Annotated in this window: 47 protein-coding genes and 1 pseudogene (2 of these 48 only partly in view); 22 read left to right on the forward strand and 26 right to left on the reverse strand. The window is 64.7% G+C overall.

What is annotated here, in order from left to right; translation table 11 throughout:
• The 4 genes from IPL75_22570 to IPL75_22585 form a co-directional block, all read right to left on the reverse strand.
• Positions 1 to 62: the beginning of a PD40 domain-containing protein gene (locus tag IPL75_22570; GenBank protein ID MBK9242979.1), read on the reverse strand. Its footprint begins 868 nt before the window's first position; 62 of the gene's 930 nt are visible here — the first part of the coding sequence; the start codon lies at positions 60 to 62; its stop codon lies off the left edge, out of view.
• 44 nt (positions 63 to 106) lie between these two features.
• Complete coding sequence (locus IPL75_22575; GenBank protein MBK9242980.1) at positions 107 to 766, reverse strand: serine/threonine protein kinase; 660 nt, start codon at positions 764 to 766, stop codon at positions 107 to 109.
• On the reverse strand, positions 753 to 902 hold the full coding sequence (locus IPL75_22580; GenBank protein MBK9242981.1) for a hypothetical protein: 150 nt from the start codon (positions 900 to 902) through the stop codon (positions 753 to 755). The genes IPL75_22575 and IPL75_22580 overlap by 14 nt, the downstream gene beginning before the upstream one ends.
• Positions 903 to 1,045: 143 nt before the next feature.
• Complete coding sequence (locus IPL75_22585) at positions 1,046 to 2,257, reverse strand: ATP-binding protein (GenBank protein ID MBK9242982.1); 1,212 nt, start codon at positions 2,255 to 2,257, stop codon at positions 1,046 to 1,048.
• A 150-nt stretch (positions 2,258 to 2,407) separates the two neighbouring features.
• On the opposite strand from IPL75_22585, the gene IPL75_22590 reads away from it, so the two are divergent.
• The 6 genes from IPL75_22590 (at position 2,408) to IPL75_22615 (ending at position 10,029) form a co-directional block, all read left to right on the forward strand.
• Positions 2,408 to 2,728: a PadR family transcriptional regulator gene (locus IPL75_22590; protein ID MBK9242983.1), complete on the forward strand. Its 321-nt coding sequence runs from the start codon at positions 2,408 to 2,410 to the stop codon at positions 2,726 to 2,728.
• Between the two features lie 7 nt (positions 2,729 to 2,735).
• A complete protein-coding gene (locus tag IPL75_22595) occupies positions 2,736 to 3,065 on the forward strand; it encodes a hypothetical protein (GenBank protein ID MBK9242984.1) in 330 nt (109 codons plus the stop codon).
• A complete protein-coding gene (locus IPL75_22600; GenBank protein MBK9242985.1) occupies positions 3,062 to 4,492 on the forward strand; it encodes an ABC transporter permease in 1,431 nt (476 codons plus the stop codon). Before IPL75_22595 ends, IPL75_22600 begins: the two co-directional genes overlap by 4 nt.
• Positions 4,492 to 5,295, forward strand: coding sequence for an FtsX-like permease family protein (locus IPL75_22605; GenBank protein ID MBK9242986.1), 804 nt, complete (start codon positions 4,492 to 4,494; stop codon positions 5,293 to 5,295). Before IPL75_22600 ends, IPL75_22605 begins: the two co-directional genes overlap by 1 nt.
• A gap of 40 nt (positions 5,296 to 5,335) precedes the next feature.
• Complete coding sequence (locus IPL75_22610; protein ID MBK9242987.1) at positions 5,336 to 7,942, forward strand: ABC transporter permease; 2,607 nt, start codon at positions 5,336 to 5,338, stop codon at positions 7,940 to 7,942.
• Positions 7,943 to 8,199: 257 nt separating this feature from the next.
• Complete coding sequence (locus IPL75_22615; GenBank protein ID MBK9242988.1) at positions 8,200 to 10,029, forward strand: sulfatase; 1,830 nt, start codon at positions 8,200 to 8,202, stop codon at positions 10,027 to 10,029.
• A gap of 1 nt (position 10,030) precedes the next feature.
• Here IPL75_22615 and IPL75_22620 read toward each other — a convergent pair whose 3' ends face one another.
• From IPL75_22620 to IPL75_22640, 5 genes are all read right to left on the reverse strand, one after another.
• Positions 10,031 to 12,694, reverse strand: a complete 2,664-nt coding sequence (locus IPL75_22620; GenBank protein ID MBK9242989.1) for an NHLP bacteriocin export ABC transporter permease/ATPase subunit — start codon at positions 12,692 to 12,694, stop codon at positions 10,031 to 10,033.
• A complete protein-coding gene (locus tag IPL75_22625; protein MBK9242990.1) occupies positions 12,630 to 14,768 on the reverse strand; it encodes an NHLP family bacteriocin export ABC transporter peptidase/permease/ATPase subunit in 2,139 nt (712 codons plus the stop codon). The genes IPL75_22620 and IPL75_22625 overlap by 65 nt, the downstream gene beginning before the upstream one ends.
• A 59-nt stretch (positions 14,769 to 14,827) precedes the next feature.
• Positions 14,828 to 16,144 (reverse strand): NHLP bacteriocin system secretion protein, encoded by a 1,317-nt coding sequence (locus IPL75_22630; protein ID MBK9242991.1) that lies wholly within the window; start codon positions 16,142 to 16,144, stop codon positions 14,828 to 14,830.
• Between the two features lie 9 nt (positions 16,145 to 16,153).
• Positions 16,154 to 16,705 (reverse strand): cyclic nucleotide-binding domain-containing protein, encoded by a 552-nt coding sequence (locus tag IPL75_22635; protein MBK9242992.1) that lies wholly within the window; start codon positions 16,703 to 16,705, stop codon positions 16,154 to 16,156.
• 65 nt (positions 16,706 to 16,770) lie between these two features.
• Positions 16,771 to 20,418, reverse strand: a complete 3,648-nt coding sequence (locus tag IPL75_22640; GenBank protein MBK9242993.1) for a BACON domain-containing protein — start codon at positions 20,416 to 20,418, stop codon at positions 16,771 to 16,773.
• Positions 20,419 to 20,558: 140 nt separating this feature from the next.
• On the opposite strand from IPL75_22640, the gene IPL75_22645 reads away from it, so the two are divergent.
• Positions 20,559 to 21,065, forward strand: coding sequence for a 2OG-Fe(II) oxygenase (locus IPL75_22645; protein MBK9242994.1), 507 nt, complete (start codon positions 20,559 to 20,561; stop codon positions 21,063 to 21,065).
• Here IPL75_22645 and IPL75_22650 read toward each other — a convergent pair.
• Complete coding sequence (locus IPL75_22650) at positions 21,031 to 21,318, reverse strand: hypothetical protein (GenBank protein MBK9242995.1); 288 nt, start codon at positions 21,316 to 21,318, stop codon at positions 21,031 to 21,033. The two genes, IPL75_22645 and IPL75_22650, sit on opposite strands and share 35 nt — an antisense overlap.
• 24 nt (positions 21,319 to 21,342) lie before the next feature.
• Positions 21,343 to 22,464, reverse strand: a complete 1,122-nt coding sequence (locus IPL75_22655; protein ID MBK9242996.1) for a peptidylprolyl isomerase — start codon at positions 22,462 to 22,464, stop codon at positions 21,343 to 21,345.
• 29 nt (positions 22,465 to 22,493) lie between these two features.
• Here IPL75_22655 and IPL75_22660 point away from each other — a divergent pair, with 29 nt between their 5' ends.
• Together IPL75_22660 and IPL75_22665 are read left to right on the forward strand one after the other, a co-directional pair.
• On the forward strand, positions 22,494 to 23,252 hold the full coding sequence (locus IPL75_22660; GenBank protein ID MBK9242997.1) for a hypothetical protein: 759 nt from the start codon (positions 22,494 to 22,496) through the stop codon (positions 23,250 to 23,252).
• Between the two features lie 42 nt (positions 23,253 to 23,294).
• Positions 23,295 to 24,170 (forward strand): M20/M25/M40 family metallo-hydrolase, encoded by an 876-nt coding sequence (locus tag IPL75_22665; GenBank protein ID MBK9242998.1) that lies wholly within the window; start codon positions 23,295 to 23,297, stop codon positions 24,168 to 24,170.
• A gap of 85 nt (positions 24,171 to 24,255) precedes the next feature.
• On the opposite strand, the gene IPL75_22670 is transcribed toward IPL75_22665, so the two are convergent.
• Together IPL75_22670 and IPL75_22675 are read right to left on the reverse strand one after the other, a co-directional pair.
• Entirely contained in the window at positions 24,256 to 24,864 is a 609-nt protein-coding gene (locus IPL75_22670) for a class I SAM-dependent methyltransferase (GenBank protein MBK9242999.1), read from the reverse strand.
• A 61-nt stretch (positions 24,865 to 24,925) separates the two neighbouring features.
• The gene (locus IPL75_22675; protein MBK9243000.1) at positions 24,926 to 25,645 is read right to left on the reverse strand and encodes a hypothetical protein; all 720 of its coding nucleotides are present in this window, start codon (positions 25,643 to 25,645) and stop codon (positions 24,926 to 24,928) included.
• A 78-nt stretch (positions 25,646 to 25,723) separates the two neighbouring features.
• Between IPL75_22675 and IPL75_22680 the strand changes: the two genes are divergently transcribed.
• Entirely contained in the window at positions 25,724 to 26,848 is a 1,125-nt protein-coding gene (locus IPL75_22680; GenBank protein ID MBK9243001.1) for a S9 family peptidase, read from the forward strand.
• 80 nt (positions 26,849 to 26,928) lie between these two features.
• On the opposite strand, the gene IPL75_22685 is transcribed toward IPL75_22680, so the two are convergent.
• Positions 26,929 to 28,653, reverse strand: a complete 1,725-nt coding sequence (locus IPL75_22685) for an FtsX-like permease family protein (GenBank protein ID MBK9243002.1) — start codon at positions 28,651 to 28,653, stop codon at positions 26,929 to 26,931.
• A 35-nt stretch (positions 28,654 to 28,688) separates the two neighbouring features.
• Entirely contained in the window at positions 28,689 to 29,348 is a 660-nt protein-coding gene (locus tag IPL75_22690) for an ABC transporter permease (GenBank protein MBK9243003.1), read from the reverse strand.
• 165 nt (positions 29,349 to 29,513) lie between these two features.
• Between IPL75_22690 and IPL75_22695 the strand changes: the two genes are divergently transcribed.
• From IPL75_22695 to IPL75_22720, 6 genes are all read left to right on the forward strand, one after another.
• A complete protein-coding gene (locus IPL75_22695) occupies positions 29,514 to 30,896 on the forward strand; it encodes an FAD-binding protein (GenBank protein MBK9243004.1) in 1,383 nt (460 codons plus the stop codon).
• 228 nt (positions 30,897 to 31,124) lie between these two features.
• On the forward strand, positions 31,125 to 31,421 hold the full coding sequence (locus tag IPL75_22700; GenBank protein ID MBK9243005.1) for a hypothetical protein: 297 nt from the start codon (positions 31,125 to 31,127) through the stop codon (positions 31,419 to 31,421).
• A gap of 290 nt (positions 31,422 to 31,711) precedes the next feature.
• The gene (locus IPL75_22705; protein ID MBK9243006.1) at positions 31,712 to 32,584 is read left to right on the forward strand and encodes a Fic family protein; all 873 of its coding nucleotides are present in this window, start codon (positions 31,712 to 31,714) and stop codon (positions 32,582 to 32,584) included.
• Positions 32,585 to 32,645: 61 nt separating this feature from the next.
• Positions 32,646 to 32,825 carry a hypothetical protein gene (locus tag IPL75_22710; GenBank protein MBK9243007.1) on the forward strand — a complete coding sequence of 60 codons (180 nt, stop codon included), beginning with the start codon at positions 32,646 to 32,648 and terminating at the stop codon, positions 32,823 to 32,825.
• Positions 32,826 to 32,965: 140 nt separating this feature from the next.
• Positions 32,966 to 33,145, forward strand: a complete 180-nt coding sequence (locus IPL75_22715; GenBank protein MBK9243008.1) for a hypothetical protein — start codon at positions 32,966 to 32,968, stop codon at positions 33,143 to 33,145.
• A 386-nt stretch (positions 33,146 to 33,531) separates the two neighbouring features.
• Positions 33,532 to 35,994: an ABC transporter permease gene (locus IPL75_22720; GenBank protein ID MBK9243009.1), complete on the forward strand. Its 2,463-nt coding sequence runs from the start codon at positions 33,532 to 33,534 to the stop codon at positions 35,992 to 35,994.
• Positions 35,995 to 36,128: 134 nt separating this feature from the next.
• On the opposite strand, the gene metH is transcribed toward IPL75_22720, so the two are convergent.
• From metH to IPL75_22735, 3 genes are read right to left on the reverse strand one after another with little or no spacing between them, the layout of a single operon-like run.
• Positions 36,129 to 38,888, reverse strand: a complete 2,760-nt coding sequence (gene metH, locus IPL75_22725; protein MBK9243010.1) for a methionine synthase — start codon at positions 38,886 to 38,888, stop codon at positions 36,129 to 36,131.
• Positions 38,789 to 39,904: a homocysteine S-methyltransferase family protein gene (locus tag IPL75_22730; GenBank protein ID MBK9243011.1), complete on the reverse strand. Its 1,116-nt coding sequence runs from the start codon at positions 39,902 to 39,904 to the stop codon at positions 38,789 to 38,791. The genes metH and IPL75_22730 overlap by 100 nt, the downstream gene beginning before the upstream one ends.
• Positions 39,901 to 40,836 carry a metalloregulator ArsR/SmtB family transcription factor gene (locus tag IPL75_22735; GenBank protein ID MBK9243012.1) on the reverse strand — a complete coding sequence of 312 codons (936 nt, stop codon included), beginning with the start codon at positions 40,834 to 40,836 and terminating at the stop codon, positions 39,901 to 39,903. Before IPL75_22735 ends, IPL75_22730 begins: the two co-directional genes overlap by 4 nt.
• 72 nt (positions 40,837 to 40,908) lie before the next feature.
• Here IPL75_22735 and IPL75_22740 point away from each other — a divergent pair, with 72 nt between their 5' ends.
• The 6 genes from IPL75_22740 to glgX are packed head-to-tail and all read left to right on the forward strand — an operon-like array spanning position 40,909 to position 47,615.
• Positions 40,909 to 42,255, forward strand: coding sequence for a sodium:alanine symporter family protein (locus IPL75_22740; GenBank protein ID MBK9243013.1), 1,347 nt, complete (start codon positions 40,909 to 40,911; stop codon positions 42,253 to 42,255).
• 3 nt (positions 42,256 to 42,258) lie between these two features.
• Positions 42,259 to 42,837, forward strand: coding sequence for an alpha/beta fold hydrolase (locus IPL75_22745; GenBank protein MBK9243014.1), 579 nt, complete (start codon positions 42,259 to 42,261; stop codon positions 42,835 to 42,837).
• A gap of 17 nt (positions 42,838 to 42,854) precedes the next feature.
• Complete coding sequence (locus IPL75_22750; protein ID MBK9243015.1) at positions 42,855 to 43,901, forward strand: HYR domain-containing protein; 1,047 nt, start codon at positions 42,855 to 42,857, stop codon at positions 43,899 to 43,901.
• Positions 43,898 to 44,818 carry an ABC transporter ATP-binding protein gene (locus tag IPL75_22755; protein ID MBK9243016.1) on the forward strand — a complete coding sequence of 307 codons (921 nt, stop codon included), beginning with the start codon at positions 43,898 to 43,900 and terminating at the stop codon, positions 44,816 to 44,818. Before IPL75_22750 ends, IPL75_22755 begins: the two co-directional genes overlap by 4 nt.
• A gap of 8 nt (positions 44,819 to 44,826) precedes the next feature.
• Positions 44,827 to 45,576 (forward strand): ABC transporter permease, encoded by a 750-nt coding sequence (locus tag IPL75_22760; GenBank protein ID MBK9243017.1) that lies wholly within the window; start codon positions 44,827 to 44,829, stop codon positions 45,574 to 45,576.
• Complete coding sequence (gene glgX, locus IPL75_22765) at positions 45,567 to 47,615, forward strand: glycogen debranching protein GlgX (protein MBK9243018.1); 2,049 nt, start codon at positions 45,567 to 45,569, stop codon at positions 47,613 to 47,615. Before IPL75_22760 ends, glgX begins: the two co-directional genes overlap by 10 nt.
• A gap of 73 nt (positions 47,616 to 47,688) precedes the next feature.
• On the opposite strand, the gene IPL75_22770 is transcribed toward glgX, so the two are convergent.
• The 8 genes and pseudogenes from IPL75_22770 to IPL75_22805 all read right to left on the reverse strand — a co-directional run.
• On the reverse strand, positions 47,689 to 48,819 hold the full coding sequence (locus IPL75_22770; protein ID MBK9243019.1) for an IS30 family transposase: 1,131 nt from the start codon (positions 48,817 to 48,819) through the stop codon (positions 47,689 to 47,691).
• Positions 48,820 to 49,050: 231 nt separating this feature from the next.
• Entirely contained in the window at positions 49,051 to 49,722 is a 672-nt protein-coding gene (locus tag IPL75_22775) for an HAD family phosphatase (protein ID MBK9243020.1), read from the reverse strand.
• Positions 49,719 to 50,412: pseudogene (araD, locus tag IPL75_22780) on the reverse strand (L-ribulose-5-phosphate 4-epimerase AraD). The gene IPL75_22775 and the pseudogene araD overlap by 4 nt, the downstream one beginning before the upstream one ends.
• A 5-nt stretch (positions 50,413 to 50,417) precedes the next feature.
• On the reverse strand, positions 50,418 to 52,139 hold the full coding sequence (locus tag IPL75_22785) for a ribulokinase (protein MBK9243021.1): 1,722 nt from the start codon (positions 52,137 to 52,139) through the stop codon (positions 50,418 to 50,420).
• 7 nt (positions 52,140 to 52,146) lie between these two features.
• The gene (locus tag IPL75_22790; protein ID MBK9243022.1) at positions 52,147 to 53,280 is read right to left on the reverse strand and encodes a TIM barrel protein; all 1,134 of its coding nucleotides are present in this window, start codon (positions 53,278 to 53,280) and stop codon (positions 52,147 to 52,149) included.
• Between the two features lie 11 nt (positions 53,281 to 53,291).
• Positions 53,292 to 54,278 carry an aldo/keto reductase gene (locus IPL75_22795; protein MBK9243023.1) on the reverse strand — a complete coding sequence of 329 codons (987 nt, stop codon included), beginning with the start codon at positions 54,276 to 54,278 and terminating at the stop codon, positions 53,292 to 53,294.
• A gap of 67 nt (positions 54,279 to 54,345) precedes the next feature.
• On the reverse strand, positions 54,346 to 55,005 hold the full coding sequence (locus IPL75_22800; protein ID MBK9243024.1) for a phospholipase: 660 nt from the start codon (positions 55,003 to 55,005) through the stop codon (positions 54,346 to 54,348).
• A protein-coding gene (locus IPL75_22805) for a hypothetical protein (GenBank protein MBK9243025.1) crosses the window boundary here: on the reverse strand, positions 55,002 to 57,671 show its 3' portion. It continues 756 nt past the right edge of the window; the window shows 2,670 of its 3,426 coding nt (coding positions 757–3,426); the start codon falls outside the window, past its right edge; its stop codon occupies positions 55,002 to 55,004. The genes IPL75_22800 and IPL75_22805 overlap by 4 nt, the downstream gene beginning before the upstream one ends.

Below are 57,671 nucleotides of genomic sequence, written 5' to 3' on the forward strand. Positions count from 1 at the left end.
AGCACGGCCGCGAGCGTGTCCGAGACGTCTTCTCCCTTGAAACAGCGCTGGGCCGTCAGCATCTCGCTACAACACGACACCGAACGCCCAGATGTCGGCGCGCCGGTCAACGCTGCGCCCCTTCGCCTGCTCCGGCGCCATACGCCGCCGTACCGAGGATGGTGCCGATCTGGGTGGCGCGAGCGGTGAGCGTCGGCGAGTTTGAGGGGTCCTGGGGTCCCGAAGTCCTGGAGTCCAAGGCTTTGGCCAAGCCAAAATCCAGCACCTTCACCACACCGTCGTCTCGCACCTTGATGTTGGCGGGCTTCAGGTCGCGGTGGATGATGCCGAGTTCGTGCGCGGCCTCGAGCGCCTCGGCGATCTGGCGCGCGATGGGCAACGCGTCAGCAAGGGGGATTCCTCCGAATGGAGGCCGGGTCTTTAGACCCGGCGAATTTGCCGGGTCTGAAGACCCGGCCTCCGAAGATCGAATCATCTCCGCCAGGGTCGGCCCCTCGACAAGCTCCATCACGATCGCGTGCGTGTCAGCTGAGTCTTCGAACCCATGAATGTGCGCGATGTTCGGGTGGTTGAGCGCGCCCAGCACCTGCGCCTCGCGCTGGAATCTCGCGAGCCGATCGGGATCGTCGGCGAGGAGAGCCGGCAACACCTTCAGCGCGACGTCGCGATTGAGCTTCGCGTCCCTGGCCCGATACACCTGACCCATTCCGCCTTCGCCCAGGAGGGCCACGACGTGATACGGACCGATGGTTTTACCGATCATCACCGTGGCTCTGCTGGGCTTCGGCGAGACCTCGCCGGAGCAGGCGGCCGGAGGCCGCCGCCAGCGTAGGCGGGCCGCCTTCGCCAATGAGCCCGACGACTTCGTAGGGGCCGATGCGGGTTCCGGCGCTCAAGGACATGGGGCGGGCGGATTATATCGGGAATCGTGACGACTCCCCGCGCCATTGAATCTCGTAGGGCGGCCTGGGTCTCAAGGCCGCCGAATGGCCGCGGCGTTGAAGTGCACGCCGCGCTACGAAATGCGTGTCCCTACAAGGAGCGCTCAGCCCCACAGGGCGGATACAGGGGCGGCGACGATGCGGTCGGAGAGCGTGAACGTGCGGGGCCCCGTGTGAAGCACGATGCCGGCGACGAATTCTCTGTCGAACCGATCGCGCATCGTCATCAAATGGCGGGCTGCGGCGGCGGTGGGCGCGGCGTCGGCCTTCACCTCAATGGCAATGAGCCGGCCGCCCCCAAGCTCGACCAGGATGTCCACCTCGAGTCGGCCCTCCTGCTGCCGCACATGGAACAGACGCGGCCGCGTCTCGCTGACCGGCACTTCTGCGCGAATCTGCGAGACCACGAAGGTCTCGAGTAACCGGCCGAACAGATCGCCCTGGCGAAGTGCGCCGTTGGTGTCGAGTCGCAGTGCTGCGCCGGCCAGTGCCGGATCGACAAGGTGGCGCTTTGGACCAAGCACGAGGCGCTTAAGCCGATTCGAGGTCCACGCAGGCAAAGTCTCAGTGACAAACAGATTGCTGAGAAGCCGGTCGTAGGCCAGCGCGGTCTTGCGGTTGATTCCGGCCGCATCAAACAGCGTCTTTTCATCCACGACGCCCGCCGTGTTGAGCGCATACGCCTCCATATAACGACGGAGCCGAACGGGGTCACGACCCGATTCGATCAATTCCACGTCGCGGGTCAGAAGGTGCTCGAGATAGCTGTCCAGCCAGTGTTGTCGAGCCGCGCCATTCAGTCGAAGAGCCGGTTCCGGGAATCCGCTCTGAAAGATGAGGTCGACATATCCGCGTAGATCTGGCGAGGGATGAGCCGGTTCAAGGGGCGCGCCTGACACCACGCGGTCGATGAACGACGGCCCCCGGACGGCACCCACCTGCTCGCGAATCGTCATACCGAACATCGGCAAGCGCGTCACGCGCCCAGTGCCGGGCCACCACTCGCCATCGAGTTCAGCACGCACCGAACCGGTAATGATGAACCGCGCGGGGTCGGGCCTGGCATCCACAGCACGCTTGATCGCGCCAAGCACGCCCGGCACCATCTGCCACTCGTCGATCAGGATCGGTTCCTGAAGTCCGCGAAGTGCAGCGTCCGGATCTGCCCTGAATGCCTGGGCCTCCGCGTCGGTGTCGAGCCGGACCATGGACCTCGCGTGACGAGCCGCGGTGGTGGTCTTGCCAGAAGCCCTTGGGCCGACGAGCAACAACGCGGGCAGCTGCTTGAATAGGGTTTGGATGGCACCGTCGAGCAGGCGGGCAGAATAGGCCACGCCCTATAATGCCACTTTTACACGGTTAACAATGCCTGTATTACGCAAGCATGGATGCTACTTTGCCAGTGGATCCAACCAATCCCCAAGCGATCTCGTCTCAGGCATAAGAACTTTAGGGATATCTCTCTTATGCCACCACTACCCCAAGGCACGCTCGACCTGCTCATCCTCCAGACCCTGGCCAACAAGCCCCGGCACGGCTACGCCATCGCCCGCTGGATCGAAGAATCCACCGACGACCTGCTGGCCGTTCAGGAAGGCGCCCTCTACCCGGCACTCGCGCGGCTCGAACGCCAGGGCTGGATCCAGTCGGAATGGAAACGCTCGGAACTGAACAAACAGGTGAAGGTCTACCAGTTGACCGCCAAGGGTCACACCGAACTGGAGATTCGCACCCAAAGTTGGAAGGCCCTGGCCGGCGCCATGACCAAGGTCTTCAACGCTCGGTGAGGATGCGATGAGTCACATCGACGACGAACTCGAATTCCACATCGAAATGCAGACCCGCCGATACATCGAGGCGGGCATGGACCCCGTCGCGGCGCGGGCCAAAGCCATGACACGCATGGGCGACCTCGATGCTGCCGCGAAGGCTGTGCACGCCATCAGACCGCCGAGTCAGGAGCCACCCGTGAACGAGACGCGATGGATGCACGGCCTCGGCCAGGACGTTCGCCACGCGATGCGCATCCTTCGGCGCTCTCCCGGCTACGTCGCCATCACCATCGCGATGCTCGCCATGGGCACCGGCGCCAGCACCGCCGTTTTTCGGTGGTCGATGGCGTGATTCTCCAGTCGCCGTTTGAGGATGTGGACAACCTGGCGCATTTGCGCATACAGGGTCCGGACGGACGGTTGACCAGCGCCGTGCCACGCGATCTCTACGAAGGCCTCTCGGCGAACCTTCCGGCACCAATTGCGTCGGCTGGCATCTTCGCCATCAGCTCCCCGGTCGTCACTGGCGTGGAGACTCCGAGGCGGACGCAAGTGGAGTGCCTCTCGTCCTCCATGGTCAACGTCCTCCGCGCCCGTCCCCGGATCGGACGATGGTTCAGTGCGGATGAGGATCATCCCGGGGCTCCAGGCGTCGCGGTGGTCAGTGCAAAGTTCTGGAAGAACACGCTTGGTGGCGACCCCAACGTGCTGGGCCGAACGATCGTGCTCGACGAGCACGCGGCGACGATCATCGGCGTGATGCCCGCGGGCTTCGATGGACCACTGTCGAGAATCAACCGCGACATCTGGGTACCACTCGGACAGGCGACCCGCGCGTCGGAACGATTCGGCTGCCGTCCACCAGGCAACACGGTGAATGCGCTGGTCCGCCTCAGCCCTGACGCGACGATGGAGTTGGGTACGGCGGCGCTCAGGAACGCGAGTGGCAGAGCGCTGAAACTGACGCCGCTCACCGATGGCACGACCGGAGACCTGCAGAGTCCGTTTCTGGCGTTGGTGGGAGCGGTGGCCGCGGTGCTGTTGATCGCCTTTGCCAACGTCGCCAACATGGGACTTGAGCGGCTGCTGGGACGCCGGCGCGAGCTTCACATCAGGGTGGCGCTTGGCGCCACTCGGGCACGCATCATCCGTGGCACGGTCATCGAACACCTGCTGGTGGCCACGGCCGGCGCCGCAGCGGGTGTGGCGCTGGCGTTTGTGGGATTTGACGCCATCATCGCGCTCCTGCCGCCCTCGCTTCCCAACCTCGACGCCGTCACGATCAATGGCCGCGTGCTGGCAGTGAGTGTGAGCCTGGCGCTGTGTGGAGGACTCGCGTCCGGGCTTGTAGCCGCCGTTCAAGCCTCAACGGCAGCGAGTCACTCAAGCGTCGCCAGCAGCGACCGCGGGCACACCCGGGGCAGCCGAATGACACGGCGGGTGCTGGTGGTCTCGGAACTCGCGCTCGGAGTGCTCATTCTGGTGGGCGCACTCCTGATGATCCGCACGTTCGTCACGCTGCGCCCGAGCGCGCCCGGCTTCGACCCCTCACACAAGGAGGTGGCTCTGGTTCGTCTGCCGCCTGCGACTCCTGAGGACGAACGTCTTCGCTTCTTCGAGACCGTACGCGAAGAGCTCGCGAGTCAACCGGGCATTCGCGAGGTCGCCGGCACGACGCATCTGCCGATGTACGGCAGCATCGCGTACTCGACCTGGCGATCGGCAACACCAAAGGCGAGGTCTTCACCGGCACGGCCAGCACCAACTACTTCGACCTGATGAAAATCCCAGTCGTGCGTGGGCGCGGTTTCAGGGATCAGGACCAGCAGGGGGCTGCGCCAATCGCCGTGGTGAACGAGGCCTTCGTGCGCCGATGGATGCCTGACCGCGAGCCCCTCGGCGCAACGCTGACGCTGAACGGCGGCGGCCTCACTGGCTCGCCCGTGACCATTGTGGGCGTGATCGGCGACACGCGGTCCATGGGGAGCGACACCCGCACACGTCCTGAAGTCCACCTGCCGTTTGCGCAAACGCTGATGGGCAATGCGTTGTTCGTCGTGAGCACGGACGCACGCGCGGCCGCCACACTGCCGACGGTCCTGCGCCAGATCGTGGCGCGTCAGCGGCCAGGCCAACTGGTGGACCGCATCGAAAACCTCGAGACCCTGATCGGGTCGCAGGTGGCCCTGCCGAGACTGGGGGCCTGGCTCTTCGGGACGTTTGCCTCGCTCGCGGTCCTGCTCAGCGCGGTGGGCCTGGCGGCCACGCTCGCGTGGTCGGTGGCACAGCGACGCCGCGAGATCGGCATTCGCATGGCGCTTGGCGCGAAACCCGCCGACGTTCGTGCCCTCATCGTCCGCCAGATGCTGGGCATGTCGGTGACGGGCGTGGCGCTCGGACTCCTGGCTGCGGCTGGCACCACACGACTACTGGCCGGCTGGCTCTACGGCGTCACGCCGCGTGACCCGGTGACGTTTGCCGCGTGCGGCGCCTTGATGCTGGCGGTGTCGGCTCTGGCGGCCTACCTGCCGGCGAGACGGGCAACGAGCATCGACCCACTCATCACGCTGCGGGGCGACTAAGAGATGACCGACACCGAGAGAGCTCGAATTCCACATCGAGATGCAGACACGCCGGTACATCGAGGCCGGCCTCGATCCCGACGCCGCACGCACAAAAGCCATGCAACGCATGGGCGACATCAAGGCCGCCGCCAGACGCACTGAGGCCATCACCATGACCGAGACACAAAAGACGCACCAGCCCTGGTTGCCGACGATGATGCAGGATGCGCGGTATGCCGTGCGTGTCCTCTCGCGAACACCGCTGTTCACCGCCACAGCCCTGCTGACGCTCGCCATCGGAATTGGTGCGACCACGGCCATCTTCAGCGTGGTGAATGCCGTACTGCTCCGCGACCTGCCGTATCCCAACGCGGGTCGCACACTGGTGTTCTACAACTCCTACCCGAAGACGGATCTGGTGCAGGCGGCCACATCGCCAGAAGAATTCGCCGATGTCCGAAGCCAGGCGCAGGCCTTCGAGCGCCTCGCGGGAATTCGACCCCAGCTGTCAGCGCTCACTGACGACTGCTTGACCACTGACTGCGAGCCGGAACGCGTGAATGCGTACGCCGTATCGCCCGAGTTGTTCGATCTGCTCGGCGTGCTCCCCCAGCGCGGGCGCCCGTTCGCGCCATCAGACGGCGTCACCGGGGCACCACGAGTTGTCATGCTGACCGATGCGTTGTGGCGGCGCCGCTACGATTCAGACCCCGCCATCGTGGGCCGCACCATCAACCTCGCCGGGCTGCCCCGCGTGGTGATTGGCATCATGCCGTCCGGGATGCGATTCCCGGACGAGCCCGTCGGCTACCTGACCGAACGTGCGGACATCTGGATACCCGTGAGCTGGGAACAGTTTCAGGACGAACGCGGCAATCAGTACCTGGTCACGCTCGCGTCACTCAAGCCGGGTATTTCAATGAGTCAGGCTCAGGCAGATCTGGACAGGGTGGGGGAAGGGTTCAAGACCCGGTTTCCCGACCGGTATGCGGAGCCGAAGGTTACCTGGCGGCTCGGGTCCATGTCGCTGACCGAACAGATGATCGGCGACGTACGCCTCGGCTTGATCGTGCTGTTCGGCGCGGTGGCGTGCGTGTTGCTCATCGCCTGCACCAACGTCGCGAACCTCATGCTCGCGCGCGGCGCATCACGGCGCCGCGAACTGGCCGTGCGCGCGGCCCTGGGCGCCAACCGACGGCGGCTGGTCCAGCAGCTTCTGGTGGAAACACTGGTGCTGACCACGGCCGGCACGGCGCTCGGACTCGGCGTGGCGGCGGCGGGCCTGCAATTGCTGCTCTCGCTTAACCCCGGGAACATTCCCCGCCTCGATACCGCACGTATCGACGCCAGCGTCATTATCTTTGCGGCCGCGCTCGCGCTTGTTACCGGAGTTCTCGTGGGACTGTTCCCCGCCCTTCGACAGTCGAGCGCCGACCCGCAGTCGGCCCTGGGCGATGCGGCACGCGGCACCGACACCACTTCGCCGCGACGACGCCTTCGCGGCGCACTGGTCGTCGCCGAAGTGGCGATGGCCGTGATGGTGCTCACCGGCGCGGCGCTCCTGATCCGCAGCTTCATCGCGATGGCGAGTGTGCCCGTCGGCGTCAGCGCAGACGGCGTAGCCGTGGCCCGCCTGTCGATTCCACGCGCCACCTATAACGAACCATCGAAGGTCTTCGCGTTTCACCGCACCATGCGCGATCGCCTCGCGGCCACACCCGGCGTCACCCGCGCGTCTGCCGTCTACCCTCTGCCGCTCTCCGGCCAGGGCTGGAGCGGCTCACTGGGCATCGTCGGACGCCCTGAAGTGGAGGGCATACCCGAACCTCACGCTGAATTCGCGGTGGCGATGCCGGGCTACTTCGACACGGTCGGCATCCCGCTGCTCCAGGGCCGTGACTTTTCAGACGCCGACACCCTCGGTGCGCCGCTGGCCGTGGTGGTTGACGACGAGTTTGCGCGGACCTATTTTCCGGGGCAGTCTGCGCTGGGTCAGCGCATCGCGGTCAACGGCAACACCGAAGAAGGGCCGTTCCAGACCGTGGTCGGCGTCGTCGGTCACGTGCGCAACAAAGGCGCGCGCGAGTCAGGCGAGTCGCAGCTATACCTCGCCGCGCTGCAGAAGCAGGAGTTCTCTCTCTTCTTCCTGGCCCGCACGGATGGCCAACCATCGGCACTTCTCCCAGCCATCCGCTCCGCGGTTCGAGAGCAGGATGCCAGGCTTCCGGTGGCGTCGCTGGGCACGATGGCTGAGGTGGTGGCGAAGTTCACCGCGCGCGAGCGGTTCAACATGCTGCTGTTCACGATCTTCGGCGGCGTCGCACTGGCCATCGCGTCAATCGGCCTATATGGCGTTCTCGCGTTTCTGGTCACCCAGCGCACGCGGGAGATCGGCATCCGCCTCGCGCTGGGCGGCAGGCCCGCTGAGCTCGTCCGCTCGGTGATGTTTGAAGGACTCGCGCTGACGATGGTCGGGCTGGTGCTGGGCCTTGGCGGCGCATTCCTGCTAGGGCGGTGGATGAAAGATCTGCTCTTCGAGGTCACACCCGCGGACCCGGTGACCTACGCGGTCATCACCGGGGTGATGCTCGGCGTCGCGGTGCTCGCTGCGCTCGGGCCGGCTCGCCGCGCGACTCGCGTCGATCCCGTTGAAGCGCTGCGGTGACGCTCGCGCGCGTGGCCTTCAAGCGCCAGGGTGTCCATTTGCGGCGCAGGTTGACCCAGGCAAGAGTGGCGTATGCCAGCTAATTGCCATTTCGTGCAAAAATGTAACGGGCTCTGCACAAATGACGGCATCTGCGGGGACTGATCGGTGAATCGGCTGCACAGTATTGCATCCGCTGCTGGAATAGACCGTGCAAGTCCCGGCAGGAATGATCCCTTCAATATTTCGATACGTAGCCTCCGGCAGGGGATTGTGGAATGAGTGATCGTGGAGGCAACCTGGGGGCGCGCGAGGCATCGATTGGCGCGCTGAAAGGGTCAGACGCGCTGTGGATTCTGCTGGCTATTGGCACTGCCGCTGGTGTCCTCACATCCGTGGGCCTGGGCCTGGCCACCATACGATTGGGCCACTTCGTCCCGCAAGGTGTGAATCTGGCGTGGACGGGTCCAGTCGGCACCACCTTTCTGGTTCTGGTGTGGGGTGCCCTGCTTTGGATGGCAGGCACTGTGGCACCGGCGTTGCGGCGCCTCCCCAACTTCGTCGCCGCGGCGGTGTGGCTGCCCTCGACCGGGCTCCTGCTCAATCTCAACGGCATTCACCCGGTTGCTGCAGCTGTGTGCGCGGGCGGCGTGGCCGCAGTGGCCATGCGCATCGCGCAGCGCGCACCGAAGATGTCGCTCCAGCTTGGCCGACGACTGGCGTTCGGCGGAATGCTGGCAACAGCGGTCGCGTTCATCACCGTTGTGGTGGCCATGCCGATGTTCGAGGACTGGAAGACCGGCCGGGTGCCACCACCGCCGGCCACTGCGCCAAACGTCCTGCTGATCGTGCTCGACACCGTGCGCGCGAAGAGCCTCGGCTCGTACGGCAGCACTCGAGGCACCTCACCATTTTTTGATGAACTCGCGAAATCTGGTGTGCGTTTCGAACACGCGTTTTCGACTGCGCCCTGGACGACGCCGTCACACGCCAGCATCATGACCGGCCTGTGGCCGTCTGAACTGGCGCTGGGCTGGAAGCGCACGCTGGACGACCAGAAACCCACGGTGGCCAAGGTCCTGAGTGACGCCGGATACGCTACTGGCGGTTTTTCAGCGAACATGGGCAACGCGGGCGTGAGCTCAGGCATTGCCAGGGGATTCACGCACTTTGAGGACTATCCGATGTCCGCATGGAGCGTGCTGCGGGGTTCCAAGATTGGCGTCGAAATCACCGGCAGCATCTGGTTGCGTGAGTTGCTGGGCCACCACAGCAGCCCCGATCGCAAGCGAAGCCCGCAGGTCTCGGCCGAGTTTCTCTCGTGGCTCGACGACCAACAGGAGCGACCGTTTTTTGCGTTCCTGAACTACTTCGACGCCCATAATCCGTACGAGGCCCCGCCGGCTTTTGAGGAGCGGTTCGGCGTGTCCCGCACGCCGCGCCCGAACGACGTTTCCCCACTCGACTGGATGGACTGGAACGACGCACAAAAGGATGTGGCGCTTCGCACCTACGAGGCGGCGATCGCCTATCAGGACGAGCAACTCCGAGGGCTGTTTGCCGAGTTGGAGAAGCGCGGCAAGCTGGCAAACACTCTCGTCATCGTCACTTCAGATCACGGCGAAGAATTTGGCGAACACGGCGTCATGCGGCACGGCAATTCGCTCTATCGCGCCTCCGTGCATGTGCCGCTGGTGGTCTCGTTCCCGAATCACGTCAACGCAGGCCGGGTCATCTCCACACCCGTCAGTCTGAGGTCCATCGCCGCAAGCCTTTCCCAAGTCGTGCCTGGACTGGCACCCGGCCTCTTCCGCGGGCCCAGCCTGTTCGACATCATTGAGGACGAGGCGTCCGCCGAGCCGGTGCTCTCAACGCTTGACGGCGTGCGGTCGCAGCCCGAGGGCTTCCCCGTGCACGACGGTCCACTTTACGCGGTCGTCCACAAGGGCTATCGCTACATCGTCAACGTGGAAGGCGCCGAAGAGCTCTATCGGCTTGACGACGAGGATGAGCGGACCAATCTTGCCGCCTCGCCCGACGAGCAGGGGATCATGACGGAGATGAGAGCCGCGCTCGCAAAGATGCCGGGCATCGAGGGTGGCGGGTAATTTACGCCACCTGGCGCTGCATCAGGCGGGCGAAGAGCCCTTCCTCGCGCATCAGGGCCTCAAATGACCCGTGCTGGACGACGCGACCGGCCTCGATGACGTAGATGCGGTCGGCCTGCCGGATGGTGCTCATGCGGTGGGCAATCAGGATGCGCGTGACCTTCAGCTGATTGAGGCTGTTGGTCACGATGGCCTGCGATCGGTTGTCGAGCGCGCTGGTGGCTTCGTCCAGGATCATGATCGCCGGCTTGCGGAGCAGGACGCGCGCAATCAGCAGGCGCTGCCGTTGACCGCCGGAGAGATTCGTTCCGCCCTCAGACACAAAGGTATGCAGGCCCATCGGCATCAGTCGGATCTCGTCTTCGATTCCGGCAGCGCGCGCCGCATCCCACACCTGGTCGTGCGTGGCCTTCGATCCGCTCGCGATGTTGTCGAAGATCGAACCGGCCAGAATCTTGTTCTCCTGTGAAACCACGCCCAGTTGCTGTCGCACAGCGAGAATGTCCAGGCCTTTGAGATCGTGGTCGTCGAAATACACACCGCCAGAGATCGGCAACTCGAACCGCAGCATCAGACCGACGATGGTGGATTTGCCGCTGCCTGATGGCCCCACAAGGGCAATGCACTCGCCCGGCTCCGCGGCAATGGACACGTTGTCGAGTGTCATAGGCCCGTCGTCGCGATAGCGGAATGTCACGTGGTCCATGCGGATGCGGCCGGTCAGGCGGCCGGGCGGATTCTTCTGTCCCTGCAGTTCCGGATCCGCCTCCAGTATTGGTGAGAGGCGCGCCCACAGCGCCGACACACCGAGCAGCAACTGCGCGCTGTCGCCCAGCGTCGTCACGCCGGCCAGGAACGTGCCGAACGCCGCGCTGAAGGCGACAAACGCGCCCACCGAGAGCGTGGGGCGGTCGCCAAACATGTCGGCCCCGGCCAACCAGAACAGGATGGCGGTTGAAAGCGGCGCCATCACCACGCCGGCCAGTCGCTGATGATCGTTCAGGATGCGCAGGCGCTGCATGGTCTGCATCTTGCCCGCGTAGGCACGGCCCCACTGCGCGAAGGCGCGCACCTCGGCGCCGGCGGTGCGCAACTTTGGCACGGCGCCGATGATCTGAATGACGAGGCCACGCAGGTGGCCGTCGCGTTCGTGAAGCTGCTGGAGCGCCCCCCGCATCATGAAGCTGGCCGACATGTTGATGACGAGCGTCACCACGGCAATGAGAAGCGCCGCCACGGTGAGTGACGGGCTGAACGAAAACAGCAGACCGATGTTGAGTATTGAGGCCACTGCGCTGATCACCGTGCCGAGTGTGGTGACCGTCAACGTGTTACGAATCTGCGTCACAGCAGTCACGCGGCTCTCGAGGTCGCCGGCCGTGAACGCGCGAAAGAACTTCGGGCCCTGGTCGAGCAGGCGATCCCACACGCCCAGTTGCAGACGTGCGGCTGCGCCCACCGACAGGCGCAGCAAGGCCATGGCGCGCGCAAGGTCGAACACCAGGGCACCGGCGGTGGCCGCGACAAGTGCAGCGCCAAGTTCAAGGAGCGTGCGCCGGTCGGCGTCCGGAATGGCCGACTCAAACAGGATCTTCATCGCCTGTGGCCCAACCATGCCGAGCAGCACCACACCGATGCCCGCCAGTACGGCGGTGACAAACTCACGGCCCGTGCCGCGCAGGGCCCATCGTGTGACCGCCATCGCGGACATGTTGCCCGTCAGCGGCGGATGAAGTGCGTGTACCTGTGGCGCCAGGTCTTCGGCCAACTCCGCGTCCACATCACGCGCAGGAGCGTTGGCGAACAACGCGCGGTACGCGACGCCACGAAACCACGGCCGCCGAAACGAGATCAACCCAATCGGCTCACCGGTGCTGACGCGGGTGGCCAGGTATGGCTCGCCATCCTCGCGCCACCATTGGCCCTTGAGCATCACGATACGCGCGCGTGCGCCTGAGGCATCGAGAATGGCCTCGAGCGTCGGGGGTTCCGCGCCGTTTGACGCCGGCACCCGGATGTCGAGGCCGCAGGCGGCGCCAATTTGTTTGAGCACCGAGACCAGCGGTGAATCGGTCCAACTGGTCACAGGCCCGGCCACTTCTGGCGCGCCGATCTGGCTGAGCCCCGCGAGCGTCTCAGTCGCCATCCGCTCGTTCATGCGCTGGCGTTCTTCAAACCGCATCCGCGTGGCGCGTTCCTGCTCCTCGTCGGCCACCGCGGACGCCTTCAGGAACTCCGCCTGCGCGTTCACCAGCGCCCGTTCGATGGCCGCTCGATCTGTCAGCGCTTCGGCGGGTACTTCCTGCCCGAGGGCCGATACCCAGCCACGCATTCGCGCGACGGCCTCCGCATTGCCGCCGGCCATCGCCTCAAAGGCCTCGGCCATCGGCGAAGGCACAAGCGTGGCCGGCTCAATCGCGACGGCGATCAGGTGCGCGCCGGCTCCGCCTGTCTGCCAGAGCAGGGCGCCACCGGTGTCCACCGTGAACGCATACTGGCGCCGACCGGCATCCGACGGTCCGATGACGCGGAAGACGGCCAGCGTGCCGGACGTGACCACCCAGGCCTCACGTCCGTCGAGCACCAGCGGCGTGTTGCCCTCAAGTCGCTGCATGCCCTGCCTCAATGCCGGCATCACCAGCGTGCACAAGCGTGGCGTACGCACCTCCGGCCGCCATCATTCCCGCATGGGTGCCGCGCTGCACGATCTTGCCTTTGTCGAGCACGATGATCTCGTCGGCGTCACGAATGGTGCTCAGGCGGTGCGCGATGATCAGGCACGAACAGCCACGCCGCCGCAGGTTCACGTCGATGCGCTGCTCGGTCTCCGGGTCCAGCGCGCTCGTGGCCTCGTCAAGGATCAGGAACGACGGATCTCCAGTGAGCGCGCGCGCGATTTCCAGCCGCTGCCGCTGGCCGCCGCTGAGGTTTGACGCCGACTCCGCGAGCAGGCTGTCGTACCCGTCGGGCAGCGCCACCAGGTCGTCATGAATGGAGGCATCCCGGCACGCGCGCACGATCTGATCATCGGGCACCGTCGGGTCCCACAACGTGAGGTTGTCGCGCACGCTCGCCTTGAACAGCAGGATCTCCTGGTCCACCATCGCCAGCGAGTTGGCCATCACCGGCGCAGGAATGGACGCGCGCGGCTTGCCGTCAAACAGGATCTCGCCACCGCTCGGCTGGAACAATCCGGCCACGAGCCGTGCCACCGTGGACTTGCCAGACCCGCTCCCGCCCACAAACGCGATGCGCTGGCCGGGCTTGAGCGTCATGGACAATCCGTCGATGAGCGGCGGCTGCAGCGGGTTGTACCCGAACTGCAAATTGCGCAGCTCGACTTCCCCTCGCAATCGTACCGGCGCATTTGAATCCGCATCGGTTTCCACGGATGGCGACGGCGGGTTCCGCAACACGTCGTCCAATCGCGTGATGTCGCCCTCCAGGTCCTGAAGTGTGCTGCCCAGACTCAGGAGGCTGTTCACCGGTCCCAGGAAGCTCGCAACGAGGCTCTGAAATGCCACGAGCATGCCGATGGTCAGCAGCCCATCCATCACCCGCAGGCCGCCGACCACCAGAATCAGGAGCGACATCAGCGACGAGACAAAACGTGGCAGCAGGCCCAGCACCAGGCCGGCCTGAATAAGCGACTGCTGCGAGTTGACGTACTTTGCGTAGTGTCCGGCCACCCGCCCGAACAATTCAGATTCGAGCGCCGAGGCCTTGATGTTCCGAATGGCCTGAAGACCGGCCACGCCGACGCCCGCCAGCGCGCCTCCCTCTTGTGCCAGCCGGCGATTGGCGTCGATGCGCCGCCGCGACAGATAGCGCAGAATCGCGAAGTTGGTCAGCGCAAGCACCACCGCGATCATCGTGAGCACAGCATCGAACTGCCACATCACCACGGCGTAGAAGATCAGCATGATCAGATCCACAGCCGTTGAGGCGAGCGGACCCGACAACTGATCGGCCACGCGGTCGTTCAACGAAATGCGCCCGGCGATCTCGCCGCTGAAGCGCTGCGCGTAAAACTCCGCCGGAAGCCGCAGCAGGTGCCACACAAACCGGCTGGCCATCGTGACCGCCAGTTTCAGCTGCAGGCGGCGTAGCAGGCGCTGCTGTATCGCCGTCAGCGCCGTTCGAAGGACAGCCGCCAGCAGTACACCGATGATGATGGGCCGCACCCAATCGTCAAGCCGTTGCACCAGCACCTGATCAACAAACACCTGCATGAACGCCGGCACTGCCAGACCCGGCAACACCAGCAACAACGCGGTGAGTCCGCACAACGCGAAGGTGCCAATCGAAGACTGCAGCCGATTCCACAACCCGAGTGCGACGCTCGGCTTCCGGCCACCAGGTTCAAACGTCGGTCCCGGCGTCATCGAAAGCACCACACCCGTAAAACCTTCGTCGAATTCTTCCAGGCTTATCGTGCGCGGACCCGTCGCAGGATCGTTCAGATAGACACGGCCCTTCATGAAACCTTCCACCACCACGAAGTGATTGAAGTTCCAGAAGACGATGTACGGGTATTGCAGGGAGCCGAGATCCTTGAGGTCTTTCTTGAAGCCTTTGGCGTCCAGCCCGTAGGTGCGCGCCGCCTGCACCACACTCGACGCCTTGCTGCCGTCGCGCGAGACGCCACAGGCCCGACGCAACTCCGCCAGCGGCACGATGCGTTCAAAGAAGCCGAGGACGATACCCAGGCAGGCCGCGCCACACTCGACCATCTCCATCTGCAGGAGCGTGGGCGTGCGCACGCGTCCACGGCGCAGGCCGTGTGCGGTGGAGGGCGTCACCGCACTCCCGAGAGCTCCCGCAGGAACGGAAGCACGAACGTGATGGGCGCGCGTTGTTCCACGATGACCCGCATCTCACCAGTGAGGCCTGCCGTCACCGGCGATCCCGGGCCTGCAGACGACGACCACTTGTAGCCGCTTGCCGTGGTCGAGTCCGCGTCAAGTGACGCCGTCACCTCAATGCGCGTGGTACCACCGACCAGCGCCTGCGCCAGGTCCGCATTGCCCAGCACCGCGCGAGCGCCCTCAGTGGTCACCGCCAGGTCGGAGACTGCCAGCACGACACCCGTGATGCCGCCGTAGCGCTGGCGCTCCACCGTATCGGGCGTAATCAGTACGCGCATCCCGGGCGTGACCTTCTTTCCATCACCCACAGCCAGATACGCCACATTCACCAAGGCCGTACTCGCATCGTCCACCTCAAGCCGCGCCACGCGTGCGCCGGCAGAGACGATCTGACCGGTGTCGGAAAGCAGCTCGATGATGCGGCCGGAATGTGCAGCCACGATCTGGCTGTTTTTCTCGATCTGGACTTCGTTAATCGCGATTGTTGACCTGAGGCGGTGAATTTCCCCTCGACGCGCCGCTCCTGCCTGAAGGTTGTCGCGCGACAGGCTCATCTCCGAAGCCTCGGCCTGTGCCACCTGGATGTCGAGCTCCTTGAGCCGCGCGGCCGCGTCGGTGATGCGACTGGCGTTTTCGAGCGTCTCACGTTCCGCGTCCAGCAGCTCGGGCGCGAGCGAGGCGATCAGTCCCTTGTCACGCAGCGCCCGGAAGCTGGCGAGACGCTGTTCCAGAAGCGGCGCCAGCGCCTGCGCGTCGGCCAGCGTTTTGCGGAGGTTGTCGCTCTGCGATCGCACGTAGGCGCCAGTGAGGCCCGTCTGCGCCTGCTGCCGCACCGTCTGGTCGGACTGCACCCGCGACTGTGCGCGGTCCTGACTCTCGAGTTCGGCCAGCTGCGCGCGGTCTTCGTCAAGCCGACGGCGCAGTTCGAATTGATCGATTTGGCCCAGCACGTCACCTTGCTTCACGCGATCGCCGGCGCGCACTTGTAATTGCTCCACCCGGCCTGCGCCGAGGGTTTGCACATCCAGGACGCCTCGCGGCTTCAACAGCACGCCTCGTCCACTGACGATGGTGGGGATTCGTCCGGTGAATCCCCACACGAGCGTCAGAATCACGAGCGCCGCGAGCACCACCAGCGGCAGCCAGTCTTTGGGGCTGACGATGCGGATGGTTTCGTCGAGGCGGTCGGGCGATGAGAGGCGTTCGAGAGCCTTGGCGCGAAAAACCGTTGGTGGAGGGGTGGCCACGGCGTGTCCTCAGAGGCTCCGCAGCTTGCGCTGAAGGAAATCGAAACGGGCGCCGGCGATCGACAGGGCGTCGAGAGTGGCCGGATCCATTTCTTCTTCATTCGAAGGCCCGGCGTCGTCGGGCGCTTCCGGCCCTGGGCCGCCGTACCCGAGGCGGCCGACGGTGCTGCGAAGACGGTCGGATAGAAAGACCGCGAGTGACCGATAGAAGCGCGAGGCAAACCCGATGTCGTCGCGGAGTTTTTGTTCGAGCGTGGCGCGCGGAATGGCGAGCACCAGCGAGGGTTCGAGGCTGACGACTGATGCCGATGGCGGCCGCGTGTCCACGAAGGACATTTCTCCGACGATTTCGCCGCTTCGGAGCCGGGCGACGTCGGTGGAGCCGGTGCGGCTGGTCCTGACGGCGAAGAGGCCGTCGACGATCACGAAGATGTCTGCGATGCCGCGACCCTCCTGGATCAGGATGGTGCCTGCCGGCACTTCCCGCCTGGCGCCCACCTTGAGCATCCAGTCGAGGTCCGAGTCGTCGAGGATTCCGAGCAGGAAAAGTGCTTTACGCATGTTGACCCGCCGCAAAGCGCCGAGACGCTTTGCGGCGGGGACATACTAGCGCAGAGTGGGGCGAATTACTGACGATCGGGCGCCCGCCCCACCTCAAGCGGCACCACTCGCGCGTCTTCCCAGCGCGCCGTCCGCCGGTTCCAGGCAAAGACCATCAGGTCATATCGCCCTGGCTCCAGGCCCGACACCGTCAACTCAAACCCGGCGGCGTGGAACTGGGGTGCGACCGCACGAGCCACGTCTGGCCTGGCGACGCCCAGCCGGGCCTCGCCCAGGAAGCGTGCCGCGGCTGCGGGCACGTCGCGGCGCACCGCCCAGACGTGCACCGCGTCAATGCCGGTGCCGATCTCGGCGCGCGGGTCCATTGCATAGCCGGCGACCGCGAACGAGTTCCGCACCTGGGCGCCGGGTGTTGGCGCGTCCACCTGCACGCGGACCAGGCTGCTGTTCCACGCTTCGGCCTGCCGGCCGATGGTCACGCTCACCGGGATCTGGGCCTGTTCGCCACCTCGCAGGAACACGAGGTTGTAACGACCCACATAGCCGGGCCCAGGCATCCACGTGAAGACGCCCTCAACGAGGCTGCTTCCCGGAGGCAGGTCGCGCAGCGTGCCATTCACCATCAGGAAGCCTCCAGTGACGGCCTCGCCGAGCCTCAGTTCAAGACGGCCCAGTTCGGCCACCTTCACGTGCCGGGACCCGAAGGCGTCAACAGGCACTTCGCCGAACGGCGCGTTCAGATCGAAGCCCGTCCGGCCCGTCACCTCGGCGGTCGCAACAGCGAAGCTCGTGAGCCGAGCCGCATCGTCACGCACTTCGGCGGGCGCTGCCAGCAGCGTGTTCAGTGGCAGGTCGGCGTTGTTCACGATAAAGAACCGGCTGCCGATCCCTTCGGTCCGGTCAGCGCTGTCAGTCACCAGCCAGGCGATGGTATGCAGGCCGTTCGTCAGCGTCGTCGTGTCGAGCATGAAGGCGCCAATGGCCCCGCGCTCGGCATCGAGGTTCCGGAATTTCGTGGGATTGCTGGTTCGGGTCGTCAGTAACGGCTGCGGCGTAGTGTTGCCGAGTGCGCTTGCGACATCGTCGTTGCAGTAGACACCGGCAGGCACGGGGTTCCCGACATCGCCGCGGCACTGGTTGTAGGCAACCTTGCCCACCGCCAGGCCGTCGATGAGCACCGTCATGGTGAGCCCATTGAGGGGAATCATGATGCCGGTGGGATCTTCGATCGTTGAGGCGGCAGGCGTCAGCGCCCAGCCGAACTGCGCGATCGTCCCGCTGACCACCTCGCCTGGCGCCGGCGAATCAATCACGCCGAACGGCTTTGCGATGTTTTCGTTGTCGAGCGTGATGGTGGTCGGCGTGTTGTCATCGATCGAGCGGCCGAGCAGGGTCTGATTGCCCTCCTGATCGGTGGCCACCGCGTACAACACCACGGTCCCCTGTCCGCCCATCAACGTGCTGGCCGGAACATTGGGCAGCATGTTGGTGAGGATCTGCAGGCCCCAGCCCGCGCGATTGGCGTACGGCAGCGTGTCGTAGAGCGCCTCCACATCAGGCCGCGCTCCGGCCACAAAGACTGCGTCAGCCAGGTACGCCAGGCTGCTGCCGACGACCGGCGCGCAAGTGGCGGGGTCGTCGAAGGCGAAACAGTTGCGGTAGAGCTTGACGTTCACGACGCCCACGTCGTCGAGTGCCCAGCCCGTGACCGCGATGGCACCCTGGACGCCTGTGGCGCCCTGCGCAGGCGTGTCCACCTGACCGAAGGCGGGATCAAGCGAGCCGGCCGATTGCAGCAGGAGGTTGACGATCACCGTGCCCTGCGGCCCGCCAAGCCCGGTTGCCGTCGCGGTGATGGTCGCCGAGGCGGTGGTGACGCCGGCCAGCACGTTGCCGGGGTTGATGATCCCCACGGTGAACGCGCCACTGCCGGTGCCTGTCGGGTTCGCGATCTGGACCCATGGCTCGATTGCCGAAGCGGTCCACTCCACGAGCGGGTCGGCTGTGACGGTAATGACCTGCGGTGCGGTGATGGGGCTCAGCGTACCGCTGGTATTGACGCCGCTGAAGTTGATCACGGCCGGCGCGAGCGACAGCGCTCCCGTCACGTTCAGATCGGCGCTACCCGAACTGGACGAGTAGATGATGGTCGGCGTGAAGGTGCCGAGAATCGTCAGCAGCTGCGGTGCCGTGCCTCCGGGCAGCGTCCAGAGGGCGGATGCCACGTTGTTCACCACGGGAACCGTCACATCCACGCCCACAACTGTGGATGACGTTCGCACGGAGAACGTGAATGTGCCGCTGTTGACCGGTTCAACTGCACCACTCGTGATCGACGCCGTCATCATCACGTACTGATCGGTGTTGCTGAATGGCGCGCTCGCGGGCTGGACGATGGTCTGGGTCGCCATTCCGACCCACAGGTCGGCCGGGATTTCGTACTCGTGCATGAACTCCACCACGCGCAACGCATCTCGGGCAGACAGGCGGAAAGCCGCCAGCGAATCCAAAGTCGTGGTGTTGGGTTCACTGATGAAGTTGAGCCAGGTCAGCAGGTTGACGGTGGTCGGCACAAAGACACCGCCGGACGGCTGTATGACATCAACGGACGTCGAGAATCGGTCGGTGCGCAGATACCGCGCGGCCGAGAAGTCCATGAAGCGCTCGCTCGCGGGCCACGGCAGGCCCGTGGGTGCAGGCGCGATCACACCGTTTTCGTCGCGAATCAGCGCAGGCAGTGTGTTCAGCGTTGCGAGCGACTCGGGCGTGGCTTCCGTGATTTTGAGGAAGCGGTTCAGGTACTGGATGAGATCAACAGTGATCTGGCCGTGTTTGTCGGCGGCACCACCAAGGAAGGCGGTCGACAGGAAAAAATCGTCAGGAGTCAGCGCCTGCGGGGCGGCACACGCGGCCACGAAGACCGTGCCGCTGAAACATGTCGATGGTGACACTGCGGGAAGGAGACTCAACGCCGCGCCGCGGAATTTTGCCCAATCCAGCGGGTCGAGTGCGGGGTGATAGACGGTGCCTTCGGCAGGATCCCCGCCTGGCGAGGTGTCTTCCTCGAGAGGGTCGGTCTGCAGGTGCCCGTACTTCATGATGCGGCGGTACAACGCCAGGTTTTCCATCGGGGAATCGATCGTCTTCCAGGACGCGCAGGTGTCGTCGGGCGCACAGGTGGTGCCGAAATACAGCCGGCCGGCCGGATCGAGAGTCACCAAATCCGCGTTCTTGAGGTTTGCGATGGTCTCGTCAAAGTGCATCCGCTGGTTGCGTTCTTTCGTCCGGGCCCCACTAAGGCGACCGAAGTAGTCAAGTTCGATCAGCTTGTTGAGTGATCCCGGGTCCACATCGCAGCTCAACGGCGCAAACGGAATCTCCAATCCGGTAATGTCCACTGGAATCGGGCAGTAGTCCCACCCGAGCGTGTCGCCTTCCAGTTCGACCCATCGCTTCTGCAGGATGGGCTGGCCGGTCGTGACGTCGCGCTTGACGTGATACAGGTCACCGAAGAGATCTCCTACGTGAGTTTCAGGTTCGCCGCCGCCTTGAGCGAGCGGGGTGCTACCCAGAGCCAACGCCACCGCCGCGCAGACGAACGCCAGTAACAGAGTCTTGGTCTTGCCCAGTTTCTTCATGATGGTGCCCTCGTGGATCTTCGTGAGACGAAGAAAGCCGCAGAGCGGCGCGAGGAGCGAGGCCCGGCGACACACACCGGGGGTGCATATCTCGTACCGATGCCGGACACATCAACCGGACCGGTCATGCAACGCGGCGTCACGACGGGCACATACCCCCGGGGGCTGACGATTACGCAGTGTGGTGTGGATTAACCCGCGGTAAGGTAGCGCCGATGATCCACCGACACCACTGGCCGGCCGAGGCCTGCCAGTTCCACGATCAGATCTCACGCGTCGTCTTCGCGCGCGAAGCGCGGGAGCCAGGGCTGGCCGTCTCGAACGTCGGCGGCTGGCACTCCACGCCGGACCTGCTCTTATGGGAAGAGGACGGCGTTGCAGACTTGATCGACCGGATCGCAACCGTGGCCGACGACATTGGCGCCGGCGGCATGCGGATGCAAGCGTGGGCGAACGTGATGCGCGCGGGCAATCATCACCTGGCGCATCGGCACGGGGAGGCCGTGTGGTCAGGCGTGTACTACGTCGAGGCAGGCGACGCCAACTCGGGCGGCGAGATCACATTCGCGCGGGGCCGTGAGGTCGAGCGGGTGGCGCCACGCCCGGGGTTGTTACTGCTGTTCCCGGGCGAGCTGTTACACAGCGTGGCCACCTACAAGGGATCTACGCCACGGATTTCGGTGGCGTTTAATCTGTCGGCTTGGCGATCTTCTTCTGAGTGACCGCATAGACCTCGGCGAACCACTCGCCGTTCGCACGGAACCCACCGGCGACTGTCTCCAGATCGCGGTCGCTCATCGCGCCCGCAAGCGCAGCCGTCACCTCATCGTGCGCCAGTGCGTGGCCGCTCTCGGCCGCGACGGCAATGATGTCGTTCACAGGCTGGCTGCCCTTCAGTGCCTCAGCGACCCGTTCCTGAATCGCGGCATCCTTGCGAGCAAAGGATATGAACTCCTGGAAGGTGGAGGTTTTCATGAGCGCAAGATAGCAGATCCCCGACTACCGATTCACCAGGACGTTCCTCACCAATATCGCCGTCCTCGGCGTTTCGCCATCCACCGGCACCGCCGCGATCGCCATCACCACGTCCATGCCCCGGACGACGCGGCCGAACACCGCGTACTGATTGTCGAGGCCGCGGCACTCGCCCGTGCAGATGAAAAACGAGGTCGTCGCGCTGCCCGGATCCTCGCCGCGTGCCATGGAGAGAATGCCCGGCATGTTGGGCGTGTTCGTGAACTCGGGCGCCAGGTTGTGGATCAGCGCCGATTGCTTCGCGGTCAGCGGCGTCTGGCGGTGCATCGGCGAGCCGGTCTGGATGACGAAATTCGGAACGACACGATGGAAGAGCGTGGCGTCGAACACGCCGGCCACGGCCAGTTGCAGGAAGTTGCGGACGGTCTCGGGTGCCTTGTCGGGGAAGAACTCCACCTCGATCTCACCGGCGGTGGTGTCGAGCACCGCGCGCGCTTTCGCCATTTCCTCCACGGTCGCATCCACAAACGGCGGCTTTACGGGCGGTGGCGTGTCGCGGATCGTCACCGAGGTAATCACGACGCGTTCTTTCGCCATGCCATTTGCGTCGGCATCGATGGTGGAGATGGCCTGCACCACTTCAAGGCCGTCAACCACGCGACCGAAGACCGAATACTGGCCGTCAAGCGCGACCTGCGGACTGGCGCACACAAAAAACTGCCAGCCGCCGCTGTCTGGCAGGCCCGGCGCGAGCACAGCGCTGACCGTTCCCTGGCTGTGCGTCTCCTGACTCAGTTCCCGTTTGAGCAGGTTCATGCCGCCCGTGCCGTACTGCGCGGCCTTCGCCGGGTCTTTCGAGATCGGGTCGCCTCCCTGGATGATTCCGTACTTGATCACGCGGTGAAACGTGGTGCCCGCGAACGCGCCATCGCGCGCCTGTTTCATGAAAAAGCCGACATGATTCGGCGCCGCCTTCGGCAGAAGCTCAAAGACAAACGTCCCCTTCGACGTCTCTACCACGGCCTGTTTGCCGGTCATCTCGGCGAGGGAGTAGGGCGTGGTGAACGGCGCGGCCTTCGGGGCAGGCTTTTGCTGACTGTTCGGAACGCCCGACAGCAACGCCAATGCGATTAGGACCAAGAGCATGGAGGGAGATTATCGGGTAAATTGAGCGAATGCGCCGATCACACTTGCTTGCCTATGGAGTCCTTGTTGCCGCCGCCGCCTGCGGGGGCCCGAAGTTGCCCGAGACCGTGGCCGAAATGCCGAACCTGGACACTGCGCGCGTGCTGGCCGACATCACGCGCCTGTCGTCGGACGAGTTCCAGGGCCGCGCGCCTGGCGGTGAGGGCGAACGCCTCACCGTCCAATACCTGACCGATCAGTTCAAAGCGGCGGGCCTTGAGCCGGGGAACCCCGACGGCACCTGGGTGCAGAAGGTGCCGCTCGTCGGCATCCGCCCCACCGTCTCGGCGCCATTCACGGTCACGCAGGGCGGAAAGTCGCGGCAGATGAATGTGCCGAACGACCTCATCACCTTCAGCAGACACGTCACAGACACCGTCACGCTGGCGAACTCCGAGATGGTGTTTGTCGGTTATGGCATCCAGGCGCCCGAGTTCCAGTGGGACGACTACAAGGGCGTGGACGTAAAAGGCAAGACGATCCTGATGCTCGTCAACGACCCGCAGATTCCAGGTAGCGGCCCCGGCGGACTCGACCCGGCCGTGTTTGGCGGCAAGGCGATGACCTACTACGGCCGGTGGACCTACAAGTTCGACAAGGCCGCCGAAATGGGCGCAGCCGCCGTGCTCGTCATCCACGAAACCGGACCCGCGGGATATCCCTATGCCGTGGCGCAGGCGATGGGCGGCGAACGCTTCAGCCTCTCGACGCCCGACAAAAACATGGGCAAGGCGACCGTCGAAGACTGAATTTCCCTGGAAGCGACGACTGCTCTGCTGAAAGCTGCCGGCGTGGATTTCGCCGCAGCCAAAGCGAAGGCCACCACGCGGGAATTTACACCGGTGCCGCTGAAGGCCACCGCCTCGGTGACGCTCACACAGGCAACTCGCTCACTCGACTCCCAGAATGTCGTCGCCAAACTGACGGGCAGCGATACGGCACTCAACACCGAATACGTCGTCTACACAGCGCACTGGGATCATTTGGGCGTGAGCGCGCCGGCCCCCGACGGCGACACGATCTACAACGGCGCCAGCGACAACGCGAGCGGCACGGCCGCCATTCTGGAGATGGCTCGCGCATTCAAATCACTGCCCGTCGCACCGAAGCGCACGATGGTGTTCCTGGCGGTCACCGCCGAGGAACAGGGCCTGCTCGGCTCCGAGTACTACGCGCGCTTTCCGCTCTACCCGCTCAACCGCACGCTGGCGAACATCAACGTGGACGGCATGAACCTGTGGGGCAAGACGAGCGACGTGACGGTCATCGGCAAGGGCGCCTCCGACCTGGACGACTACCTTGAGGCCGCGGCGAAGGAAATGAACCGCACGTTAATCTCCGACCCCGAGTCCGAGAAAGGCTTCTACTACCGCTCAGACCACTTCAACTTCGCCAAGGTCGGTGTGCCCGCCATGTATCTCGACGACGGGAGTACGTTTGTCGGGAAGCCGGCAGGGTACGGGCAGCAGAAGCGCGAGCAGTGGACGGCGCAGGATTACCACAAGCCGTCCGACGAGGTGAAGCCCGACTGGGATCTGGCCGGCATGGCCGAAGACGGCAAGCTCTACTTCGTCGTCGGCTACCGCGTCGCCCAGGCGGCCACGTACCCCGAGTGGAAAGCCGGCAACGAGTTCAAAGCCGTGCGCGACAAAATGCTGGGGCGGTGAGAAAACGACCTCTGGAAAACGACCTCTGAGGTAATTACCGCCAAGACAGATCGGTAATTACCTCAGAGGTCGTTTTCGCTCATCGTCAAGCGCGCCTGACCACGACCGTCGTCATCGCGCGCTGCCCCTGAACAACAGTGGTCTTCAGGGGATCGAGGAGTTGGCCCCCGAGGGTGGTCATGAGCGCCATGAGCTGTTGTTCGTCCACGAGGTAGCGCTCCGACCCATCGGGCAACGCGAAGCGGCGGCCGGCAATTTGGCGCACCTGTGATTCCATCCCGATAGACGACGCGAGGCGGGCGAAGAAGAGGCCGCCTGGGCGCAGGACCCGCCAGAGTTCGCGCATCATTGCCTCGAAGTGATCGTCATCGCGCGCGAAGTGCAGCACGGCGCTGCAGATGACGACGTCGAAGGAGCCAGAGTCGAAGGTCAGCGCTTCGAGCGGCTCCACACGAAAGTGCGCCGGATCGGCCGGCCGCCCGAGTTCGATGGCCAGTTCGCGCACACCCGCCACCGCCGCCGGATTGGCATCAACGGCGTAGACATCGACGTCCTGCGTCAGCAGGTAGTACGCATTGCGCCCTGAGCCGCAGCCTGCGTCCAGCACACGATCTGTGGCGCTGATGCGGCCTTTCAGGAGCTGGTCGAAGAGATAGATGTCGATGTTGCCGAACTCGGCTGAGAGATTGCGCATGTGTAAAACGACCTCTGAGGTAGTTTCCCATCGTTCGCCGGAAACTACCTCAGAGGTCGTTTTATCTCCCGATCGTGAGCCCCACCGCGATGTGATGCGAAGCGGCGGTGAGGCGGCCGCGGCCGCCGGCGGTGAGGTCGATCTCCGGCCGCGCGTACGTGAACTTGTACTCAACCATCGCCGAGAGCATCGACGTGAGCCGGGCGGTGACGCCGGCCGCCGCCTGCGCGCCGATGCCGGCGAACTCGTAGCCCTGCACGTTCAGGCCCGGCGCCACGACGTCGCGGCCGGGGATGACGGGGCCGGCGCCGCCGCGAACGAGCAGCGCGACACGCGAAGTCGGGTCGCCCAGCGGCTGCCGCAACACGACGTTGGCGAGCAGGAAGTTGAGGCCGTGTGTGTGGTTGTATCGATTCACGAACGTGCTCATGGGAAGCAGCCCGTTGATCGCAACACCGGCAGCCGTTCCGCGTACCTGCACCACATCCCGCGTGCGTGCCAGCACCTTGCTGTGCAGCAGCTCAACCTCCACGCCGAATCGCCGTTCGCCGCCGAAGAACCTCGTGAGACGCACGCCGTAGTACGGCGCGTTATCGAACGGCTTCGCATCATAGTGCACGTCGTCGAACGTGAGTGACTGCCCGACGTCCGGGCGGTCGATCGAGATGGACGACGGCCGGGTGTGATTGTTGCCGGTGTAGGTTGAGAACGCCCACTGGGCGTCGGCGGACGCGGGGATAAGTGCGCAGGCCAGCGCGAGGAGGAAACGCGTGGGGAACATGATGTTGGGCAGTGTATCCCCGTTCGCAGGGCGTGGCTTTAGCCGCACCGGCGGAGCTACACTCTGGCCGAGGTATCCATGCTTCGAAGAACTCTCGCCATCGCCACAGTGATCCTGACCGTGGCGGCCCTGCCGCCGCTCTCAGCTGACCTCTCACAGCAGCCACAGGCTCAGGCCGCGCAACAGACCCAGCCGGCGCAGGCGGGTCGAGGGCGAGGCGGGGCGCCGCAGCCGTTTGACGAGGCTCGCGCGCGCCAGCTCTACGTCAGCGACAAGTTCGAAGACCATGCCAAGCCGAACTTTCAGGCGGCGATTGACGCCAAGGCCGCTGAAGACGCGCGCTACGCCGAAGCCTGCAAAGGCGTCATGGAGTGCACGAAGATCACGTACCGGAGCAGCGTGGGTGACATGGACATTCCCGCGTATCTGTTTCAACCCCTGCAGAAGGGCGGACCGCGCAGCCGTGCGGCCATGATCTGGGTGCACGGCGGGGTGCATGGCAACTGGGCCATCTCGTATTTCCCGTTCGTCCGCGAAGCGGTTCAGAAGGGCTACGTCATCATCGCGCCCGAGTATCGCGGCAGCACCGGCTACGGCGAAGCGCACCACATGGCCATCGACTACGGCGGTTATGAAATTGATGACACGCTGAGTGCGGTCGATTACCTGAAGACCTTGCCGCATGTGAACCCCGACCGGCTGGGCATCATGGGGTGGAGTCACGGCGGGTTCATCGCGCTGCACTCCGTGTTCCGCGAAAAGCACCCGTTCAAGGCCGCAGTGGCGATGGTGCCGGTGACGAACCTCTTTTTCCGGCTGTCGTACAAGGGCCCGAGTTATCAGCGCCAGTTCGCCACGCAGCAGCGCATCCTGGGCCTGCCGTTCGAGAAACGCGAGATCTACAAGGAGCGCTCGCCGATCTACCACGTGGACAAGCTGCAGGTGCCCCTGCTGGTGCACGTGGCGACCAACGACACCGACGTCAACTTCGAGGAAGCCGAGCAGATCATCGACGCGCTCCGCGCGCGCAAACCCACCCTCTCGGAGACGAAGGTCTACGTGAACCCGACGCCCGGTCCTGCCAGTGTGGGCCACACGTTCAACCGGCGCACGAACACCACCACGCTGCAGCGCGACGACTCACCTGAGCAGGTTGAGTCGTGGGATTTGGTGTGGGCGTTCTGGGCGAAGCACCTGAAATGAGCCAATGGGCTGCAAACCGACCTCTGAGGTCGTTTGTGTGGTGGCCGAGCACAAACGACCTCAGAGGTCGGTTTGAGTTTTCACTGCCCGCGCAACGCCACGATCGGGTCCACTGACGCGGCGCGAAGGGCGGGCGCCAGGCTGGCCAGTGCGCCACTGGCGAGCATGGTGATCGCCGTCACAGAAAATACGAGCGGGTCGGTCGGCGACACGCCCTCGAGCAGTTCGCCCATCAGTTTCCCCACCTGCCAGCCTGGGACGAGACCGACGGCCACCGCAATGCCGACACGCCAGACTCCCTGCCACAGGATCATGCGCAGCACAGTGCCGCGGTTCGCGCCCATCGCCATCCGTACACCGATCTCCTGGGTGCGTTGCCGCACACCAAACGCCATCACGCCGTAGAGTCCGGCCGACGCCAGCACCAGTGCGGCCACGCCAAACGTCATGAAGAGGCCGCCGAATACACGCTGCGGCCATCCTTGCCGCCACAGTTCTCCGCTGAGCGCACTCGGGTTATTGAGGGGCACACCTTCGCCCACCTGCGCCAACGCCTGCCGCACGCCGGGAGCAATCGCCATCGGATCGCCGGCCGTGGACGCCAGCACATACAACGTCCGCAAGGGCGCTTGCGCGAGCGGCCGATACAGAATGTCGTTGGGCCGATCCGCGCCAGTGCTCTCCACCAGGCTCGGCACCACTCCCACCACCGTCAGCCACGGTCCATCGAACACCGGGCCTTTTTCCGAATCACGGCCATAGCGAACTCTGCGGCCAATGGGCCCCTCGGGCAAATGCCGGCGAGCGAAACCCTCGCCCACGACGGTCACCGCTTGTCCGCCAGCGGTGTCGCTCGAGTCGAACACCCGACCCAGCACCGGCTCCACCCGCAACACGTTGAAGAACTGTCCAGATGCAGTGATGGCGTGCACGCGCGGATACGAATCGTTGCCCTCGTACTTGCGGCCTTCGACCTCCACCTGTGTGCCGCCGGCCCCTCGAGGGTAGTCGCTCGCCAGTGCGACCGTCCGGGCGCCGGCCACCTGCGACAGCCGTTCCTCCACCATCACGTTGCGCCTTCCCACGTCCGCCACGGTCGGAAACGACTGGTCGTCCAGGTTCAACGCGCCGAAGAACACATCCTCGGTTGCAAATGGATAGCTCAACCGGCTGTTCTGCACGATGCTGCGCACCATGAGGCCGGAGACCACGAGCAGCACGCACGAGACGGCCACTTCGACGACAACGAGCCAGCGTGTGAAGCGTCCCATACGCAGGCTGGTGGTGCCGCGGCTGTCGTCCTTCAACGCGCCGTTGATGTCGGTCTTCGCCAGTCGCCATCCAGGCACAAGGCTCGACACAAGCGCGGCCGTGACGGTGATGGCTGAAACGAACAGGAGCACCACGGGGTCGAGCCGCACGTCAATCCAGAACGGCGGGTTCGTATCCACGATGGCGCGCATGAACAGCGCCGTGCCGCCCCACGCCAGGCCAATGCCCACGAGTGCTCCAACACTTGAGAGCGCCAGACCTTCCACCAGCGTCTGGCGAACGATGCGCCATCGCCCGGCGCCGAGTGCGACGCGCACGGAAATTTCCTTGGTGCGTTCGGCGGCGCGGGCGAGCTGCAGGTTCGTCACGTTCACACACGCGATGATCATCACGCCGAACACCGCAGCCAGCATCGTAAACAACGTGGACTGCACATCGTCTCCGATGAGCCGCCGGACAAACGGGTCCACCCTGACGCGCAGGTCCTTGTTCTCGGGAAACGCGCCGGCGAGTTGCGACGCGATGCCGTCCATCTCACCCGACGCCCTGCCTCGCGAGACATCGTCTTTCAGGCGACCGATGACGTTGACCCGGCCGCCGGTGCCGCGTTTGGCGGCGAGCGTGAAGGAGAGAGGAATCCAGGCGTTGTGCGACTGGGGAACGCGAACTTCGGAGGCATCACGCCAACCACGGTGGTGGGGACGCCGTTAACGGTGAGGACCTGGCCGATGGCGTCGGCCCGCGATCCGTATCGCGATTCCCACACCGCGTGGCCGATGATGATCACAGCCGGTGCGCCGGGCACGGCATCAGCATTCGTGAAGTCGCGACCAAGCGCAGGCGTGACACGGATCGACTGGAAGACGCCGGGCGTGACCCGCACGCCTCGGAGCCGTTCGGGATATCCGCTGGTGCTCGTGACTGTCAGGCCCAGCTGGTTGTAGCCCTCGAGCGACTCGAACGACTGTTGCCGGCTGCGCCAGTCCATGAAGTCGTGGAAGCTCACGGATTCGCCCTCGGGGTTCGTGGGCGACGTCACTGAGAGGTAGTGAATCTTCTCCGCGCCTTCATAGGGCAGTCCGCGCAGGACCGCGCCCTGCACAATGCTGAACATCGTGGTGGTCAGGCCGATGCCCAGAGCCAGTGCGACCACCGCGAGGGCTGAGGCGCCTGGGTGTTTCGCAATCATCCGCACGGCATACCGAAGATCCTGCCACCACCCACCCATCAGTCACCCCCCGCTCCTATGCCTATACGCAGGCGGCGGGCAGAAAGTGCACGGGGGTGCGAAGAAAGGGGACGGGTCTCGATCTGTGGAAAACTCCGGCGATCAATCGCTAGTGTGAGCCGGGAGTTTTCCACAGATCGAGACCCGTCCCCTTAAACTACCCCGATGTCCCCCGTCGCCGCAGCCATCGCCCACCTGAAAGCCCTGCTCGGTCCCGTGATCACGGAGAACGCGACCGTCCGTGAGAACCATTCGCATGGCGAGTCGTATCACGCGCCCGCCGCTCCGGATGCCGTGTGTTTCCCTCGCACCACCGAGGACGTGGTGGAGATCATGCGAGTGAGCGCGAAGTTTGGTGTGCCGGTGGTGCCGTTTGGCGCAGGCTCTTCGCTCGAAGGGCATGTGCACGCGCTGCGAGGAGGTCTGTCGATCGACCTCACGCAGATGAACAGGATCCTACGCGTGAGCCAGGAGGACATGGACGTCACCGTTGAGGCCGGTGTCACGCGCCTGCAGTTGGGCAAGGCACTGCGCAACACGGGTCTGATGTTTCCGGTGGACCCGGGCGCCGACGCCACCATCGGCGGCATGACGGCCACGCGCGCATCGGGCACCACGGCCGTTCGTTACGGCACGATGCGCGAGAACGTGCTGGCGCTCAAGGTGGTGATGCCCGACGGCACGGTGATCACCACCGGCACCCGCGCCAGGAAATCGTCTGCGGGCTACGACCTCACGCGGTTGTTTGTGGGGTCGGAGGGCACGCTGGGTGTCATCACCGAGGTCACGCTGAGGCTGCATCCAGTACCGGAGGCTGTGGCGGCCGCAGTGTGCGCGTTCGACTCTCTGCAGGGCGCGGTGGATACGGTCATCGCGGTGATTCAGCTTGGCTTGCGCGTAGCGCGCATCGAGGTGCTTGACGCACAGCAACTGGATGCGATCAATAAGTACTCGAAGACCGATTACCCACTCGTGCCGACGTTGTTCTTTGAGTTTCACGGCGACCACGACAAACACGTGGCCGAGCAGGCCGAGACTGTGCAAGGTCTGGCGGCCGAGCGTGGCGGCCACAGCTTCGAGTGGGCGACGAAACTCGAGGAGCGCGATCGCTTGTGGCACGCGCGGCACAACGCGCTCTACGCGTCGCTGGCGCTGCGTCCCGGGTCGCGCGCCTGGACCACGGATGTGTGCGTCCCGATCTCGCGCCTCGCCGAGTGCATCATCGCCACCGCCGAGGACAACAAGGAGGCGCCATTCCCCGTCTGCATGGTGGGCCATGCGGGCGACGGCAACTTCCACATGCTGTACGTGCTCGACCCCACCAGCGCGTCGGAGCTTGAGGTGGCAAAGCGCCTCAACGACCGCCTGGTAGACCGCGCCCTCGCCATGGACGGCACCTGCACCGGCGAGCACGGCATTGGCTCCGGCAAGATGGCATCGCTCGTGAAGGAGCACGGCGCGGGCGTCGACGTCATGCGCGCCATCAAACGCGCCCTCGACCCCGACAACCGAATGAACCCTGGCAAGGTCGTCGATTTGCCCTCGTAGCGCTGCCGTGCGTCGGGCCTCTGGATGGATCGACTCGCGAGCTTCGCGCTGGCGCCTAGTCTGGGCGTACTGACGGTCCTGGGGCGGTAGAATGTGCGTCGTTTGATTTAGCAGTGCGTAGATTGAGCGCGAGTGGGTACATCAAAATGCGTGCCTGAATCAGGCGTGACCCCTTGGCACGATCTTCTCGCTTGAATCTCCGCGATCGACGATGCCATCGTCGTCGTCATGGCTGAGATCACATTGAATGAAGGACTTGCGTGGCTCAAAACCTTGAAGAAGCGCCACGAGGAACTGATCGCGCTCCGCGACAACAACGCGCATCGCGAACGCCGGTTTCTGGGTTCCATGGCCGACAAGGAACTGGTGAAGGAACCGGTGTACGACGTCAGGGCGCTGGATCGGACGGTCACCGGAGTGGCGCGCGAGATTCGGCTGCTTGAACAGGCCCTGAAAGCGACAAACGCTCGGACGGTGGTCGAAGGATACAAGCAGGACGACGCCGTGTTGGGCGAAATCGTGTAGCCCGAGTTTATGGAGAAGCCCTGAAGGTGCGCGCGGTCACGTGGGCTCGGCCCACGACATCGCTGGATACCTCCACCCGTCTTGAAAACGGTCCTGTTGGTTGTTCAGTGATTCGTCGATGGTTGTGCCAAGGCGTGGCAACGCCGAGGCTTTTGTGACCCTCACTTGTTGTCTGACCAGACCGCGGACTTCGGGCTTCTCCACCAGAAGCGTGTCAAAACCGTTAAAAATGATGAAAAAGGCATCAGTTTTCACGGTTATACAAGCAAAAGCGTGAAAAAATGGTTCGCATGGCCAAGGTTCTCGCCGTCTTCCGGAGAATCCACGCGCTTCGGGAGCGGTACTACCAGGCGGCGATCGGAAAGGGGGCGCTGATTGCCCTCATCGGCGAAGCCGAAGTCGCTGAGCAGGTCTACAACTCCAACGCCATCGAGAACAGCACGCTGACGCTGGATGAGACAGAAAAGATCCTCCGCCAGATCGATCTCGACAGGTTCATTTCAGAACGGGACATCTTCGAAGCGAAGAACCTCGCGCGCGTGGTTTCCTACATCGACAAGACGGCTGGCGCGCAGGAACTCACGCTGGACGTCATGCGGCTCCTGCACAAGATGCTGATCGCCAACATCCGCGATGACATTGCAGGACGATTCAGGGTCTCCGGAGAATATGTTCGCGTGGGAAGCCACATTGCGCCGCCGCCGGAGGCGGTTCGCGATCGGCTGGAGCAAATGATGGTGGCCTTCCGTGCCAGCGACCGGGACCACATCATTAGACGCGTCGCGAGATTCCACCTGACCTTTGAACACGCGCACCCGTTCGTGGACGGCAACGGACGCATCGGGCGCGTGCTGAACAACTACGTCCTTCTCCGGGAAGGATTCGTTCCGATCAACATCAAATTCATCGATCGCCAGCGCTACTATGACGCGTTTGTGGAGTTTGACCGGCACGGCCGAACGGGCATCATGGAAGACATCGTGGGAAAGGCGCTCACGAACAGTTACCACAAACGCCTGGCCTATCTCGAAGGCAAAACCATCATGCCTCTGGTTGAATTCGCCAGGTCTCAGGGCGTGTCTCATTCCAATCTGATCAACAAAGCCCACCGGCAGACCATCGAGGCGTTCCTGGAAAAAGGGGTGTGGAAGATCGGCGCCTGACCCCGTTGTCTTGAACGGCGCTACAATCGCCCGGGAGTCAGGCACGCAGGAGACTACGAACATGACGAATGAGAAGAACGACACTACTGACCCGGTGAGCGAGGACTTGAAGGAATCCGATCTGGATAAGGTGAACGGAGGCCTCGGCGGCGATGATCCTGGTTGGGTCAAGAGTCCGACCAAAGCCGATGCGGACAAACCGGTCTCGGGCATGGATCTCGGCAGTGGCCGCTTGAAATAGCCCGTTCACGGATTCGACCCCGAGCTACGTGAGCTAGTCGCGGCCGTGCGGCCGACGTTGGGAAGATCGTGGACCGCTGAAGGTTGTCGTCAGCGGCGCTACAATGACCCGGGAATCAGGGACACAGGAGACTCACGACTATGACGAACGAGAAGAACGACACGACTGACCCGGTGAGCGAGGATTTGAAGGAATCTGATCTGGATAAGGTGAACGGAGGACTCGGCGGCGATGACATCGGTTGGGTCAAGAGTCCGACCAAAGCCGATGCGGACAAACCGCTCTCGGGCACGGATCTCGGCAGTGGCCGCTTGAAATAGCCCGTTCACGGATTCGACCCTAGCCGCGGAGCGTCTGCCCGCTCCTCGGAGGTCGGGTCTTGAGACCCGACATAAGTTGGACCGTCAGGTCAGCTCTACCGGTTCGGCGTGCACTGGCCGGATGTGGACGAGGACATCAGCGCCGAAGGGATGCTCCACGGCACTCCGGCGCCACGTCCGCCGGGGAAGTCAGACAAAGTCTAAGGACCCCAGGACCCGCCTCCGCGCGCCGCGCTACGGCGAGGCAAGCCCCAGGACCCCAGGACCCTGGACCCTGGACCCTGGACTCTGGACCCTGGACCCTGGACCCTGGACCCTGGACCCTGGACCCTGGACCCTGGACCCTGGACCCTGGACCTTGGACCTTGGACCAGTACAATCTCGCCGTGCGCGACCTCCGCCATGCCATCCGCTTCCTCTGGCTGAACAAGGCCTTCTCGGCCACGGCCATCCTGACGCTGGCCATCGGCCTGGGCGCGAACACGGCGCTGTTCGGGCTGCTCAACAGCACCTCCAAACCGCTCGCGGTGCCGAATCCCGAGCAGATTGTCGCCATCGCCGGCGAGGTGAAGGCCGACGAGACGGGCGGCTTCCAGTACCTGTTCTCCACGGAAGCGCTGAAGGACCTGCGGCAGCGCGCCGAGTCGTTCAGCGACGTCATGGGCCTGCTCATTCGCGTCGGCGGCCTGTCGAGCGAAGGCCGCGTGTCGCAGTTCTGGTTCGCTGCAGTCAGCGACAACTACTTCAGCGGCCTCGGTGTAACGCCCGCGCATGGCACGCTCATCTCCACCGCCGCCGGCTCCCCGGCGCGCATCGTCCTCGGCCATTCCTTCTGGATGAAGATGTTCGGCGGCGACCCTAACGTGATCGGCAAGCAGGTGCGCGTGGAGGGCGAACCCGCGGTCATCATCGGTGTGGTGCCGGCGTCGTTTCGCGGCACGCAGATGGCCATCGAGCTGGACGGCTATGTGGCGCTCGACGACTTCGGCGTGCTTGACCCGGACGCGAAGACCTGGCTCTACAACAACCGGAAGGCGCGGGCCGTTCAGCTCTACGGGCGACTCAAGCCCGGCGTGACCGTGGACGAGGCACAAGCATCGCTCGACGTGTTGATGTCCACGATCGAGACCGAGCATCCCGAGACCGACCGCGGCATCAGCGCGCGTGTCATTCCCGAGCCTCTGGCGCGGCCGCTGCCGATGCGCGCGGTGACCAACGCCATTCCGCGTGTGCAGCTTTTCGGGATGACGCTGGCGGGGCTGGTGCTGTTGCTGGCGTGTATGAATGTGGCGAACCTGCTGCTGGTGCGCGCCACCGCGCGCGAGCGCGAGATGGCCGTGCGTGCGGCGCTTGGCGCGAGCCGGCTGGGACTGGTGCGGCTGATGGTCACGGAAGGGTTGGTGCTCTCGGGCCTCGGCGGCATCGCGGGACTGGGCCTGGGTGTGTGGGTGACCACCGCGTTTCTGGCGAATCTTGATTTGGGATCGAGCATTCCGCTGCGACTGGATGCGGAGTTCGACGCGCGCGTCTTTACGTTCGCGTTGGTGGTGGCCGTGGCCACGGGAATCGGCATTGGCGTGTGGCCGGCGTGGCGCGCGTCGCGCGCCGATGCGAGGGCGGCGCTGCATGATGGCGGTCGCGCGCATTCGGACAGCCGTGATCGTCAGCGCCTCCGCCGCCTCTTCGTCGTCGCCCAGATCGCCGGATCGCTGGTGCTGCTTGTGGTGGCCAGTCTCTTTGTCAGGAGTTTGTGGTCGGCCGAGCGGATCGATCTCGGCTTCGATGCCAATCGCCTGATCACGGTGCGGCTCGATCCGAAGCAGATTGGATACGACGAAGCGCGCACAATCACCTTCTACGATGAACTCCAGCGCCGTGCGGCGGCTCTGCCCGGGGTCGAGTCGGCGGCGATCGCGTTCACCACGCCGATGAGTTATCTGGTGAATGGCGGTCAGGTTTATGTGGAGGGCCAGTCGTTGCCGGAGAGTGGCCAGCCGCCGGCGTTGTTCATGAATCGCGTGGGGCGCAACTACTTCCCTACCGTAGGCATTCCCATCGTGCGCGGCCGCGGGTTCGTCGAAACCGACGAGCACTACACCCCGCTCACCCGCCGCGTGGCCATCGTCAACGAGTTGATGGCGGCGAAGTACTGGCCGGGCGAGGACCCCATCGGCAAGCGATTCCGGGCGTTTGATCCCGCGGGGCCATTCCTTGAGGTGGTGGGCGTGGCGCGCGACTCCAAGTACGTGCTCATCTTCGAGCAGCCGCGGCCGTATTTCTACCTGCCGCTCGAGCGGGCCATCTCGTTGCGCACGCTCCACGTGCGCACCTTCGGCCCCCCGGCCGCGCTCGCGCCGCTCATCGAGAAGGAGATCAAGAATCTCGCGCCCGGTCTTCCCATGGCGGAGTTGCAGACGATGCAGCAGTCGCTGGCGGGGTTGTTTGGCTTTCTGATCTTCAGGATTGGTTCTGTGCAGGCGGGCGGGATGGGCATTCTCGGCCTGGTGCTGGCGCTCATCGGCGTCTACGGCGTGGTGTCATTCGGCGCCAGCCTGCGGACGCGCGAGATCGGCATCCGCGTAGCGCTGGGCGCCCAACCCCTGGACGTTCTGCAGCTCATCCTCGGCCAGGGCCTGCAACTGGTGGGCGCAGGGATCGTGCTGGGCCTCGGCATCGCGATTGCGATCAGTCGCATGCTGGCGGCCGGTATCCCGTTGGTGAATGGCGCGGACAGGGGCGCGTTCGCGGTGGTGGCGGGTGGGCTCGCTGCGCTCGCGTTGTGGTCGTGCTACGTTCCGGCACGACGTGCGACGCGCGTGCCGGTTACTACTGCGTTGCGACACGAGTGATGGAATCAACCCTGGCAGCGGTCGAGTCATCGAGCCCGTACGTAGCTCGGCCTATTCCTCAAAGGCCGAGGACTCCTCGGGCTTGGGGAACAGCCCGAGCTACGTGCGGAACCGAGCTACGTTCGGAGGTCCGGCTACAAGTTCGGCCCCAGCCAGCGTTCGGCGTCGGCGATGGGCATGGCTTTGCGCTTCGCGTAGTCCTCGAGTTGGTCGCGGCCGATGCGGCCGACGGTGAAGTACTTGGCTTGCGGGTGGCTGAAGTACAAGCCGCTCACTGAAGCGGCAGGCCACATGGCGAAGGTTTCGGTCAAGGTGATGCCCAGGGCCGGCGCGTCGAGGAGTTTGAACAGCGTTTCCTTCTCCGTGTGGTCGGGACACGCGGGGTAGCCGAACGCGGGGCGGATGCCGCGGTACTTTTCTGCCGCAAGCTCCTCGGAGGTGAACTGCTCGTTTTTGCCGTAGCCCCAGTCGTGGCGCGCACGGGAGTGCAGGTACTCCGCAAATGCTTCCGCCAGCCGGTCGGCCAGCGCCTTGGCGATGATCGCGTTGTAGTCGTCGTGCTGGGCCTCGAACTCCTTCACGAGTTCGTCCACACCGATGCCGGTCGTCACCGCAAACGCGCCGATGTAGTCGGGCGCCATGCTGTCCTTGGGCGCCACGAAGTCCGCGAGCGATCGGTTAGGCCGCTTATCCGCAATGGGCTCCTGCTGCCGCAACATGTGGAACCGCGCCAACTCCACATTTCGCGCATCGTCCTTATAAACGACGATGTCGTCGCCCACCGAATTGGCCGGCCAGAAGCCGTAGACGCCGCGCGCCTTGAACAACTTGTCCTTGACGATGCGCTTGAGGAGCGCCTGGGCGTGGTCATAGAGCTCGCGCGCGGCAGGGCCGTACTCGGGATGCTCGAAGATGGCCGGGAAGCGGCCCTTGAGCTCCCACGCGGAGAAGAAAAACGTCCAGTCGATGAACGGCACAATCTTCTCTAGCGGCTCGTCTTCCAGAATCCTCTTGCCGACAAACCAGGGCACCGCAATCTCCTGCGTGTCCCAATCCGTCACGAGGTGGTTGGCCTTCGCCGCCTCATACGTCAGCAACGCCCGCTCGGATCGGTTCGCGTACTTCTCGCGCAGCTCGGCCTGGTCCACGCGCGTTCTGGCAATGTAGTCGTCGCGCTTTTCGTCACTGAGCAGGCTCGACACCACGTCCACGGCCCTCGACGCATCCAGCACGTGCGCGGTGGGGCCCGAATACATCGGCGCAATCTTCACCGCCGTGTGCTGCTTGCTGGTGGTGGCGCCGCCGATGAGCAGCGGCAACTTCATACCGCGATGCTCCATCTCCTTGGCCACAAACACCATCTCGTCCAGAGACGGCGTAATGAGGCCGCTCAGGCCGACGATGTCCACGTTCTGCTCGACGGCAGTCGTGAGAATCTTGTCGAGCGACACCATCACGCCCAGGTCCACGACCTCGTAGTTGTTGCACCCGAGCACCACGCCGACAATGTTCTTGCCGATGTCGTGGACGTCGCCCTTGACCGTGGCCATGAGCACGCGGCCCTGCGGTTTCTGGTCGATGCCGGCGGCAATCTGCGCGGCCTTCTCGGCCTCCATGAACGGCTCGAGGTACGCCACGGCGCGTTTCATCGCGCGCGCGCTCTTCACCACCTGCGGCAGGAACATCTTGCCCGCGCCGAAGAGGTCGCCGACGGTCTTCATGCCGTCCATCAGCGGGCCTTCGATGACTTCCAGCGGACGCGCGAACTTCAGGCGCGCTTCCTCGGTGTCCACCTCGATGAAGTCCACCACGCCGTGCACCAGCGCAAAGGCCAGGCGCGCCTCAACCGGCTTCTCGCGCCACGTGAGATCCAGCTCGCGCTTCTTTCCCGAGCCTTTTACCTTGTCGGCGAACGTAACCATCCGCTCGGTTGCGTCGGGCCGCCGATCGAACAGGATGTCTTCCACGTGCTCAAGCAGGTCAGCCGGGATGTCTTCATACACCACCAACTGACCGGCATTGACGATGCCCATGTCGAGACCGGCCTTGATGGCGTGAAAAAGAAACGCCGAGTGTATGGCTTCGCGGACGACGTCGTTGCCGCGGAAGGAGAAGGAGAGGTTGCTGATGCCGCCGCTGATCTTGACGCCGGGGCAGGTGGCCTTGATGACCTTTGTCGCCTCGATAAAGTTGATGGCGTAGCGATTGTGCTCTTCGAGGCCTGTGGCAATGGCCAGGATGTTGGGATCGAAGATGATGTCCGACGGGTCGAAGCCGGCGGTTTCGGTCAGCAGTTTGTAGGCGCGCTGGCAGATCGCGACTTTGCGTTCCACCGTGTCGGCCTGGCCGGTTTCGTCGAAGGCCATCACTACGCAGGCCGCGCCGTAGCGGCGCACGAGCATCGCCTTATGCAGGAAGTCTGCCTCGCCTTCTTTGAGCGAAATGGAGTTCACCACCGACTTGCCCTGCACACACTTGAGGCCGGCCTCGATGACGGACCACTTCGAGCTGTCCACCATGATCGGCACGCGCGCGATTTCCGGCTCAGTCGCGATGTAGTTCAGGAACGTGGTCATGGCAGCTTCCGAGTCGAGCATGCCCTCGTCCATGTTCACGTCGATGATGTTTGCGCCGCCGCGGACCTGTTCCATCGCCACGGCGGCGGCTTCGGTCCAGTTGCCGTCCTTCACCAGGCGCATGAACTTCTTCGAGCCGGTGACGTTGGTGCGCTCGCCGATCATCTGGAAGTTGGAGTCTGGCCGGATGGTCAGGGGTTCCAGGCCGGCGAGGCGGGTCAGGTGGGGGGCGGCGGGTGGGGGATCAAAGGGGACGGGTGTCGATCTGTGGAAATCTCCAAGGCTGGAGCTAGCGATTGATCGCCTGGAGATTTCCACAGATCGACACCCGTCCCCCTATTGGCCCAGATCCTCGGCTGGACTCCGGCAATCGCTTTCGCGATTGCCGCAATATGGTCGGGGGTTGTGCCACAGCACCCCCCGAGAATGTTGGCGAATCCAGAAGCCGCGAAGTCCTTGAGGAGCCGCCCGGTTTCTTCGGGTTGCTCGTCGTATTCGCCGAAGGCGTTGGGGAGGCCGGCGTTGGGGTAGGCGTGCACCCAGCATTCGGCCTGGCGCGAGAGCTCCTCGAGGTACGGGCGCATGTCGGCGGCGCCGAGCGCGCAGTTGATGCCGATGCACCACGGCCGCGCGTGCTCCACCGACACGTAAAACGCATCGATCGTCTGACCCGACAGCGTACGGCCGCTGCGGTCGGTCACCGTCACCGAAATCATCAGCGGCAGGCGCACGCCCTTCTCGGCCTGCACTTCCTCGATGGCCACAATGCAGGCCTTCACGCTCAACGTGTCGATGATGGTCTCGGCCAGCAGCATGTCCACGCCGCCGTCGATAAGGCCGCGGATCTGATCGAGATAGCCGTCCTTGAGCTGGTCAAACGTCAGCGCGCGAAACGACGGGCTGTTCACGTCGGGCGAAATCGACAGCGTGCAGTTGGTGGGCCCGATGGACCCGGCCACGAACCGCGGCTTGTCGGGATTCTTCGCGGTGTATTCGTCGGCAGCCTCGCGGGCAAGACGCGCCCCCTCGAAGTTGAGGTCGTACACGGCCGACTCCAGACCGTAGTCGCGCTGCGAGACCACATTTGAACTGAACGTATTGGTCTCGATGATGTCCGCGCCGGCTTCCAGATACTGCCGATGAATCTCCGCGATCACCGCCGGCCGCGTGATCGAAAGAATGTCGTTGTTCCCCCGCAGGTCGCGGTTGTGCGAGGCCCATCGTTCGCCGCGAAAATCGGCCTCCGTCAACTTGTGCCGCTGAATCATCGTCCCCATCGCGCCGTCGAGCACGAGGATGCGTTCCCGCAGGAGCTTGTCGAGTTTTGTCGTCATTTCGTTCGAGTTCCGGCGGCGATGAGCACCGCAAAAGGATCGCCACTCTTGCGCGCACCCGTGCGCACCGTGACGCGATCAAATCCGGCGCCGGTGATGAGCGCCTCCAACTGGTCGGCGCTGAACCCCAACCACTGGTCGCCCAGCGTGTCCTGCACCCAGGCCTCGTCATGCTGCCGAAGGTCCAGCACCACCACCCGGCCGCCGGGCCGAAGGATGCGAAACGCTTCGGCCAACGCTTTCGCCGGGTCCTTGGCGTGATGCAGGGCCTGCGAGGCGATGGCGACATCCACCGAGGCGTCGCCTAAGGGGACCTTCTCGAGCTCGCCGCGCTTCCACGTGATGTTCTTGACCTTGCGGCGCAGCGCCATCTGCTTCGCGCGGTCCAGCACCTCGGCCGACCGATCGATGGCGTAGACCCGCTTGGCCCAATGGGCGGCCTCAATGGTCAGATACCCCTCGCCGCACCCCAGATCGGCCACGTCCACGGCCGGCAACAGCAGCCCGAGCGCGCGCGACCATGCCGCCCAGCTCCGGCCAGGCACCAGCTGGGTCTTTTCCTCGCCCCCGCCATGCTGGTCGAAGTTCTCCCGCCGTACACGCCGCACCTCCTCCAAGCGCGCATCGTCGGCCCGGGTGGCGGCGTTTGTGGCTTCAAAGGTCTCGCTGAGCCAGGGCCAGATGGACGCGTAGGGGCCTGCGGCCGCCGCCACATCCGGGTTGAGCCGGTACCAGGTGAAATTGCCGGTGCGCTCCTCGGTCACGAGTTTGGCGTCTTTGAGCAGCCCCAGATGCCGGGACACCCCTGACTGGGCCAGTCCCATGACTGCGGTCAGCTCTGTGACGTTCAAGGCTTCCCGGGCCAGCAGCCTGAGCAGGCGCAGCCGGGCCTCGTCGCCCAGCAGTCGCATCAAGGCGGAGGCCGTTTTCATATCTACTAATCTATATGCACAGATGTAGAGAAAGCAACCCAGCCCCGGTACAATCCGCGGCCGAGGATACGAATGCAACAGATAGCAGACTGGAACGGCTGGCTGAACGGGTACGTGTGGGGATGGCCGATGATCATCCTCCTGATCGGCACAGGCATCCTGCTGACCCTGCTGACGGGGGTGGCGCAGGTCCGCTTCCTTGGACGGGCGCTTTCCGAGGTGCTCGGCAAAATCACGCAGAAGAGCAAGGGTGACGGCAGCGTCAGCCCCTTCCAGGCCGTCTCAACCGCCCTGGCCTCTACGGTGGGCGTGGGCAACATCGCCGGCGTGGCCACGGCCATCGGCATCGGCGGACCTGGCGCACTCTTCTGGCTCTGGGTCTCCGGCGTGCTTGGTATGTGCACGAAATACGCCGAAATCGCCATCGCCATGCACTACCGCGAGAAAGACTCGACGGGCATCATGCGCGGCGGCGCGATGTACATCCTGAAAAACGGCCTCGGCATGCCGTGGCTCGGCACGGTATTCGCCCTGCTGACGGCAGTGGCCGCGTTCGGCATCGGCAACATGGTGCAGGCCAACTCGGTGGCCGGGGCGCTCGACGCGTCATTCGGCATCGCGCCCAGCTACACGGGCATCTTCATGGTGGTCATCACCGCGGCGGTCATTCTTGGCGGCATCAAGCGCATCGGCCAGTTCACTGAGTACCTGGTGCCTTTCATGGCCATCCTGTACCTGGCCGGCGGCCTGACCATCGTGGCCATGCACGCGGCCGACATCCCGCGCATCTTCGGCCAGATCTTCGACGGCGCGTTCTCTGGGACGGCAGCCACGGGCGGATTCGCGGGCAGCACCATCATGATGGCGATGCGCTACGGCATCGCGCGCGGCCTGTTCTCGAATGAGGCCGGCCTGGGCAGCGCGCCCATGGTGCATGCGGCGGCCGTCACGGACCATCCGATTCGCCAGGCGATGTACGGCATCTTCGAGGTGTTCGTAGACACGATCCTGATCTGCACCACCACCGGCCTGGTCATCCTGCTGACCGGCACGTGGGATCAGGGACTGAGCGGCGCCGCGCTTTCGGCAAAGGCATTCGAAACCGGCCTGCCCGGCACGTGGGGCTCACTCATCGTGACCTCCGGCGTGATGCTGTTTTCGTTCTCCACGCTGGTGGGCTGGAGCTACTACGGCGAAACCGGCGCGGTCTACATGTTTGGCGCGAAAGCGGCGATGCCGTATCGCATCCTGTGGCTGGTCTTCATCTACCTCGGCGCCGTGGGATCGCTCCACCTGGTCTGGGACGTGGCCGACACGCTCAACGGCTTGATGGCGATTCCCAACCTGTTCGCCGTGCTCATGTCCATTCCGTTGTTGCTGAGGTTGCAGCGGGAGTTCTTCGCCAAGCCGAGGTCGTAGCGCGTGGCTGATCAGTCGCCGGTACTCCTGCTTGCCCATGGGGCGGGTGCCGGGTCGTCGCACCCCTGGATGCGCCATGTGGCCTCGGAACTCGAGGCCCGCGGCGTTCGGGTCGTCACGTTCGACTTCCCGTACATGGCCGAAGGCCGCAAGATGCCCGATCGCGGCCCCATCCTTGAAGCGGCGTTTGCCGAACAGTGGGCCAAAGTGGCGGCCACCACGACCGGTCCGATCTACGCCGGCGGCAAGTCGATGGGGGGCCGCATCGCGTCGCAGGTGGCAGCCAAGGGCGGCTTCTCGCCCGTGCCGGCCGGGCTGGTCTTTTTCGGCTATCCGCTGCACCCGCCGGGCAAGCCGGAGATGCGGCGCGACCGGCACCTGCCCGACATCTCGATTCCGATGCTGTTCCTGCACGGCACCAAGGACCCGTTCGGATCGCGCGAGGAAATGCGCGAACTGATCGACGAACTTCCCACTTCCACGCTCACGTTTGTGGAAGGCGGCGACCACTCGCTCGTGGCCGGGCGCGGCAAGCCGATCTCGGGCGAGCTGCTGGACGGGGTCCGTCGCTGGATGAAGTAGCATTTCCCCGGTAGGCCTTGCGTACCCTCTGCCGCCCCCTCGTTCTATGCGCCCTGCTGGGCGCGGCCGCGTGCGGGTCTGAAACCCCAATTCCGCCGACGCCAACGCCCAACGCCCCGACGCTTTCCTGTCCGGCGTCGTCATCCCTGGTATCGCCCGACGGCGCTGCCGTGCCCCTGACGTTCACCGTGCCGACTGCGGTTGGCGGCCAGCTCCCAGTCCCGGTTACCTGCTCAAAGCTGTCAGGCTCCACCTTCCCGCTCGGCTCCACCATCGTCACCTGCACGGCTGTGGACGCGTTGGCGCGACAGGCGTCGTGCAATTTTGCTGTGACGGTGACGGCGGTCCCCCGCATTTCGAAAACGAAGTTCCTGGCCCTGGGCGACAGCATCACCGAAGGCCGCTGCGGGCCAAAGCCGAACACGTGCCCGCCGTGGACCGTGCGGTTCGGAGACCTGTTGCGCGAGCGCTACACCCTTCAGTCGTTCGTCGTGACGAACCGAGGCATCTCGGGCGAGAAGACGCCCACAGGCGAAGATCGCCTGCTCGAGGAACTCATCACGTACAAGCCCGAGGTGCTGCTCCTGATGGAGGGCACCAACGACCTGACGGCTGTTCCTGCGAACCAGGCTGAAGCTCTTGAATCGCTGGAGGACATGATCGACATCGCCAGGGGGCAGGGCGTCGCGGTGTTCATCGCGACCATTGCGCCTATTGCGGCAGGTGGGCCAAACGACGATGCCGTGCCGCTGGTTCCGGTGTTCAACGCCAACATTCGCGGAATGGCCGCGCGCAAGAACGTGCCGGTGGTGGACGTGTTCGCGGCACTCAACGCCGATATCGCACGTTATTACGTTGGCGACGACCTGCATCCAACGGCAGAAGGTCTGCGAGTCATCGGCGAGACGTTCTACGCGGCCGTGCGCACGGCGCTGGACATTACGCCGACCGCCGGGTCGTTTTCATCGACGGCCACACCACACGGCCTGTTTGAACCACCAGGCCGGCTGTCGCCGGGTCTAAAGACCCGGCCTCCGAAGACCCCTAAGTTACCAGGCCGGTGAGCTCAACACCCGTCATTCAGGTCGCCGGCCTCCGGAAGCGCTACGGATCCACGCTGGCTGTGGACGACGTGTCGTTTGAGGTGTACGACGGCGAAATCTTCGGCCTCATCGGACCCAACGGCGCGGGTAAGACGACGACGATGGAGTGCGTGGAGGGGGTGCGGAAGCCGGACGGCGGCAGGATTTCGGTGCTGGGGCTGGATCCGTTCCGCGATGTGTATGCGCTGCAGCAACGCGTGGGTGTGCAGCTTCAGGAAGCGCACCTGCAGAAGCGCATCAAGGTGCGCGAGGCAGTGGCGCTGTGGGCATCGCTCTACAAGACCAAGGTCGATACCGAGAAGCTGCTGGGCCAACTGGGCCTGCAGGACAAACGCAACGCGTGGTTCATGACGCTGTCGGGCGGTCAGAAGCAGCGGTTGTTCATCGCGCTGGCGCTGATCAACGACCCGGAGCTGGTGTTCCTTGACGAACTCACGACCGGCCTTGATCCGCAGGCGCGTCACGCCATCTGGGATCTGATCAGGGGGATTCGCGCACGCGGCAAGACCATCTTCCTGACCACGCACCTCATGGAAGAAGCTGAGCGGCTGTGCGACAGAGTGGCCATCATCGACCACGGACGCATCGTGGATATCAACTCGCCGTCCGGCCTCATCCGCCGGCACTGTCCGCAGCGCACGGTGATCCTGACGACGGAGGACACGACGGCCGACGAAAAGCTGCGGGCGCTCCCTGGCGTGGAGGTCTCGCGCGACGACAAGGGCGCCCTCATCGTGCGAGGCGACGCGGCGGACCTGATGACCGGCGTCATCGCGTGCCTGGCCGACCATCGCATCCGGGTCACGGATTTCCAGACCGTGGTGCCGACGCTTGAGGACGTGTTCTTGAAGCTGACCGGCCACACGATTCGGCAGTAGCCCGGGAATTGTTTATGAACGGACTGTGGAATCTGACCTGGCTGGAAATCAAGATCTTCGCGCGCGAGCCGCTGGGATTTATCGGCACCATCATCATTCCCGTGATCATGTTTGTGGTGATGGGTCGGTCGCTTGGTGGACGGGCTGATCCCAGCGAACGACTGCGCACTTTTGTCAGCGCTGACCTGCCGGTGTTTGCGGTGATGCTGATCGCGCTGAACGCCGTGTTGTCGCTGGTGACGATCATCGCGATCTATCGCGAGAGCGGCATCCTCAAGCGCCTGCGCGCCACGCCCCTTCGGCCGCACACGATCCTGACGGCGCACGTGCTGGTGAAGCTCATCTTCACGTCCGTGACGCTCGCGCTGCTGGCTCTGGCGGGCCGCCGGTTCTACCCTGTTGCCCTGGACGTGTCGTGGTTCAGTTTCGCCGTCGCGCTCATTGTCAGCAGCGTGAGCATCATGTCGCTGGGCTTTCTCGTGGCCAGCCTCGTACCGACGGCGCGGTTTGCGCAGCCCGTCGGCACACTCATCTTGTATCCGATGCTGGGCCTGTCGGGTTTGTTCGTGTCGATCGACTCCATGCCACCGGCGATGCAGTCGGTGGCACACGTCCTTCCGCTCACTTATGCCGTTTCGTTGTTGCGAGGCATCTGGCTGGGTGACGGCTGGCTGGCCCATGGCTGGGACGTGGCGGGCCTGGCGGTCGTCTTTGTCATCTGCACGGCTCTGTCTTCCCGGGTGTTTCGGTGGGAGTGAGTGCGCCGCCGACGCTTGGGGCCACATGGGACGGCCGCGGCGTACACTTCGCGCTTTCTTCTGAGCACGCGACCGCGGTCGAACTGTGTCTGTTTGATTCGGTCGATGATCTGGTCGGTTCGCGACCCGTGCGCCTGACGAGGGGCACGGATGGCGTGTGGCAGGCATACGTTCCAGACGTGCGGCCCGGGCAACTCTACGGCTACCGCGTTGAGGGACCGAACGAGCCCGAACGAGGGCATCGCTTTGATGCGACACGGATCCTGGTGGATCCGTACGCGAAGGAAATCACCCGAACGAGCGACGATGCGGATTCGCCGCTCGCGGTGGTGATCGATCCGTCGTTCGACTGGGGCGACGACCGCCTGCCCCGTACGCCCTGGCACGAGACGGTCATCTACGAAGCGCACGTCAAGGGGCTCACGGCTCGGCATCCCGAGGTTCCGCCAGAGCTGCGAGGCACGTATGGCGCGGTCGCGATGCCGCCTCTCATCGAGCACTTCCGGCGCCTTGGCGTCACTGCCGTGGAGTTGATGCCCATCCATCAGCATTGGCCCGAGCGGCACCTGATCGCGCGAGGCCAGCCGAACTACTGGGGCTACAGCACGCTCGGCTACTTCGCGCCTGACGTGCGGTATGCCTCGTCACACGCGACAGGCAGCGCGGTTCGCGAGTTCAAGGCGATGGTGCACGCGCTGCATGCGGCGGGCATCGAGGTCATTCTCGACGTGGTCTACAACCACACGGCTGAGGGCGACCGCGAAGGACCGACGCTCTCGTTTCGCGGCATCGACAATCAGGTGTACTACCGGCTTGCCGCCGACGACCCGAGCCGCTATGTGGACGTCACCGGGTGCGGCAATACCGTCAATGCCGGGCACCCGCGTGTGCTGCAGCTCATCATCGATAGCCTGCGGTACTGGGCGATCGAGATGCACGTGGACGGATTCCGGTTCGACCTGGCGACCGCGTTGGCGCGCGAGGGCGGCGACGTGAACCTGCGCGCGCGGTTCTTCGACGCCATCCGGGAGGATCCGGTGATGTCCCAAGTGAAGCTAATCGCCGAGCCGTGGGACCTTGGGCCAGGTGGTTATCAGGTAGGGAACTTCCCCGCCCCCTGGAGTGAATGGAACGGGCGCTGTCGGGACACGGTGCGCCGTTACTGGCGTGGTGATGTCGGAACCGTGGCCGAAATGGCCACGCGACTCGCAGGCAGCGCAGACCTGTTTGACGATGGCGGGCGGCCGCCGCAGGCCAGCATCAACTTCGTGACGGCTCACGATGGGTTCACGCTCACGGACCTCGTGTCGTACAACGAGAAACACAACGAGGCGAACGGCGAACATAACCTCGACGGTGAGAACCACAACAACAGCTGGAACTGTGGAGTTGAGGGACCAACCGACGACCCCGCGATCGAGGCGTTGCGCGAGCGGCAGAAGCGCAACTTCATCGCCACGTTGTTCCTGTCGCAGGGTGTGCCGATGCTCAGCGGCGGCGACGAGATCGGCCGCACGCAACTCGGTAACAACAACGCGTACTGCCAGGACAATGAACTGAGCTGGCATCACTGGAACATGGGCGCCGACGAACGCGCACTGTTCGAGTTCGTGTGCCTCGCCGCCCGTATCCGCAGGGAACATCCGGTGCTGCGGCAGCCGAGGTTCCTGCACGGGGAGCTGGTGCCTGGCACCGGCGACAAGAACATCACCTGGCTCGCGTGTGACGGCCGTGAGATGACCACCGCCGACTGGATAGACCCGAACGCAAAGTGCATTGCGGCGCTGTTCGGCGGCGACCCGCCGCTGGTCTACCTGATGAACGCCGGCACGGAGGATGTGACGTTCCTCCTGCCCTCCGTGATCCCGGGACTCCCGGACCCCAGGACCCCGACGCGTGAATGGACTTGCGCCCTCGACACGGCTGACCAGTCCCGGCAGGGGCAGAGGTGGGCTGCCGGCGCGACCTACGTGCTGACGAGCCGATCCGTCGCGGTGTTTGTCCGGACTGCGCGATCGTTCGGAGGCCAAGCGCGCTGAACTCCTCGGCCTTGAGGAACAGGCCGAGCTACTTTCGGAGAAGATCTCGGGCCGGCACGTAGCTCGGTTCGATTCACGCGGTCGATGCAACGGCCGCCGCTAGTCTATCCGCAGGCGTTTCATAATCGAGCGTTTTGCGCGGACGCGTATTGAGCCGATCCGCAATCCGGTTGAGTTTCGCCTGGCTGAAGGTGCGCAGGTCCGTGCCCTCGGGAAAGTACTGCCGGAGCAGCCCATTGGTGTTTTCGTTGGTGCCGCGCTGCCACGGGCTCTGCGGATCGCAGAAATACACTTGCACGTTGGTGGCCATCGTGAATTGCCGATGGGCCGCCATCTCCGATCCCCGATCCCAGGTGAGCGAGCGTCGCAGCTGTGGCGGTAGCTGCCGAATGTGACGCGCGAGGGTGCGCGCGACGCTGGGCGCATCGATCTGCGGCGTGCGCACCAGCATCACGAACCGCGAGTGCCGTTCGACCAGCGTGGCAATGTGGGAGTGGTGCGCCCCGCGGAGCAGATCGCCTTCCCAGTGACCCGGGACGGCGCGATCGGTCGCCTCGGCCGGCCGCTCCCGAATCGAGACCAGATCCGCAATGCGCGAGTGCGTCAGGGCGGGCCGGCGCCGTGGGCGTCGTAACGCCCCCGCGCGTCGTAAATGCTGCACGAGGGCGCGCTTGAGGACGCCGCGGGCCTGGACAAACAGACTGCGATAAATCGTCTCGTGTGAGACTTGCATCTCGGGATTATCACGGTAGCGTCGCCGCAACCACGCGGCAATCTGCTGCGGCGACCAATCCTGCGTCAAGGCGGCCGCGACGACCGCGCGTAAGCGCGGCTGCTGGGCCAACCGACAGGGCTTCGGGCGCCGGGCCCGCCGCCACGCCGCGTGGTCGGCGGTGGCCGCGCGATACCGCGTGCGTCCGCCATGCCGATGCACTTCGCGGCTGATGGTCGACGTCGGACGGTGCAGCCGTCGGCCGATGGCCGCGAAACTGTCGTGGGCCGCCACCCCACGCGAAATCTCCTCGCGCTCCGCCGCCGTCAGCGTCCGCGGGGCGCGACGCCGGGGGCGCGGCGGGATGCCGCCCCACTCGCGAATCACGCTATGGATCGTTTGGCCCGACGCGCCGACCGCCGCCCCCATCGCCGCGTACGTTTCGCCCCGTTGTCGCCGCGCCCAGATCTCTGCTTTCAGGACTTCGCTCATGTCGAATGCTTGCACGCTCCACCTCCGTGGACCGTTGCAATCACCGCTTGAATTCACCCGGGCTGGTTCTCAAGCCCGAGGGTCGCCTCGGTCTTCCGCCTTCGCTGAAGCTTCGGCGGACCGCCGTAGCCTTGGCGGAGGCTGGTGAGACCCAGGCCGCGCTACGAAATTCCGGACGGGCGCTGAAAACGACCTCTGAGGTAGTTTCCGGCGAAGGGGGGGGAAACTACCTCAGAGGTCGTTTTCCAGAGGTCGTTTCTCCATCAGCCGATCAAACGCATCGGCCGGCAACCGGTCGAGTGACAACGCGCTGACGGTGGCGGCCGAGGTAGCGTCGCCGCCGACGCCGATGCTGCGCATGCCGGCGCGGAGAGCGCCTTCGATGCCGGCTGCGGCGTCCTCCACCACGACGCAGCGCTCGGGCGGCACACCCAGCGCGGCTGCTGCTGTGAGGAACACCTCAGGATCGGGCTTGCCGTTTCGCACATCCTCGGCGCCGATAAGCGCGTCCAGGAGGTCGCCGAAACCCAGCACGCGCGCCATCAGCTCGACATTGAGTTTCGGCGCCGACGACGCGATCGCCTGGCGCCAGCCGTCGTCATGCAGGCGTCGCACCCAGTCGGCGGCGCCGGGCAGCGGCACAATGCCTTCGGCGGTGATGAGTTCGCGATACAGCGCCTCTTTCGCGTCACCGATTTCGCGGACCACATCCGGCGTCGCGCGGTCGCCGATCCACGCGGGAATGATCGCGTCGTTTCGCTGACCGAAGCTCGCAGCAAACTGGGCTTCGGTCACGCCGAAGCCGGCGGCCTCCATGGTGTCGCGCCAGGACCGCCAGTGAAACTCACGGGAATCTGCAAGGGTGCCGTCCAGGTCCCAGAGGACAGCGCGGGGATCAGTCATTTTTGCCCGTAGTAGGCGCCACGTCCGTGCTTACGGCTGAAGTGCTTGTGGATGAGGAACTCGGCAGGCTCGGGTGCATCTGGGGCGATACCGCGCCGCCGGAATTCCATACGAGCGAGGAACTCGAGCACATCTGCCCTTTCCACGGCTTCAAACGCGTCGCGGCCCCATGTGAATGGGCCATGGTTGGCGACGAGTGCGGCCGGCACTTCCTCGTCGGACAGGCCAAGTGTGTCGAAGGTCTCGACAATGACGAGACCGGTATTGCGCTCGTACTCAGTCTCCACTTCCTCTAGTGTCATGGGACGTGTGACTGGAATGTCGCCGCGGAAGTAGTCGGCGTGTGTGGTGCCCATGCACTTCACGGGCGTACTGGCCTGCGCGAAGGCGGTGGCGAACTCGGAATGGGTGTGCGCCACGCCGCCACAGGGAAACGCCAGGTACAGTTCGTGATGCGTCGGCGTGTCAGACGAGGGCCGGAATCGGGTTTCGAGGGGTTTGCCCGTCTCGAGCGAGATCGGGACCATGTGTTCGGCGGTGAGTTCGGCGTAGGGGACGCCGCTCGCCTTGATGACAAAGTCCGGCGTCGCGGTCCACGCCCGAGACGTTGCCGAACGTGCCCATCACGAGGCCGCGCGCGACCAGATCCAGATTCGCGCGACACACCTGTTCGCGCAGGGCTTCTGCCATCAGGCTCATGAGGAGTGGTCTCCAGTGGCGCGCTCGCGACCTGTGACACGCTCGCGAATGGTCAGCAGCCGCTTCATCAGGGTCGGCAGGTCGGCGTGCGCGCCGGCCATGCCGCCGAACGTGTCGTGAAGTTCGCGATACAGGCCGTACAGTTCGTCGTAGACTGCGCGCGCATCGGGGTTGGGGAGGTAGCGGGTGTCCGCAAGCCTTGTCATCTGGCCCTGCGCGGATTCAAAGTCGTCATACCCGCCGGCCTTTGAGCCAGCCGCGACAGCCGCGGCAATTGACGCGCCAAGCGCCGGCGTTTGCGAGGATCCGGCCAGCAGCATGGGGTACCCGAGCACGTCGGCGTAGATCTGCATGAAGAGCGGGTTCTTCTCTGCGATGCCGCCACACGACACCACACGTTCCACGCGCACGCCATTCGCGTTGAGCCGCTCGATGATCGCGCGCGCCCCAAACGCCGTGGCCTCGATGAGCGCGCGATAAATTTCCGCCCGCGTGGTGTGAAGGGTCTGGCCAATGATGAGGCCTGTCAGGCGCGGGTCCACCAGGATCGTGCGGTTGCCGTTGTTCCAGTCGAGCGCGACAAGGCCCGACTGACCCGGCGCCAGCCTGGTTGCGTCGGCCGAGAGTGCCGCGTGCATGGCTTCGTCACCGGCGCAGACCACCTCCACCCACCAGCGCAGGAGATCGCCGACGGCAGACTGACCGGCCTCAACGCCGTAGTAGCCGGGCATGACAGATCCGTTGACGGTGCCGCAGATGCCGGGAACGTTCGGCGCGGCGACCGTTGCCGGCGCGATCGCGATGTCACACGTGGACGTGCCGATGATTTTGACCAGCGTGCCTGTGGTGACGCCCGCGCCGACGGCGCCGTAGTGGGCGTCGAACGCGCCCATCGCGATGGGAATGCCCTCGGGCAAACCGAACGCGGCGGCCCATTCGGCACTCAACGTCCCGGCCGGCCGGTCAGAGGACCAGGCCTGGTCGTAGAGCCGCGAGCGCAGGGCGGCCAGTTTGGGATCGAGACGCGTCAGAAACTCTTCCGAAGGCAGGCCGCCCCAGTCGGGCGAGTACATCGCCTTGTGACCTGCGGCGCAGACGCCGCGCCGAATCTCCGCAGGTGATTGCACTCCGGCCAGGACTCCAGGGATGTAGTCGGCGAGTTCCACCCAGCTGTCGGCGGCGGCAAACACGTCGGGCGCCACTTTCAGACAGCGCCAGATCTTCGACCAGAACCACTCCGAGGAGTAGGTTCCGCCGATCACGGCCAGGTACTCGGGCGCGAACTCACCCGCGATCGCGGTGATCGCGGCCGCTTCGTCCGCGCCTGTGTGGTCCTTCCACAGCCACGCGTGGGCCGCCGGATTCGGCGTCCACTTCGGGTCAAGCGCAAGCGCCTGCATGCGGGCGTCCACCGGAATGGGTGTTGACCCGGTGGTATCGGTGCCAATGCCGATGACTCGGCTGTTCATGAACCCTTGGTCGAGCGCGGCAGCGGCGGCCAGAGCCTTCGGCACGGTCGCCGTCATCCCCGCGAGGTAGTCGGCAGGGTTCTGCCGTGCCAGATGCGGGTCATGTGCGTCCACGATCACGCCGCCGACACCGGTCGGAAAGTCGAACACGCTTGTGCCAAGCACGCGGCCGTTCGCGCAGTCCACAACCACAGCACGGACCGATCCCGTGCCGAAGTCGAGGCCGATGGTAAAAGACCGCTCCGCCATACGCCGTTTAGCCGACGAGAATCGGGCTGACGATGTCGAGGATGTCGGGACCGGTGCCGAGGGCGCGTGCGCTGTCGAGTTCGTCCTTGCGGGCGTAGATGCGCACGGCTTTGAGCGCGAGATTCGCGAAGTTGACCATGCTGCGCTCCATGGCACGCGTCGGGTCGTCTCGGTACGTGAACTGGTCCTGGCTGTAGAAGCCGCGGTAGCCGCGCACAAAGGTGGTGAAGAGGTAGTCCACCGATTCGGGAATCGAAATTGTGCCGAAGATCAGGTCCTGGTCGTTGCGGCCCTGACGCGCATCGTTGATATCGAACTTGTGAATCTCGACGCCCGCGTACGCGGCGATGTCGCAGGCTGTGGACGCGGTGGTGCCTTCCATCTTCTGGTGGCCGTAGTCGATCGTCAGTCCGCAGTTGTTGCCGCCGCACGTCGCGTTGACGCGTTGCGCGACGAGCACGGCCGAAGCCGCCGTGGGCACAATCATGAACAGTTCGCGCGGCTCGTAAGGCTTCGGTTCGATGGCGAGTTTGATGCCAGCGGCGAGGCAGGCGTGATTGACGGTGACGAGTGCCTCGGTGAACCACTCAAGCGATTGCAGGTAGTCCACCTGGAAGTGATAGTCGGCGCCATCAGAGCCCGGCCACACGCTCACCACCGGAATCTTCATGGCCTTGGCGATTTCCACGGCCTTGAGGATCTCGTCGAGCGCCGCGCGCCGCAGTGTGGGATCCGGGTTGCACGGCCCGCCGAGGCGGAAGATCGGGTTGGTCCACGTGTTGATGTTGCACGCGGGGACGGTCATGCCCAGGTCAGCGAGGAATCCGTTTTGGGCGCGTTCGATGGCTTGCCAGTCGATGTCGCCGTTGAGCGTCTTTTCGAACACGCTCTGGTGGATCTCGATGGCGTCGATGCCCGCGGCCTTGGTACGGCGGCACTGGCCCTCGAAAGTGTTGCCAAAGTCTGCGTTGTCAGAGTTGTACCCGGGCGGGGCAAACCGATCGCAGAAGTCACCGGCTGACCAGTGACCGACGCTGTGGCGAATGTCCATCGCCTTCAGGAACTCAAGGGAGCGCGCACGGTCGAGCGGGCCGGACTGGGCAAGGGCAAACGCGATCTGGTCATTGGTGAAACGAGTCATCTCTGGTCCTTTTACCAGCCCGCATGGATGTGCGGGCGAATGTGTTCATCGTACACCGCGCGGGCGGCGGTCATGGTGGCGGCGTCGAGTGGCAGTACATCCGCCGCGGCGCAATTGTGGCGCGCCTGGTCGGGCGTGCGGGCGCCGGGGATGACGACGGTCACTGCGTCCCACATCAGAATCCAGCGGAGAGCGAACTGGGCGAGCGTGGCGCCACCGGGCACGAGCGGTCGCAGGGCTTCGACGGCAGCCAGGCCGACGTCGTACGGCACGCCGGAAAATGTCTCGCCCTTATCGAACTGCTCGCCGTTCCTGTTGAACTGGCGATGGTCATCGGCAGCGAACGTCGAGGCCGCTGACAGTTTTCCGGTCAGTAACCCGCTCGCCAGCGGCACGCGAGCAATGATCCCCACCTTGCGCGTCACGGCTTCCTGGAACAGCGCCTCTGCCGGCTTCATCCGGAACAGGTTGAAGATGATCTGGATGGACTGCACGTTCGGATGCGCCAGAGCCCGTTGCGCGTCGTCTACGGTTTCCACACTCACGCCGTAGTACCGGATCTTCCCTGCAGCCACCAGGTTGTCGAGGACACCGAACACTTCAACGCTGTCGTACACGGCCGGATGCGGACAATGCAGCTGGAGCAGATCGATCGCGTCCACCTCGAGGTTTCGCAGACTCTGGTCTACCCACGCGGTCAGGTTGGCGCGTGAGTAACCCTCCGGCGTCTGCGTGGGCAACTTACGGCCGGCCTTGGTCGCCACCCAGAGCCGTTCGCCCGGCCGCTCGCGCCGCAATCGCGCCACCAGTCGCTCACTGCGGCCATCACCATAGACGTCCGCGGTATCGATGAAGTTGACGCCAGCATCCACGGCGGCGTGCAGAGTCCGCATCGACTCTTCATCATCGACGGCCCCCCACGATCCCCCGATCGCCCACGCGCCGAACCCAATCGGCGCCAGCGTCATGTCAGTGCGCCCGAGTCGGCGCCGAGTCAATTCCACACTTCCCAAGTTCCCAACTTCCTAATTTCCTAAGTTCCCCAGTTCCTAACTTCCCCAGTTCCTAAGTGACAGCGCCGAGAAATGAACCAGCGGCGGTCCGAAACTCCTCAGTCCACTCATGCCCGCCCTTGAACCGCACCACGGAATGCTCTACACCGCGGGCGGCCAGGAACGCCTCGTCCTGCTCCACCTTGTCGCTCGAGTACCACTGCTCCAGGTGCCCCACGCCAATCAGGACCTTCGGCCAGGGGTGGCGATGGGCGACGTCGGTTCTCAGTTCGGGCGGGATGTCGCCCGCGAGCGCGATGATGCCAGCCACGGGCCGCGCGCCCAGCAGCGCCGCGCGATACGCCATGGCGACGCCTTGCGAAAAACCCACGAAAACAAGTGCTCGGGTGCTGGGTGCTGCCGTGCTGATGTGCTGAATGGCTGAATTCACGTACGCGATGTTGTCGGCGATGGCCTGCTCGCGGTCCTCGCGCGTCATCCAGTTCGCCACCACCTTCGCGTCGCCGCGTGTGTAGAACCGATTGAGCGCCTGAATCGACACGCGCGTCCACTGGTCCGCGCCTGGAATGCGGCGCAACTCCTCGAGCATGTCCTCGGCCGACTGGCCGTAGCCGTGGAAAGCCACAAGCACACGCGAAGAAACGGCCGCGCCCTCATCGTTGTCGATGAGGACGCGGCCGTGGACTGTTGCAGGAACGAGCTCCGTGATCACTTCACGGCCGGAGGAACCGTCAGTGTCACGCCGTTCTTCGCCAGCGCCTGGCTGAGCGACGTCGCCCTGGCCAGGAACGCATTGAGTTCAACAATCGCCTTCGGCAGCGTCAGGCGAACGTCCGCGTACTGATTCATCAGCGAGGTGCTGGGCATGTCGTAAAACGACATGATCTGGCCCTTCACGTTGCCCGCCTTGCCGACGATGTCGGGCGAGTTGGCGGGGGCGCCGCCGCCACCACCGCGGCCACCGCCGGGCGCGCCAATTGCCGGAGGCACACCGAACTTGACGCGCACGGTGTCCCATTCCTTCTGCACCGCCGCAAACTGCGTCTTGACCGCGTCAGGCACATTGGCCATGCCGGAGATCTTGCCGGCCAGGTCGGTCATCTGCGTATGCAGCGGCATGACGGCGCGCGCCGCTTCCACACCGCGCGTCTGCATCTGATGCAGATCCATCACGATGTCGTAGTAACGCTTGCGCTGGGTGTCGCTGAGCTGGTTGGCCGGGTCAAGCACCACGCGCATGGGTTTGGTGCCCACCGACTTGCCGTCAACGAGGAGCGACACGTTGAACGTGCCTGGCAACACCAGGGGCCCCTGGTTCGCGCCACCGCCACCGAAGCCGCCACCACCACCGCCGCAGGGGTTGGTGGGATCAACGCCTGAGGGTGGCTGGGGCGCCGGCACTCCGGGCACTGCGCCACCGCCGCCCGCACGTCCACCCGGTCCGCCGCCCTGACGACCGCCGCCAGGCGCGCCACCCGGAGCCGTCACCACCGTCGGCGCCGGGTCCACCCGCATGTCCCAGCACACGCTCTGGATGCCCGCCACGTTGCGCGCGGCTGGAATCGCAATGGTGCGAACGTCTTTGCCAAGCGCGTCAGTGATCTTCAATGACAACGCGCCCACGGGCTTCTTCAGGTGGAACTGAATCACCGCGTCGGTCGGCGGATTCTCACCGGCGAAGAAGTGATGACCCCAGAACTCGTCGTTCTGATGGTCCTTCGAACGCCACTGCAGCGCCGGGCCGATGGAGAACAACGTGGCATCAGACGCGGAAGCCTGCGTTGCCGCGAATTCCTGGATGGGTTCGAGGTGATCGAGAATCCAGATCGACCGGCCGTGCGTGGCCAGAATCATCGCGTTGTCGCGCGGGTGAATCGTGATCTCGTCGATGCGCACCGTCGGAAGGTTGCCCTTGATCCGGCGCCAGCTCTTGCCGCGATCCAGCGAAGCGAACAGACCCGTCTCGGTGCCGATGTACAGCACATCGGCGTTCTTCGTGTCTTCGGTCAGCGTCTTCACCACTTCGGTGCTGAGGTTGGCGTTCACGGATCGGAACGTGGCGCCAAAGTCGTTGCTCACCCACATGTAGGTCTTGAAGTCGTTCAGCCGATGCGCGTCCACGGTGACGTAGACCGTGCCGGCATCAAACCGCGACGGCACCACTTCCGACACCCACGCACCCGCCGGGAAGCCGGGAATGTTCGCCGTGACGCGCGTCCACGTCTTGCCCGCATCCTTCGACACACTCACCACACCGTCGTCTGTGCCGGTGTAATAGACGCCGGCCTGCTTCGGTGATTCGGCGAGCGACACAATCGTGCCCCACGACACGATGCCGTCGTTGCGCGCGATGCGGATTTCGTTGCCGCGCAGGCCCATGATGGCAATCTCGTTCCTGTCGGCATTCATCGTCAGGTCAGGACTGATGACCGACCATGAGTCGCCACGGTCACTGGACTTGAAGACCTTGTTGGCCGCCGCAAGGATCGTCCCGTTCTCGTTGGGCGAGAGGATGAGCGCGGTGTCCCAGTTGAACCGGAACGGCAGCGCGCCGTCAGCCGCCGGCGGATCGGTGTTCGCAAACGTCGGGCGGATGTTGCGGGATTCACCCGTCTCTGCGTTCTTGCGCTGGATGTTGCCGTCCTGCGATTCGCTGTAGACGATGTTGGGGTTGAGGGGATCAACGAGCACCACGAAGCCGTCGCCGCCCTGCACCTGATAGAAGTCGCTGTTGAGGATGCCGCGCGTAAAGCGCGTGGCACTTGGTCCGCACCAGTTGTAGTTGTCCTGCAGGCCGCCGCACACGTTGTAAGGCGTGGCCATGTCCACACTCACGTGGTAGTAGAGCGCCAGCGGCAGGTTGTTGTGCTGGAACCACGTCTTGCTCATGTCGTAGGAAATCGCGACGCCACCGTCGCCACCGATCAGGATGTGGTTGGGGTTCGCCGGATTGATCCAGATTGCATGGATGTCGTCGTGGATGGCCTGCGCCGCGTCGGTCTGGAATGTGCGGCCGCCGTCGATGCTCATCTGCATCCCGACGCCGCCCATGTAGATGCGGTCGGGGTTGCTGGGATCGATCCGCAGCTGGCTGAAATACATCGGCCGCGGATTGACGTTGCTCACCTGCTTCCACGACGCACCGCCGTCGTCGGACCGATAGAGACCTGTCGGATTCGAACTGGCCGCCGGCGCCGGAGCGCCCGCCGCACCAGCCGCGCCGCCTGCGCCTGCACCCGCGCCACGGCCACCGCCGCGGCCGCCATCACCGGCACCGGCCGGGCCCTGGCCCTCAACGAGCGCGTACACGATGTTGGCTGACGCGCGATACGCGTCCACGGCGATACGGCCCATCGGGCCCGTCGGCAGTCCGCCTTC

The organism is Acidobacteriota bacterium, assembly GCA_016716905.1.
Classification (GTDB): Bacteria; Acidobacteriota; Vicinamibacteria; order Vicinamibacterales; family SCN-69-37; genus SYFT01.

Coding starts and splice junctions, on each gene's coding strand:
- IPL75_22580 (MBK9242981.1), bottom strand. CDS start 902: ATGTCCTTGAGCGCCGGAACCCGCATCGGCCCCTACGAAGTCGTCGGG.
- IPL75_22590 (MBK9242983.1), top strand. CDS start 2,408: ATGCCACCACTACCCCAAGGCACGCTCGACCTGCTCATCCTCCAGACC.
- IPL75_22595 (MBK9242984.1), top strand. CDS start 2,736: ATGAGTCACATCGACGACGAACTCGAATTCCACATCGAAATGCAGACC.
- IPL75_22605 (MBK9242986.1), top strand. CDS start 4,492: ATGAAAATCCCAGTCGTGCGTGGGCGCGGTTTCAGGGATCAGGACCAG.
- IPL75_22610 (MBK9242987.1), top strand. CDS start 5,336: ATGCAGACACGCCGGTACATCGAGGCCGGCCTCGATCCCGACGCCGCA.
- IPL75_22615 (MBK9242988.1), top strand. CDS start 8,200: ATGAGTGATCGTGGAGGCAACCTGGGGGCGCGCGAGGCATCGATTGGC.
- IPL75_22625 (MBK9242990.1), bottom strand. CDS start 14,768: ATGGAGATGGTCGAGTGTGGCGCGGCCTGCCTGGGTATCGTCCTCGGC.
- IPL75_22635 (MBK9242992.1), bottom strand. CDS start 16,705: ATGCGTAAAGCACTTTTCCTGCTCGGAATCCTCGACGACTCGGACCTC.
- IPL75_22645 (MBK9242994.1), top strand. CDS start 20,559: ATGATCCACCGACACCACTGGCCGGCCGAGGCCTGCCAGTTCCACGAT.
- IPL75_22650 (MBK9242995.1), bottom strand. CDS start 21,318: ATGAAAACCTCCACCTTCCAGGAGTTCATATCCTTTGCTCGCAAGGAT.
- IPL75_22655 (MBK9242996.1), bottom strand. CDS start 22,464: ATGCTCTTGGTCCTAATCGCATTGGCGTTGCTGTCGGGCGTTCCGAAC.
- IPL75_22660 (MBK9242997.1), top strand. CDS start 22,494: ATGCGCCGATCACACTTGCTTGCCTATGGAGTCCTTGTTGCCGCCGCC.
- IPL75_22670 (MBK9242999.1), bottom strand. CDS start 24,864: ATGCGCAATCTCTCAGCCGAGTTCGGCAACATCGACATCTATCTCTTC.
- IPL75_22675 (MBK9243000.1), bottom strand. CDS start 25,645: ATGTTCCCCACGCGTTTCCTCCTCGCGCTGGCCTGCGCACTTATCCCC.
- IPL75_22680 (MBK9243001.1), top strand. CDS start 25,724: ATGCTTCGAAGAACTCTCGCCATCGCCACAGTGATCCTGACCGTGGCG.
- IPL75_22685 (MBK9243002.1), bottom strand. CDS start 28,653: ATGGACGGCATCGCGTCGCAACTCGCCGGCGCGTTTCCCGAGAACAAG.
- IPL75_22690 (MBK9243003.1), bottom strand. CDS start 29,348: ATGGGTGGGTGGTGGCAGGATCTTCGGTATGCCGTGCGGATGATTGCG.
- IPL75_22695 (MBK9243004.1), top strand. CDS start 29,514: ATGTCCCCCGTCGCCGCAGCCATCGCCCACCTGAAAGCCCTGCTCGGT.
- IPL75_22700 (MBK9243005.1), top strand. CDS start 31,125: ATGGCTGAGATCACATTGAATGAAGGACTTGCGTGGCTCAAAACCTTG.
- IPL75_22705 (MBK9243006.1), top strand. CDS start 31,712: ATGGCCAAGGTTCTCGCCGTCTTCCGGAGAATCCACGCGCTTCGGGAG.
- IPL75_22710 (MBK9243007.1), top strand. CDS start 32,646: ATGACGAATGAGAAGAACGACACTACTGACCCGGTGAGCGAGGACTTG.
- IPL75_22715 (MBK9243008.1), top strand. CDS start 32,966: ATGACGAACGAGAAGAACGACACGACTGACCCGGTGAGCGAGGATTTG.
- IPL75_22730 (MBK9243011.1), bottom strand. CDS start 39,904: ATGACGACAAAACTCGACAAGCTCCTGCGGGAACGCATCCTCGTGCTC.
- IPL75_22735 (MBK9243012.1), bottom strand. CDS start 40,836: ATGAAAACGGCCTCCGCCTTGATGCGACTGCTGGGCGACGAGGCCCGG.
- IPL75_22740 (MBK9243013.1), top strand. CDS start 40,909: ATGCAACAGATAGCAGACTGGAACGGCTGGCTGAACGGGTACGTGTGG.
- IPL75_22770 (MBK9243019.1), bottom strand. CDS start 48,819: ATGAGCGAAGTCCTGAAAGCAGAGATCTGGGCGCGGCGACAACGGGGC.
- IPL75_22775 (MBK9243020.1), bottom strand. CDS start 49,722: ATGACTGATCCCCGCGCTGTCCTCTGGGACCTGGACGGCACCCTTGCA.
- IPL75_22785 (MBK9243021.1), bottom strand. CDS start 52,139: ATGGCGGAGCGGTCTTTTACCATCGGCCTCGACTTCGGCACGGGATCG.
- IPL75_22790 (MBK9243022.1), bottom strand. CDS start 53,280: ATGACTCGTTTCACCAATGACCAGATCGCGTTTGCCCTTGCCCAGTCC.